This is a genomic window from Pseudomonas sp. GL-B-26 (assembly GCF_019947405.1).
Lineage (GTDB): Bacteria > Pseudomonadota > Gammaproteobacteria > Pseudomonadales > Pseudomonadaceae > Aquipseudomonas.
Genome location: NZ_JAGYGJ010000009.1, coordinates 54476 through 110935, shown reverse-complemented (window position 1 = coordinate 110935; position 56460 = coordinate 54476). Strand labels below are relative to the sequence as shown.

Here is a 56460-nt window from a genome sequence, read left to right as displayed (position 1 = left end):
TCCATGGCTGAAAACAAGAAACCCCACCAGCGGCGGGGTTTCTTGTATGTTCGGCGTAGCCGGTGGAATCAGCTGTGCAGTGTTTCGGCTGCGTACAGCGTATTTTCCAGCAGGCAGGCACGGGTCATCGGGCCAACACCACCCGGGACTGGAGTGATCCAGCCGGCGCGGGGCAGGGCGGTGTCGTAGATCACGTCACCGACCAGTTTGCCGTCTTCCTGGCGGTTGATGCCGACGTCGATCACGATCGCACCTTCCTTGATCCACTCACCCTTTACCAGCCCCGGCTTGCCGGCGGCGACCACCACCAGATCGGCGCGACCGACGTGGCCTGCCAGATCCTTGGTGAAGCGGTGGGTGACGGTCACGGTGCAGCCGGCCAGCAGCAATTCCATTGCCATCGGGCGGCCAACAATGTTGGAGGCCCCGACAACCACTGCGTCCATCCCGTAGAGATCGACACCGGTGCTTTCCAGCAGCGTCATGATGCCTTTAGGGGTGCACGGACGCAGCAGCGGAATACGCTGGGCGAGGCGGCCTACGTTATAAGGGTGGAAACCGTCGACGTCCTTGTCTGGACGAATGCGTTCCAGCAATTTGGAGGCGTCCAGGTGTTCAGGTAGAGGAAGCTGAAGCAGAACGCCATCAATCGCCGGGTCGTCGTTCAGGCGATCGATCAGATCGGTCAGCGCTTCTTGAGTGGTTTCGGAAGGCAGGTCGTAGGCTTGGGAAATGAAGCCGACCTCTTCACAGTCTTTACGCTTGTGCGAGACATAAACCTGAGAGGCAGGATCGCTGCCGACCAGGATCACCGCGAGGCCGGGCGTGCGCAGACCTTGCTGGCGACGCTCGTTGACGCGTTTGGCGATCTGCTGGCGCAGGCTGGCGGCGATCGATTTGCCGTCGATTAGTTGTGCAGTCATTGCGCGTGATTAACCATCGAGAGGGGAAAAAAAGAGAACGCATTCTCGCATGTCATGAGGTGAGGGCAAAGGCGCTTGGTCTGCAAATTCCCCTAACCCCTTTAATTAAATGAATTTTTTTTAAAAAAGAGTTGACGACCTTCTGGGTCACCTATAACATTCGTCGCACTTGTCGGGCACAGCCTAGCACTGGTTAAGAAGGTCGAGCAGAGTTGATGTTTAATTCGGTGAGGCTGAAAGCACTTAGTTTGTAATCGTCCAAGAATACAGATTAACAAGGCGCCCGTAGCTCAGCTGGATAGAGCATCCGCCTTCTAAGCGGATGGTCGCAGGTTCGAGTCCTGCCGGGTGCGCCATTAGGCAGCTTTGGCACAAGTAACGCAACATGGCAATATGGTGGGCGTAGCTCAGTTGGTAGAGCACGGGATTGTGACTCCCGTTGTCGAGGGTTCGATCCCCTTCGTCCACCCCATATTTAGAAAGGCGCCAGATTAACAGTCTGGCGCCTTTGCTTTAAAAGCTTGATGCGGATGTGGTGGAATTGGTAGACACACTGGATTTAGGTTCCAGCGCCGCAAGGTGTGAGAGTTCGAGTCTCTCCGTCCGCACCATTACAAGTAGCTATTTAATAGCAGAAAACGGCGCAGCACCTGAAAAGGGCTGCGCTTTTTTTGTTTTAGAAGTCTGAATTTTCAAAGCGGCCGCAGGTTCTGGGTCGAGAGGGTGGCTCGGATCGTCGGATTTATGTTTCTCGATGATGCTGATTCGCCCGTTGGTCCCCTTGTGGGGTCGACTGTCAGGGATGGATTGCCGATGCCTTCTATATATAGAAGGATTGGTGCAGAGCCCTGGCATGATTGGCTGTATTTGCTAACAGGGCGAGGCACAACCGTTTGTCCCCGCCTATAAATTGCCTGCTGCTTTTTTACCCGTTTTCAGTAGGGTGACTTCTTGAGTTTGACCCACTAGAATGCATGCCCTTGATTCTGGGGTCGGAAACGGCCGGCTAACGTCTGTGCAACGAGGAATATCCATGCAAGTTTCTGTTGAAAATACTTCTGCTCTTGAGCGCCGCATGAGCATCACCGTGCCGGCTGAGCGCATCGAGACTCAGGTCAACAAGCGTCTGCAGCAGACTGCCCAAAAGGCCAAGATTGCTGGCTTCCGTCCAGGCAAAGTGCCAATGAGTGAAATCAAGCGCCGTTTCGGTGCTGATGCACGTCAGGAAGCTGTTGGCGACGTGATCCAGTCTTCTTTCTACGAAGCTGTTGTAGAGCAGAAGCTGAACCCGGCTGGCGCTCCTTCGATCGAGCCGAAATCGCTGGAAGCTGGCAAAGACCTGGAATACGTCGCGATTTTCGAAGTGTTCCCTGAGTTCACCGTTGCCGGTTTCGAAGGTATCGCGGTTGAGCGCCTGAGCGCTGACGTGGCTGATGCCGATCTGGACAAAATGCTGGAAGTGCTGCGCAAGCAGAACACCCGTTTCGAAGTGGCCGATCGCGCTGCTCAAAACGAAGACCAGCTGAACATCGATTTCGTTGGCAAGGTCGACGGCGAAGTGTTCGCTGGCGGTTCCGCCAAAGGTACTCAGCTGGTTCTGGGTTCCGGCCGCATGATCCCTGGTTTTGAAGACGGTCTGGTTGGCGCTAAAGCCGGCGAAGAGCGCGTTCTGAACCTGACCTTCCCAGAGGACTATCAGAACCTCGACCTGGCAGGCAAAACCGCTGAGTTCACCGTGACCGTGAACACTGTTTCCGAGCCAAAACTGCCAGAACTGACCGAAGAATTCTTCGCTCAATTCGGCATCAAGGAAACTGGCCTGGAAGGCTTTCGCACCGAAGTTCGCAAGAACATGGAGCGTGAACTGCGTCAGGCGATCAAATCCAAGGTCAAGAATCAGGTAATGGACGGTCTGCTGGCCACCAACCCGATCGAAGTGCCTAAGGCTCTGCTGTCCAACGAAGTTGACCGTCTGCGCGTGCAGGCTGTTCAGCAGTTCGGTGGCAACATCAAGCCTGAGCAACTGCCGGCCGAGCTGTTCGAAGAGCAAGCCAAGCGCCGCGTTGTGCTGGGTCTGATCGTGGCTGAAGTGGTCAAGCAATTCGACCTCAAGCCTGACGAAGCCCGCGTTCGTGAAATGATTCAGGAAATGGCTTCGGCTTACCAAGAGCCTGAGCAGGTTGTGTCCTGGTACTACAAGAACGACCAGCAACTGAACGAAGTCCGTTCGGTTGTGCTGGAAGAACAAGTTGTGGATACTGTTCTGCAGAAAGCTAGCGTGACCGACAAATCGGTCTCTTACGAAGAAGCAGTCAAGCCGGTAGAAGCTCCACAAGCCGACTGATCGTTTTTGCGGTAAGAAGTACACACCATAAGCCAGCCTTCGTGCTGGCTTATGCGTATTCAAGACATAACTATTTGGGAGTGACTGCAGAGCATGTTCCGTAATTCGTATATTCAGCAGAACTCTGATATCCAGGCCGCAGGCGGTCTGGTCCCGATGGTTGTCGAGCAGTCTGCTCGTGGCGAGCGCGCCTATGACATCTACTCGCGCCTTCTCAAGGAGCGAGTGATCTTTCTGGTTGGTCCGGTAGAGGACTACATGGCCAACCTGATCTGTGCGCAACTGCTGTTCCTTGAAGCGGAAAACCCGGACAAGGACATCCATCTCTATATCAACTCTCCGGGCGGTTCGGTGACGGCGGGCATGTCGATCTATGACACCATGCAGTTCATCAAGCCAAACGTGTCGACCACCTGTATCGGTCAAGCGTGCAGCATGGGTGCGTTTCTATTGACGGCCGGTGCTCCTGGCAAGCGTTACTGCTTGCCGAACTCGCGTGTGATGATTCACCAGCCACTGGGCGGTTTCCAGGGCCAGGCTTCGGATATCGAAATCCATGCCAAGGAAATCCTCTTCATTCGCGAGCGTCTCAACACGCTGATGGCCAAGCATAGCGGGCACACTCTTGAAGAAATCGAGCGCGATACCAACCGCGATAATTTCATGAGTGCAGAAGCAGCGCGTGAATACGGGTTGATCGATGAAGTGATCAGCCAGCGCCCCGCTTAAATTAAGCAGCTCAAAATAAGGTTGGTCGGCGCGTCCGATCACTAGCGGGCTTGAAAAAGCCCGCAATAGCCTTCATCTTGTGTTGCAAGCCTATCGGATTTGGATCGAACGAATGACTGACACCCGCAACGGCGAGGACAACGGCAAGCTGCTCTATTGCTCCTTCTGTGGCAAAAGCCAGCATGAAGTGCGCAAATTGATTGCCGGCCCCTCGGTCTTTATCTGCGACGAGTGCGTCGACCTGTGCAACGACATCATCCGTGAGGAGGTGCAGGAAGCCCAGGCCGAAAGCAGCGCGCATAAATTGCCTTCGCCTAAAGAAATCAGCGGCATCCTTGATCAGTACGTGATTGGTCAGGAGCGTGCGAAAAAGGTTCTGGCCGTAGCGGTGTACAACCACTACAAGCGCCTGAACCAGCGTGACAAAAAGAATGACGATGTCGAACTCGGCAAGAGCAACATCTTGCTGATCGGCCCGACAGGCTCGGGTAAAACCCTGCTTGCCGAAACACTGGCCCGCTTGCTGAACGTTCCGTTCACCATCGCCGACGCAACCACCCTCACCGAGGCAGGTTACGTGGGTGAAGATGTCGAAAACATCATTCAGAAGCTGCTGCAGAAGTGCGATTACGACGTAGAAAAGGCCCAAATGGGCATTGTCTACATCGATGAGATCGACAAGATCTCGCGCAAATCTGATAACCCGTCGATCACCCGGGACGTTTCCGGTGAAGGCGTGCAGCAGGCCCTGCTCAAGTTGATCGAAGGCACGGTCGCTTCCGTTCCGCCTCAAGGTGGTCGCAAGCATCCGCAGCAGGAATTCCTTCAGGTCGACACCCGTAACATCCTGTTCATCTGCGGTGGTGCGTTCTCCGGTCTGGAAAAGGTTATTCAAAACCGTTCCACCAAGGGCGGTATCGGTTTCAACGCGGAAGTGCGCAGCAAGGAAGAAGGCAAGAAAGTCGGTGAGTCCCTGCGTGAAGTCGAGCCTGACGATCTGGTCAAGTTCGGTCTGATCCCGGAATTCGTCGGTCGTCTGCCGGTACTTGCCACGCTGGACGAGCTTGATGAGGCTGCGCTGATGCAGATTCTCACCGAGCCGAAAAATGCTCTGACCAAACAGTATGCCAAGCTGTTCGAGATGGAAGGTGTGGACCTGGAATTCCGGGCCGACGCTCTGAAATCGGTCGCCAAACGTGCCCTGGAACGCAAAACCGGTGCCCGTGGACTGCGTTCGATTCTCGAAGGTGTATTGCTCGACACTATGTATGAAATCCCCTCGCAGTCCGAGGTGAGTAAAGTAGTGATCGACGAAAGCGTTATAGAAGGCAAGTCCAAGCCACTGTATATCTACGAAAACAGTGAGCCGGCTGCCAAGGCAGCGCCAGACGCCTAAGCGTCACGCTGCTGGAATAAAGAAGGGGCCTTCGGGCCCCTTTGCTTTTTGCGCGTTTTAACACCTTCTTTAAGCTTGTTTTTTTTGAAGGTAGCCCCCATCTTGGTTTCAAGCTCACTTCCATCTGTTTACGGCCTTATGGCCGCCGTAGAGGCGAAATCATGAAGACAACCATCGAATTGCCTCTCCTGCCATTGCGTGATGTTGTGGTTTATCCGCACATGGTTATCCCGCTGTTCGTGGGGCGCGAGAAATCCATCGAAGCCCTCGAGGCAGCGATGACGGGCGACAAGCAGATCCTTCTGCTGGCTCAGAGAAACCCTGCTGACGACGATCCCGGTGAAGATGCACTTTATCGCGTAGGTACCATTGCGACCGTTCTGCAGCTGCTCAAGCTGCCTGACGGCACGGTCAAGGTTTTGGTCGAAGGTGAGCAGCGGGGCGCCGTTGAGCGTTTCAGCGAAGTGGACGGCCACTGCCGCGCCGAAGTCTCATTGATCGACGAAGTCGACGCGCCAGAGCGCGAGTCGGAAGTGTTTGTACGCAGCCTGCTGGCTCAGTTCGAACAATACGTACAGCTGGGCAAGAAAGTCCCCGCTGAGGTCCTGTCGTCGCTCAACAGCATCGACGAGCCAGGCCGCCTGGTCGACACCATGGCCGCACACATGGCCCTGAAGATCGAGCAGAAGCAGGAAATCCTCGAAATCATTGATTTGTCGGCCCGGGTCGAGCACGTTCTGGCGTTGCTGGATGCCGAGATCGACCTGCTGCAAGTCGAAAAACGCATTCGTGGTCGCGTCAAAAAACAAATGGAGCGCAGCCAGCGCGAGTACTACCTGAATGAGCAGATGAAGGCCATTCAGAAAGAGCTCGGCGACAGCGACGAAGGCCACAACGAAATCGAAGAGCTGAAAAAGCGTATCGATGCCGCCGGTCTGCCGAAAGACGCCTTGGCCAAAGCCCAGGGTGAACTGAACAAGTTAAAACAAATGTCGCCAATGTCTGCGGAAGCGACCGTGGTGCGCTCGTATATTGACTGGCTGGTTCAGGTGCCGTGGAAGGCACAGAGCAAAGTGCGTCTGGATCTGGCGCGCGCAGAAGACATTCTCGATGCAGATCACTATGGTCTGGAAGAAGTCAAAGAGCGGATCCTCGAATACCTCGCCGTGCAGAAGCGAGTGAAGAAAATTCGTGGTCCGGTGTTGTGCCTGGTCGGTCCTCCAGGGGTAGGTAAAACCTCTCTGGCGGAGTCGATTGCTCACGCCACCAACCGCAAATTCGTGCGCATGGCCCTCGGTGGCGTGCGTGATGAAGCGGAAATTCGTGGTCATCGCCGTACTTACATCGGTTCGATGCCAGGAAGATTGATTCAAAAGATGACAAAGGTGGGCGTTCGCAACCCGCTGTTCCTGCTCGATGAAATCGACAAAATGGGCAGCGACATGCGTGGCGATCCGGCGTCGGCGTTGCTGGAAGTGCTCGACCCTGAGCAGAACCACAATTTCAACGATCACTATCTGGAAGTCGACTACGACCTGTCCGATGTGATGTTCCTTTGCACCTCGAACTCCATGAACATTCCACCAGCCTTGCTGGACCGGATGGAAGTGATTCGTCTGCCGGGTTACACCGAAGACGAAAAGATCAACATCGCCGTCAAATACCTTTCGCCAAAGCAGATTACTGCCAATGGTTTGAAAAAAGGCGAGCTGGAATTCGACGCCGAAGCGATCCGCGACATCATCCGCTACTACACCCGCGAAGCCGGTGTACGTGGGCTGGAGCGCCAGATTGCCAAGGTTTGCCGCAAGGCGGTCAAAGAGCATGCAATGGAAAAACGCTTCTCGGTGAAGGTCACTGCCGAGATGCTGGAACACTTCCTGGGCGTGCGCAAATTCCGCTACGGTCTGGCCGAATCGCAGGATCAGATCGGTCAGGTCACCGGGCTGGCGTGGACTCAGGTAGGTGGCGAGTTGCTGACTATCGAAGCCGCAGTCGTACCGGGTAAAGGCCAGTTGATCAAGACCGGTTCTTTGGGTGACGTCATGGTCGAATCGATCACTGCGGCCCTGACCGTTGTTCGCAGTCGCGCGAAGAGCCTGGGGATTCCCCTGGACTTCCACGAGAAGCGCGACACGCATATCCACATGCCGGAAGGGGCGACCCCGAAGGACGGCCCTAGCGCCGGTGTGGGCATGTGCACGGCTCTGGTATCGGCATTGACCGGGATCCCTGTGCGCGCGGACGTCGCCATGACTGGCGAAATTACCCTGCGTGGTCAGGTGCTGGCGATTGGCGGTTTGAAAGAAAAACTGCTCGCTGCTCACCGTGGCGGAATCAAGACCGTGATCATTCCTGAAGAGAACGTACGCGATCTGAAGGAAATTCCTGACAATATCAAGCAAGATCTGCAGATTAAACCGGTTAAATGGATTGACGAGGTCCTGCAAATTGCGCTGCAATACGCGCCGGAGCCCTTGCCAGATGTAGCTCCAGAGATAGTTGCAAAGGATGAAAAACGCGAGTCTGACTCTAAGGAAAGAATTAGCACGCATTAGTACGCATTTGCCTGGGTGGCTTGTTGACAGCTTTTTAGAGCCCTTGTTATAAAGCGGCTCTTAAGTGTCTGTAGGCCATTCAGCACTCGTTTTTGCTTTCACCAAAAAACTTAGAATCATACTCAAATAGATATAAGGGGACTTAGAGTGAACAAGTCGGAACTGATTGATGCTATCGCTGCATCCGCTGATATCCCGAAAGCTGCTGCTGGCCGTGCGCTGGACGCTGTAATCGAATCCGTCACTGGCGCTCTCAAGGCTGGCGACTCTGTTGTTCTGGTTGGTTTCGGTACTTTCTCCGTAACTGATCGTCCAGCTCGCATTGGTCGTAACCCACAGACCGGTAAGACGCTGGAAATCGCAGCTGCTAAAAAACCAGGTTTCAAAGCCGGTAAAGCACTGAAAGAAGCTGTCAACTAAGTTCGATTCAGGTTTTTGCCTATCCGGGTCGGGGTCATGCCTGACCTGGCAGCGGAGCGGTAGTCCAGTTGGCGAGTCGCCGATCCGAGACGCCGAGGCTCGCAAGTTCGAGTCATCGGTCCGCTCCGCCAGTTACGAGAAGGCGCATCCTCGGATGCGCCTTTCTTCTATCCGGATTCTACCCACGCTCCACGGTTGCCTAATTTTGAAGTTCAACCGTTTCTGGGGGACGCATGCTGCAGAATATCAGGGACAATTCACAAGGCTGGATTGCCAAGACCATTATCGGGGTCATCGTTGCACTGATGGCTTTGACCGGTTTCGACGCCATCTTCAAGGCCACGACGCACAGCAATGATGCGGCCAAGGTCAATGGCGAAGAAATCAGCCAGAACGAGCTGAGCCAGGCGGTCGATATGCAACGCCGTCAGCTCATGCAACAGCTGGGCAAGGATTTCGATGCTTCCTTGCTCGACGAAAAAATGCTGCGCGAATCGGCCCTCAAAGGCCTGATCGACCGCAAGCTGCTGCTGCAAGGCGCAGAAAACTCGAAGTTCGCTTTTTCCGAAGCTGCTTTGGACCAGGTGATCCTGCAAACGCCTGAATTCCAGGTTGATGGCAAGTTCAGCCCTGAGCGTTTCGACCAGGTTATTCGCCAACTCGGCTACAGCCGCATGCAATTCCGCCAGATGCTGGCTCAGGAAATGCTGATCGGTCAGCTGCGCGCTGGTCTGGCAGGTAGTGGTTTCGTCACCGACGCACAGGTTCTGGCATTCGCCCGTCTGGAAAAACAGACCCGCGATTTTGCTTCGCTGAACGTCAAGGCTGACCCGGCGGCTGTGAAGCTGAGCGACGATGAAGTCAAAGCCTACTACGATGAACACGCCAAGGAATTCATGACGCCGGATCAGGTGGTCATTGATTACCTGGAGTTGAAGAAGGCTTCCTTCTTTGATCAGGTCAGCGTCAAGGACGAAGACCTGCAAGCGGCGTATCAGAAAGAAACCGCGAACCTGTCCGAGCAACGCCGGGCCGCGCACATTCTGATCGAAGTGAACGACAAGGTGACCGAAGCGCAAGCCAAGGCCAAGATCGAAGAGATCCAGGCACGTCTGGCAAAAGGCGAGAAGTTCGAAGCTCTGGCCAAGGAGTTCTCCCAGGATCCTGGTTCGGCGAACAACGGCGGCGACCTCGGCTATGCCGGTCCTGGTGTCTACGATCCAGCCTTCGAAACAGCGCTGTATGCGTTGGCCAAGGATCAGGTCTCGGCGCCGGTTCGCACCGACTTCGGTTTCCACCTGATCAAGCTGTTGGGTGTCGAAGCGCCTGAAGTGCCGACGCTCGCCAGCCTGAAAGACAAGCTGACCCGTGAGCTGAAAACCCAGCAGGTCGAGCAGCGTTTCGTCGAGGCGACCAAGCAACTGGAAGACTCGTCGTTCGAAGCCTCCGATCTGGCTCAGCCGGCGCAGGACCTGAAGCTCACTGTTCATACGTCCAAACCGTTCGGCCGTGAAGGTGGCGAAGGTGTTGCGGCCAACCGTGCCGTGATCACTGCTGCGTTCAGTCCTGAAGTGCTGAATGAGGGTGCCAACAGCACCGCCATCGAGCTCGATCCGGAAACCGTGATCGTGCTGCGCGCCAAGGAGCACCTGAAGCCTGCGCAACTGCCGCTGGAAAGCGTTGCTGCCAGCATTCGCGTGCAATTGGCCAAGGAGCACGCCAGTGCTGCCGCCAAGACCAAGGCTGAAGAGCTGATTGTCAGCCTGCGCGATGGCAAGACTCCGTTGGACAAGGCGATCGACGGTCAGAGCTGGAAAGTGACCCAGGCAGCCACTCGTGGCCAGGAAGGGGTTGACCCAACCGTGCTGCAGGCGCTGTTCCGCATGCCCAAGCCTGTCGCCAAGGACAAGCCGACCTTCAGCAGCGTGACCCTGGCCGATGGTAGCTTGGTGATTGTGCGTCTGAACGGCGTGAACGAAGCTGCTGCGCCGACCGAAGAAGAGAAGGCTCAATACCGTCGCTTCCTCGCTTCGCGCATTGGACAGCAAGACTTTGCGGCCTACCGCAAACTGCTGGAAAGCCAGGCTGAGATCAAACGCTTCTGATGCCTGACTGAGTTTTGCGCTACACAAAGACCCCGGCCGAAAGGCTGGGGTTTTTTATGGGTGAAACAAAAGCAGCGCGGGTTACCCGTCGCCTGAGTATTTACCGTGCGACTTTTTCCTGTAAATGACAGTCAGTAGACTTGTAACTGTTTTAAGACACTAATCGATACTCCGCTAAGCATCGATCTGTTGCACAATACGCCCCGGACCGTTTTCCTCAGGATGTTCAATGTTTAAATCAATTCCCATGCGTGTTGCAGGGCTGGCGTTGGTGCTGGCCACCGCGGCCGGCTGCTCGTCGAAGAAAGCCCCTATCTACGAGCATGAGAACTTCGATGACTCCGGAACGTTTTCGCGCAGCTACCCGGTGACGGACGCGCAGACGTGCGAAGCCGCCCGTCGGGCGTTGCTCAGCCAGGGCTACATCATCACCAGCTCCGACCCGAAACTGGTCAGCGGACACAAAAGCTTCCAGCAGACCGGCGAGACTCACATGGAGATCAGCTTCAGTGTGGTCTGTGCCGATGACGGCAGTGAGGGGCTCCACGCGACCATGTTCGCCAACGCCCTGCAGGACCGTTATGCGCTGAAGAAGACCAACAACTCCGCCAGCGTTGGTGTAGGCGTGCTGGGTTCTGTGTCGATGCCGATCGGCTCGTCCGACGACTCGATGGTCAAGGTTGCCAGCGAAACTGTATCGTCGCCCAAGTTCTACGAGCGTTTCTTCACCCTGGTCGAGTTGTTCCTGCCGCCGGAAGCGAAAAAGGCCGCGCACATCAAGGATAAGCCGAAACCCGAGCTCGGCGTGCCTGAAGCCAAGGCCGCACCGGCTCCATTGGCACCGACCCCGGCACCTGCGGCAGAACCTGCGCCGGCACCTGCCGAAGCTGCTCCAGCAGCCTCTGAGCCGGTTGCGCCGCCGCCTGAAGCCGCTCCGATTGCTCCGGCCGAGAATACCGAGCCGGCATCGACCACGGAAACGGTCACTCCGCCGCCCCAATCAAGCCTTCCTCCACCCACCGAGCCTATTTCGGCCATTCCTGTATCAGGCCAGTAATCGTGCTCTGACGCTGCGGGATCGGGTCAGACGACACCGATCCCGCAGCGGCTTTAAATTGATCCGCGTCAACCCAGGCCATTGTCCTACGGCCTGTATCGAAAAAATCCTGTGATAAATTCCTGACGGCCTGCTACGTTTTATCAAGTAGCCGCTGAGCGGCGTGCCTGCGTCATTTTTCTTTCACGTGGGCACTTTATGCTCGGGGCGCTGGTCATTTATTCAGGCGTTTTTTTCAACGAGCTGTGGGGGATTCAGAATGGACGATTATCAAGAAGAGCTGCTCGAGTATCAGGCGTTTGAACTGGACCCGCTGGAACCGGCCGAAGACGCTACCGAGCTGTAAGCGTCAAGCGGATTGGCGATGACTGCGGCGAAACTCGCCGGGAGTCTGGCCGCTCCAGCGTTTGAAGGCCCGTTGAAAGGCTTCGGCTGAGGCAAAGCCCAGCAGGTAGGCGATTTCTCCGAACGCCAGTTCGGTATCGCGGATGTAGGTCATGGCCAGGTCGCGACGCGTGTCATTGAGGATCGCGCGAAATTGCGTGCCTTCCTCGGCGAGTTTGCGGCGCAAGGTCCAGGTCGGCAGCTTAAGGCGTGCCGCCACTTCTTCCAGGTCGGGTTCCCGGCCGCCATTGAGCAATGGCCCCAGTAACTGAGTGATGCGTTCACGCAGGCTGCGGGTGCGTGTCAGTTGCTCCAGTTCCCGCTCACACAGTTGCAGCAAGTGTCGCCAAGTGCTCGGGCAGTGTTCCGGGTTGCGCTGGGCGAGGCTGGCAAGGCTCAAGCGCAGTTGATTGTGCTCGCAACCGAACTGGATCGGGCAGTCGCCCAGCACTTCATAAGCCGTTCGGTAATCCGGCTCATCAAACTCGATCTCGATACGTTCGGCCCGCAACGGGGCAGGGCTTATGCTGGACAATTGCTGCAACCAGCCCGCGATGATCGAATCCACCACGAAGCGGTTGTAGGCGTTGTAAGGGCTGATGGAATAAAACCGCAGCCAGGCACCTTGGGCGTCTTCGTGAAAGCTCGATTGACCGCGATAGTTGGAGCCATACAAGGCTTCGAAGCGAATCAGGCACCGCGCGGCTTCTCGCACCGTTGGCGCCTGAGCGGCCGTGACCCCGGCCAGGCCGACCTGGCTCAGGCGACTGAGCTGACCCATGCGCAAACCAAGTGCCGGGTTGTCGGTCAGTTGAATGGCGCTGTGACCCAGGCGCATGTAGCGCGGGATCGAGAGCCGGGCGCCCGCTTCGCTGAGGCGAGCCGCGTCGAGGCCATATTGTTCGAGCAGCGGCTGAGGATCTACACCGTGGCTGCGCACGGCGTCGGCCAGGCTATGAACAAAGCCGACCGACAGATCGCCGAGGCGCATCGGCAACGGTTTCATCGGTTACAACCAGAGGTTCAGCAAACGCGCGCCAGGGGCATCACCATCGGCGAACTGCTGTCCGTTGCTGCTGAGAAAGCTTTGGCCGGCGCTGCCCTGATCCCAAAACTGACCGCGCAGGAACACGCTCATGCCAGCGATTGCCTGGCTGCCAGGTGGTTGAGCGGTGAGTGTCAGGCGATGCCAGGCCTGGCCTTCGCTGAGTTCGCCGGCCTTGAGGCTGACGGAACCAGGTGTCGACAGCCCCTTGTAACCGCGCCACGGTTTGTCCCAAGTGCCGTGCCCGATCACAAACGCAGGGACCGCGACGAACTGCGCACCCTGGTCGTCGAGCTTGCGGTAATTGTCCGGGTACCAGCTGTCGCTGCCGATCAGCACACCCAGGCGTCCGGCCGGGGTGTCGACGACGTTGAGCGTATGCTCGCCATTGGCGGCGATGACTTCATGTTCATCGAAAATCGGGTGCATCTGGCGCTGGGGTTGGCCGATCGGCAGGCCATCGCGACCAAACACCACGGTGCTGTTGTACAACGCGCCGCGGCCGATTTTCAGGGTGCCGTCGACGATGCTGGGCTCGGGTAGCACGATGGAGCCAGCCACCAACGTCACGTGGAATTCTTTCGCCAGACCACCAAACAGCGCCTGGTAGTCCTTGGCCATGCCTTTGGCCTTCATGCGCAGGTGCGCGTCGTCCAGACGGCTGTCGCCCTTGGCGCTGATCAGTGCGCGGACGAACTTCAGTGGGTTACTGACCGCCAACCAGTTCATGGCTTCCTTGAGCGTGGTCGCTTGGTACAGCTCATCTTTCTCGCCGCTGACCATCAACCAGGTGCCGACATGTTCGGGCAGGACGACGATGGTTTTTTCATTCAGCAGGCCCTGGTCCTGGGCCTTCTGCAAATAGGCCGCCAGCTTGCGGTGCAAGCGCTCGGGGCTTTGATAGTCGGTGGGAAACAGTTCGGGCTGGATGCCCAGCAGATTGCCGCGATCGGCGGGTGTGCCTTGGTCGACCGCGAGGTTGATGCGCAGGTCCGACAGGTAATGACCCACCGGACGGTCCGCGGCCCACATGGCGTAGGTCGTAAGGGCGGCAATCAATGCCATGGAGAAGGTCAGGTACAGAAGTTTGCGCATGGGGAAACAGTCAACGGCCGTGTGCAGGATTCGCGACTAGGGTAGGGCCCATGCCGGCACTTGCCAAGGGGCGCTGCACATTTGGATCAATAAGTTGTCAGTTACGGTCATTGAGTGGCAGCGGCGCGACTCTTAGTCTGTCCAACATGACTGACGGGGGCCGAAGAGCTCCTGCACTTTTTTCGTGATCGCTCGATGTGGAGTTACCGATGACCGCCGCTCATTACCCGCACCTGTTGGCCCCGCTGGACCTGGGTTTTACCACGCTGCGCAACCGTACCCTGATGGGGTCGATGCACACTGGTCTTGAGGAAAAGCCCGGCGGTTTCGAGCGCATGGCGGCGTACTTCGCCGAACGTGCCCGTGGCGGCGTTGGCCTGATGGTCACCGGCGGTATTGGCCCGAACGACGAGGGTGGGGTGTACTCCGGCGCGGCCAAACTGACCACCGAGGAAGAAGCGCTCAAGCACCGCATCGTCACCCGCGCGGTGCACGAGGCGGGCGGCAAGATCTGCATGCAGATCCTTCACGCCGGGCGTTATGCCTACAGCCCGAAACAGGTCGCACCGAGCGCCATTCAGGCGCCGATCAACCCGTTCAAGCCTAAAGAGCTGGACGAGGAAGGCATCGAGAAACAGATCAGCGATTTCGTCACCTGTTCGACCCTGGCGCAACAGGCCGAGTACGACGGCGTCGAGATCATGGGCTCCGAAGGTTATTTCATTAACCAGTTTCTCGCGGCCCACACCAACCACCGCACCGACCGTTGGGGCGGCAGCTACGAAAACCGCATTCGCCTGCCGGTGGAAATCGTTCGCCGTGTGCGTGAAGCGGTAGGCCCGAATTTCATTATTATCTTCCGCCTGTCGATGCTCGATCTGGTGGAAGGCGGCAGCAGCTGGGAAGAAATCGTGACGCTGGCCAAGGCCATCGAGCAGGCCGGTGCGACCATCATCAACACCGGCATCGGCTGGCACGAAGCGCGGATCCCGACCATTGCCACCAAAGTGCCGCGCGGTGCGTTCAGCAAAGTCACGGCCAAGCTGCGCGGTTCGGTGAGCATTCCGCTGATCACCACCAACCGTATCAACACCCCGGAAGTGGCCGAGCAGATTCTGGCCGAAGGCGATGCCGACATGGTCTCCATGGCGCGGCCGTTCCTCGCCGACCCGGACTTCGTCAACAAGGCCGCTGAAGGTCGTGCCGATGAAATCAACACCTGCATCGGTTGCAACCAGGCCTGCCTGGACCACACCTTCGGCGGCAAGTTGACCAGTTGCCTGGTAAACCCGCGTGCTTGTCACGAAACCGAACTCAATTACCTGCCGGTGCAGCAGATCAAGAAAATCGCGGTGGTCGGTGCCGGTCCTGCGGGTCTGTCCGCGGCGACGGTGGCGGCTGAGCGTGGTCATCAGGTGACGCTGTTTGATTCGGCGAGCGAAATTGGCGGCCAGTTCAACATCGCCAAGCGTGTGCCAGGCAAGGAAGAGTTCTTTGAAACCCTGCGTTATTTCAACCGCAAACTGCAGACCACCCACGTTGAGGTGTGCCTGAACACCCGCGTCGACGTGGCGAAACTGGTTGAGGGCGGTTACGACGAGATCATTCTCGCCACCGGTATTGCCCCAAGAACCCCGGCGATTCCGGGCGTCGAGAACGCCAAGGTGCTGAGCTACCTGGACGTGATCCTTGAGCGCAAACCGGTGGGCAAACGCGTTGCGGTGATTGGTGCCGGTGGTATCGGATTCGATGTCTCGGAGTTCCTGGTTCACCAGGGCGTGGCCACCAGCCAGAATCGCGAGGCGTTCTGGAAGGAATGGGGTATCGATACGCATCTGCAAGCGCGCGGCGGTGTTGCCGGCATCAAGGCTGAACCCCATGCACCGGCGCGTGAAGTGTTCCTGCTGCAGCGCAAGAAATCCAAGGTCGGCGATGGCCTGGGTAAAACCACGGGCTGGATTCACCGCACCGGTCTGAAAAACAAGCAGGTGCAGATGCTCAACAGCGTCGAGTACCTGAAGATCGACAACGAAGGTTTGCACATCCGCATCGGCGAAACCGGCGAGCCGCAGCTGCTGCCGGTGGACAACATCGTGATTTGCGCCGGTCAGGATCCGCTGCGTGAATTGCACGAGGGGCTGGTGGCGGCCGGGCAGAACGTGCATTTGATTGGCGGCGCGGATGTGGCGGCAGAGCTGGATGCCAAGCGGGCGATCAACCAGGGTTCGCGTCTGGCTGCTGAGTTGTAATCAACACAGGCCCTGTGGCGAGGGGGCTTGCCCCCGTTGGGGTGCGCAGCGCCCCCTGAAGTCTTACTGACATACCGTAGCGTCTGATTCACGACGGCTACGCCGCCGAACGGGGTGATGCGGCATTCCGACAAGCCCCCTCGCCACAACGGCTGTTAAGATGCCGGCTCTTCACCCAGAGCCAGCATCGATGCTTCTCCCTCCTAACGAATGGCTACCCCAGGCCCCCCTAGAACCCCTTCATCTTGATTGGCTCGCCCGATCAAGCATCGAAGTCGCAATTCTGCGCCTCGACCAGATCGACCCGCTGATCAGCGGCAACAAGTGGTTCAAACTCATCGAGCACCTGAAAGCCGCTGACCAGATCGGTGCCAAAGGCATCATCAGTCTGGGCGGTGCCCACTCCAATCATCTGCATGCACTGGCCGCGGCGGGCAAACGTTTCGGTTTTCGCACCGTTGGCCTGCTGCGCGGTCATCCGCAAGAAACGCCGACGGTGAAAGACTTGCAGGCGTTTGGCATGCAATTGCATTGGCTGGGTTATGGCGGTTATCGAGCGCGGCACGAGCCGGGTTTCTGGCTGCCATGGCAGGCGCAGTATCCCGATCTGTATCCGGTGCCGGAAGGTGGCGGCGGGTTACAGGGAGCCAAGGGCTGCCTGCAGTTGAGGACAATGGTCAGCGCGCAACTGAACGGTCTGGGCTGGAGCGACTACGACGGCTGGTGGCTGGCCTGCGGAACGGGCACGACCCTGGCCGGTCTGGTGCTGGCCGAAGCAGGTGAACACCCGGTGTATGGCGCGCTGGCGGTGCCCGACGATCATGGGGTAGCGCAGCAGGTCGAATCAATTGTGCAAGAGGCGGGTTTACACAATCGCGCTTATGAATTGTTCGACGCCAGCCGTGGCGGCTTTGCCAAAGTCGATCCGCTGTTGCTCGAATTCATCGATCAGACCGAACAGGCCAGCGGCATTCCCCTTGAACCGCTGTACACCGGCAAAGCCTTGTTGGCGCTCAAGCAGCAAGTAGAAGCCGGAAGATTCGAAAAGGGCACGCGCCTGATCTTCATCCATTCCGGCGGTTTGCAGGGCCGCCGGGGTTTCCAGTGAGCGGCCGGATTCACCCGCGCTTGGGCATCATCCGCAGCAAGGTGTTATCACCCACTACATAGTGGTGATAAATCCCCGCCACGGCGTGCAGGCCAATCAGCCAGTATCCAATGGTGCCGCCGAGTTCATGCCAACCCTCGATCTGCTTGGCCAACGCCTTGTCCTCCGCGATCAGCAACGGCAGGTCGAAGCCGTAGAACATCACTTGGTGACCTTTTGCGCTAGTGACCAGCCAGCCCAGAATCGGCATGGCAATCATGAAAATGTACAGCGCCCAGTGCATCAGTTTGGCCAACACGGTCTGCCAGTGAGGCGAGGCCGGGAAGATTTGCGGTGCCGGGCCCAGGCTGCGCGCGAACAAGCGCAGCCACACCAGTACGAACACGGTCAGACCGAGCATGAAGTGCGATTCAACGATCAGCGTCCGCCCGCCACTGCCTTTTGGAAAGATCCCGCGAAATTCGATACAGGCATAAACCAGCGCCAGCAGGACCAGCATCAACCAATGCAGGGTGATCGATACGGTGCTGTAGCGTGAGTCGGAGTTCTTCCAGGGCATACGGTGTTCCTCACAGGTCAGGTCGAGCCACCGTTCTTGTTAGACGGTGTGCGTTAACTGTAATCCGCTTTGGTGGATTTGCCTGTGGCTATTTGGGCGTTCAATGCTCTGGATCAAGTGGTTGGCCACAAAAAAGCGCCAGTTCCGTTCAGGAACTGGCGCTTTTTTATGCGGTGACAGGCGCAATCAGCTGGTTTGCGGCATCTCGCCGTTGGCCAGACGTTTGTTGATATCGGCGATCACTTCCGGCAAATCGGTGATGGTGTCGATCATGTAGTGCGGCCGCGAGCCTTCGAACATCCCGTGGATGCGCTTGCGTTCGCTGTCCAGTTGGTCGCTGCCGAGGGCGCGGTAACCTTCGTAGTCCAGGCCCAGTGCATTACCGGAACAAATCAGCGCCACGGTCCACATACCGGCACGGCGACCCTCGAGAATACCCGGCACGGTGTCGTCGATCTTCACGCAGGCCGCGACATCATCGATGCCGAGGGCGATCACGTTGGCCAGCGCCTGGGCCGGCCATGGACGGCCGTTGGGCACTTCGTCGGTGGCGACCACGTGGTCGGCGACGTAACCGTTGGTGGCGGCCAGCTCGACCACCTTGTCCATGACCTGTTTCGGGTAGCCGGAGCAGGAACCGATCTTGATCCCTTGCTGGCGCAGATTGGCGATGGTGTCCAGCGCGCCCGGAATCAGCGCCGAGTGTTCGGCGATTTTCTCGATTTGCAGTGGCATGAAGCGCTTGTAGATGGCGGTAACGTCATCGTCGGTCGGCGTACGGCCGAACACCTGGCGATAACGTTCGGCCACTTCCGGCTGATCGCACAGGGTTCGGATGTGGTCCCACTTGCCCATGCCCATCGGCCCGCGGGCTTCTTCGATGGACACCTGGACGTCGAACTCGGCGAAGGCTTCGACAAAAATTTGAGTTGGCGCGAAAGAGCCGAAGTCGACCACGGTGCCGGCCCAGTCGAGGATGGCGGCTTGCAGCTTGGTTGGGTTTGCGTAGTTCATGTCTCAAATCCTGTATTGGGGAATGAAGAGCCCTGTAGCAGCTGTCGAGCCCCAGCGAGGCTGCGTTCGGCTGCGCAGCAGTCGTTAACTCTGGCGACTCGGTTCATCTAAAAACACCGAGGTGGATGGTTTTACGACTGCTTCGCAGCCGAACGCAGCCTCGCAGGCTCGACAGCTGCTACAGATCGGTGTGAATCAGATTTCGAGGACTTCCATCTCGCGCAGTACTTCGGCGATAGCCGACACGGCCGCGTGCATCTCGGCCTGGTTGACGTGGCCGATGCAGCCGACGCGGAAGGTTTCGACCTGGGTCAATTTGCCGGGGTAGAGGATGAAACCCTTGGCCTTGACGCGTTCGTAGAATTCCTTGAACTGGTAGCGCGGATCTTTCGGCGCATGAAAGGTGACGATGATCGGCGCCTGGATTGCGGCGGGCAGGAAGCTGCGAATTCCAAGCTTGGCCATGTCATCGAGCAGCACCTGGCAGTTGTTGGCATAGCGCTGATGCCGGGCGGGCAAACCACCTTCTTCGTTGTATTGCAGCAGGGCTTCGTGCAGCGCCGCGACCACGTGGGTCGGCGGGGTGAAGCGCCACTGGCCAGTCTTGGCCATGTAGGTGTGCTGATCGAAAAGGTCCATCGCCAGCGAGTGTGAGTTACCGGCTGCATTGGCCAGCGCTTCTTTGCGAGCGAAGACGAAACCCATCCCCGGCACACCTTCCAGGCATTTGCCCGAAGCGGCGATCAGCGCGTCGAACGGCACCTGTTGCGCGTCAATCGGCAGCGCGCCGAAGGAGCTCATGGCGTCGATGATCAGGCGTTTGCCGTGTTGCGCGATGACGTGAGCAATTTCCGGCAGCGGATTGAGGATCCCGGTGCTGGTTTCGCAGTGAATCAGCGCGACGTGGGTGATGCTGGCGTCGGCGCGCAGCAGGCGGTCGACGTCGGCGGCGGTGGTCGGTTCGTCTTCGGCGGTTTCAAAGGTACTGAAGGAGCGGCCGAGGACTTCGCAGATTTTCGCCAGGCGTTTGCCGTAGGCGCCGTTGATCAGCACCAGGACTTTGCCGTCGCGAGGCACCAGCGTGCCGATCGCCGCTTCGACCGCGAAGGTGCCGCTGCCTTGCAGGGGCACACAGTGGTGGCTGTCGCCGCCGTTGATGATCGCCAGCAGTTGTTCGCACAGGCTGGCGGTCAGTTGATTGAAGCGGTCATCCCATGAACCCCAGTCGACCATCATCGCCTGACGGGTGCGGGCCGATGTGGTCAGTGGGCCGGGGGTGAGCAGGATGGGTTCGGCAGTACTCATTCTCGTGTCCTCGCAATCGATGGGATGAAGCTACGGGGCTTAAATTGCAATTTGCCGAGTTATCAATCAAATTGTTTGTTGTTATGCCAGCCATCAGTGAGGGTTATTCATGAACCTGTTCCAGCTCCGCGCATTCGATGCGGTGGCCCGCGAGGGCAGCTTCACCCGGGCCGCCGCGCGACTGTTCATCAGCCAACCGGCGGTCACCGGGCACATCAAGGCGTTGGAGGAGCATTACCAGATCACCCTGTTGCGGCGCACCGCACGACGGGTGGAGCTGACGGAGGAGGGCACCAAACTGGCCGCGATCACCCGGGCAATGTTCGGTCTGGCCGAAGAAGCGCAGGTGATGCTGGAAGCGAACCGGCAGTTACTGACCGGGCGTTTGGAGGTCGCGGCGGACGGGCCGCACATGGTCATGCCGATGCTCGCCAGCCTGCGCGCGCGGTATCCCGGCATTACCGTGAACCTGCGGCTGGGCAATGCTCAGGAAACCCTGGCGGCGTTGTTGTCGGAGCATGCCGACGTGGCGGTGCTGACCGAGGTCGAACCGCGCAAGGGGCTGCATTTGCAAGACTTAAGCGAATCACGAATTTGTGCGCTGGTGCCCGACGGTCATCCTTGGGCGCAGATGTCCAAGGGGGTGCCGCTCAAGGCGCTGGATCAGGTGATCATGGTGTTGCGCGAGCCAAGTTCGATCACCCGACGCACCTTCGACGAGGCGTGCGCGGCGGCGTTGGTCAGTCCACGGGTGTTACTGGAGCTGGACAGTCGCGAGGCCGTGACCGAAGCCGTCGCCGCCGAGTTGGGGGTTGGCGTGGTGTCGTCGGTGGAAGTCAGTCATGACCCGCGGGTGGTGGCGGTGCCGATTCTTGGCGATGGGTTGGTCAATCGGCACATGATTGGCTGCATGGAGCGGCGGCGGGATTTGCGCTTGATACAGGCGTTTTTCGATTTGGCGCCATCCAGTTGAACCGCGGCGCGGCCTTCGCGAGCAAGTCCGCTCCCACATTGGATCTCCAGCGTTCACAAAATCCCTGTGGGAGCGGGCTTGCTCGCGAAGGGGCCGGGCCTGCCTACACAAGACTTTCGCGAACCATCTCGAGAAACGTCGCCACCACCCGCCGCGAACTCTGCTCGCGCAAGCACACCAGTGTCTCGGTCAATCGTCGTTTGCAGTCGGTAATCGGCAATGCGCAAACCCTCGAGTCCGCACCGAACTCGGCGGCTGATACAACACCAACGCCAATCCCCACGACCACCGCCTCCCGCGCCGCCTCCCGACCTTCAACCTGAATCGCCGGGCGAATGCGAAAACCTGCCTGAGCCATTTCTTCTTCCAGCGTCTGGCGCGTCACCGAGCCGATTTCCCGCAGCACCAATGGCGTGTCATCCAGATCCGCGAGGCAAATCGACTCGCGGTCGGCCCACGGATGATTTCGCGAAACGAACGCCACCATCGGGTCATTGCGCAGCGGTAAGGAAATCAGTCGTTCGTCGCTGACATCGCGACCCAACAACGCCAGGTCGGCCTGGTAGTTGAACAACCGAAACAGCGATTCATCGGTGTTGCCGGTTTCGATCTTCACGCTGATGCCGGGGTAGCGTTCACAAAAGCGAGCAATCTGCGGCAACACGTGCACTGGCGCATCCACCGCGAGAATCAGGCTGCCAGTCTGCAAGGCCCTGGAGTCATGCAAGAGCTCCTGCGCCTCGGCCTCGATGACGAACAGCCGCTGAGTAATGCTCAGCAACCGCTCGCCCAAATCCGTCAGCCGGACCGAACGTTTGTTGCGGTGGAACAGCAGCACACCGAAACGCTCTTCGAGTTTGCGCACTTGGTCGGAAATCGCCGGTTGCGTGAGGAATAGCCGCTCGGCGGCTTTGGTAAAGCTTCCGTGCACGGCCACGGCATGGAAGGCTTTGAGCTGGGCGTGGGAAACCGACATCGAAACCTCCAGTAACAAGCTGAGCTTATATTGGAAATACGATAAATCGATTTCACTTATTAATCAGTAATTGTTTTTATCCACCTCAGCCCCGGTGACTGGTCAGTCGAACAGCGTCGGCGGCCATGAGCCTGTGCGTGCAACAGCAGGACTCATCTGACCGATATCGCCTCAGGGAAGCTGCGATATCGAAGTGCTCAACAATAAAAAAACAGGCGTTATTTCTCAATTTCTGCCGGCACACTCACACCCTGAGGTCAGAACCACCATGAACAAGCACATCGGCACTATCAAGCGTTGGCGCGTGCAGATTTTCGCGATCACCTGGCTCGCTTACGCCGCTTTCTACTTCACCCGCAAAGCTTTTTCCGTGGCAAAACTGGGGATCGCAGAAGACCCCACCTTCATGCTCGACAAAATGGCCATGGCCAACCTCGACGCCATCTACCTCACGGCTTACGCCATCGGGCAATTCACCTGGGGCATCCTGGCCGACCGCTTTGGCCCAAGGGTCGTAGTGTTTGGCGGGTTGCTGATTTCAGCAGCGGCAGCCTTGGTGATGGGCAGTTTCGCGACGTTGCCAATCTTCGCCACCTGCATGTTGATTCAAGGGTTTGCCCAGTCCACCGGCTGGTCCGGGCTGTGCAAGAACCTCGGCAGTTTCTTTCCCTCTGAACAGCGCGGGCGGGTGCTGGGGTTGTGGAGTTCCTGCTACGCCTTTGGTGGGTTGGTGGCTTCGCCGTTTGCTGGCTGGTGGGCGTATACGCTGATTGGCACCTGGCATGCGGCGTTCTTTTCCAGTGCGGCGGTGGTTGGGCTGGTCGCCGTGCTGTTTTTTATTTTTCAGCGCAACAAACCGGAAGATGTTGGCTTGCCGGCGGTGGAACCGGAGCCGCAACTGACGGCGCAAGAGGCCGACGCGCAAAGCAAGATCAGCATGCTGGAACCGTTAAAAGAAATTCTGCGCAACCGCACCGTGCTGGTGCTGGGCCTGGCGTACTTTCTGCTGAAACCGGCACGCTACGCGATTCTGCTCTGGGGCCCGGTGATCGTCTTCGAGCAGATGCCCTCGGTGGGCAAGGTCGGCGCGGCGATCATTCCGACCGCGTTTGAACTGGCCGGGTTGCTCGGGCCGATTCTGCTGGGCCTGGCTTCGGACAAAGTGTTCGGCGCCCGACGCATGCCGGCGTGCGTGCTCAGCCTGTTGGCGTTGACCGTCACCCTGGCCTTGTTCATGGGCGCCCTGCATACCGGCAGCGTGATGCTGGTGGTGGCGCTGCTGTTCGTCATGGGCCTGACCCTGTACGGACCGGACTCGATGATCAGCGGCGCGGCCGCGATCGATTTCGGCACCGCCAAGGCGGGCGCCACAGCGGCTGGTTTCGTCAACGGTTGCGGTTCGGTCGGGGCGATTCTCGGTGGATTGCTGCCGGGCTACTTCGACTCGGTCACCGTGTTCATCGTCTTCGCCGGCTGCGCGTTGTTTTCGGCCCTGGTGCTGATCCCGCACTGGAACAGCCGCCCGGCTGGCCTGCGTGTCGAAAGCGTTTTCGTGCCTAACCAACCGATCACCGTAAAACCTCTGAGTACTTAAGGATTGACCCATGAGACCTTTCTGGCTGGAACAGGCGCTGGCGGCCGAGTCCTGCGCGCCATGCGAGCCCTTGGTGGGAGACACCCGCGCCGATGTCTGCATCGTCGGCGGCGGCTACACCGGGTTGTGGACCGCGATCATGCTCAAGGAACAGAACCCCGAGCTGGATGTGCTGCTGATCGAGGCTGATATCTGCGGCGCCGGCGCCAGTGGCCGCAACGGTGGTTGTGCACTGTCGTGGTCGGCCAAGTACTTCACCCTTGAACGGCTGTTCGGCGTCGAAGAAGCCGTGCGACTGGTCAAGGAATCGGAGCGCAGCATCCATGCCATCGGCGCCTTTTGCGAGCAGTACGCGGTGGACGCCGATTACCGTCTCGACGGTACGCTCTACACCGCCACCAACCGTGCCCAATGCGGCTCGACCGATGCCGTGATCGCGGCGCTGGAGCGCAGTGGCATCAACTCCTTCACCCAGCGACCGGTAGCGGATGTGCAACGCATGGCCGGTTCCAGCAAACATCTGGAAGGCTGGTTTTCCCCGGCGGCGGCCAGTGTGCAGCCAGGCAAACTGGTGCGCGGCTTGCGCCGGGTCGCCTTGCAGCTCGGCGTGAGGATTCACGAGCGCACCGCCATGACCGGCTTGCAGGAGGGCAAGCCTGCGGGGATACAAACCCCGAACGGCACCATTCGCGCGGATCGCGTGGTACTGGCGATGAACGCCTGGATGGCCCGGGCGTTTCCACAGTTCGAGCGCAGTGTGGCGATTGTTTCCAGCGACATGCTGATCACCGAACCACGCCCCGATCTGCTCAACGAAATCGGTTTGACCAGCGGCGTCACCGTGCTCGATTCGCGGATTTTCGTGCACTACTACCACAACACCCCGGACGGCCGAATCATGCTCGGCAAGGGCGGTAATACCTTTGCTTACGGCGGGCGAATGTTGCCGGTATTCGATCAGCCATCGCCCTATGCCGGTTTGTTGCAGCACAGCCTGAACGAGTTCTTTCCGGCGTTTGCCCAGGTCAAGGTCGAGGCGACCTGGAACGGTCCGTCTGATCGCTCCGTCACCGGTTTGCCGTTCTTCGGCCAGATGAGCGCCAGCGGCAACGTGTTTTATGGTTTCGGATATTCCGGCAGCGGGGTTGGCCCGTGTCATATGGGCGGGCAGATTCTCGCCTCGATGGTCCAGGGACTGGACAACGCCTGGACCCGTTCGCCTTTGGTCAACGGCCCGTTGGGCTTGTTTCCGCCGGAACCGATTCGTTACCTCGGCTCCCTGATGGTGCGCAACGCCATTCGCCGCAAGGAGCGCGCCGAGGATCATGGGCATCGGCCACGGCATCTGGATGTGCGTCTGGCAAAGTTCGCGGCGGCGGCAGGCAAGGCCGACAAGGGCTGAGTGTCAGGGCGTGAGGTCCGAGCGATTGACCAGCCAATCGAGCAGCAAGTGGCTATCGCGGCGTGGCGCGGGAACAGACCGAGTGCGCGGGTGATGGCCCATGCCGACGCACAGCACCGGGCGGTCCGGGTCACTGTCGAGAAAACTGATGAGGACATCGCTGCCGGCCTTTGGCAGGCTGGACGGGTCAATCCGACCGTCCGGCGTCGCAAGGGCCACCGGTAACCAGAGACCGGCAGATTCAAGCGGATCCGCTTCCGCTGTTGGCCACAGCCTGACCTGTATTCGACCTCGATCATCCAGCGCCGCCGGCTGCCCGGCCGGACCCAGCACCCGCGCGGGCTGATAGCCCGGGATGCTCGGCCGGGTCTGTTTGAGCGCGGGCCTGAAGACCGTTGACCAGGGAATGGCGGTGAACTGATTGCGGTAATGGCGGACAGTAACGGGTTTGTCGGTGGCAAGAATCGAAGGCTGCTGCCCCTGATGTCGGGTTTCGGTGATCAGCCATTGATCGTTGAAATTCGGCAGTGGATGCTCCGATACCTGCACTATCCGTGCGCTGCGCAGTGCGCTCTGGTTGCTTTGACCGTGGATCTGCAGGTGCTGGCAACGCAGACGTTCCAGTTGTCGTCGGCTTAGTTGATCGTGATGGATGTGCTCGGCCGCGGGCCGGACCATCACCGGCAATGGTTTGCTGAACGCGTGGTTGGCCGCTCCCTCGTCGGGGTTTTGCGAGCCACGGTTCCTGGTCTCCAGTCGTGAGGGAAAGGGCGGTGAGTCATGGCGCTGGAACAACTCACTGATCACCGGCACGTCACTGTCTTCGGGCGCGTCGCCCTGGAAAGGCGTAAGGACGGGTTCCTGGGGGAAACTCAGACTGTCATCCGCCAGGACCAGCACATGCCCGTCGCGCTGATGTTCGAAGTGATAGTGAATGCCCTCTTCTTCACATAGCCGTTGCAGCAATGCCAGATCGCTCTCCTCGTACTGAATGCAAAAAGGCCGGACGGGATAGTGTCCGTTGGATAATTCGAAGCGATAGCTCCCCTCGGGTACATCATGTTCCTCCAGCAGTTGGCGCAGGATCATCGGTACGCTGAGGTGATGAAAGACGCGGCGTGAACGCTGTCGGTCGAGCCATTGAAGGTAGGGCACCAGCACCAGTTTGTAGTCGATTCGGTGTGGGCCGCGATGCTCGCGACTGGCACTGTGAAGTACGCCATGAATACCCTGGCCCTCCATCAGGCTGAGGAACACCGGCTGTTGCAGCAATCGGTCGAGGTTCATGGCCGGTGCGAGGCCGATCACTTCGATGTCGAATCGATAGGGCTGGTTGAGGGCTTCTCGGCCACTGAACTGCAACACCTGCAAACTCAAATCGCCGTCGAGAAGTGTCAGGGTGAAGGGACTTTCCTTGTCGTTGTGCATCGAACGCGCTTCTGCCATGGAATTCGGGCGCTGAGGGTACGAAACCACAGCCCTTTATGGTCACCGCAAATCGAAGTTTCAGAATCGCCCTACAACTGCCGGTGAAGATGTCGATTCGTCACGCGGGTAAACAGGATGGAATTTTTGGTCGATTGCCAACTTTAGGCCGTATAAACTTGGCGCCATGCGTCGGCCAATAGATGTCTCGGCGCCACAGATCAAGAGAGTGAGTAATGGGCGCACAGTGGAAGGTTAAACACAAAGAAGCGGCATCCAACGCCAAGGGCAAGATCTTCGGCAAACTGGTGAAAGAAATCACCATTGCTGCCCGCAACGGTGCCGATACTGCCACCAACGCACACCTGCGTCTGGTGGTCGAGCAGGCCAAGAAAGCCTCGATGCCCAAGGAAACCCTGGATCGCGCGATCAAGAAAGGCGCGGGCCTGTTGGGCGAAACCGTGCAATACCATCGCGTGACCTATGAAGGCTTCGCACCGCATCAGGTGCCGCTGATCGTTGAATGCGTGACCGACAACATCAACCGCACCGTTGCTGAAATCCGTGTTGCGTTCCGCAAGGGCCAGTTGGGCGCTTCCGGTTCGGTAGCGTGGGACTTCAACCATGTCGGCATGATCGAGGCGTCCCCGGACAGCCCTGACGCCGATCCGGAAATGGCCGCCATCGAAGCCGGCGCCCAGGATTTCGAGCCGGGCGAAGAAGAGGGTACGACCCTGTTCCTGACCGAGCCTGCGGACCTGGACGCCGTGCAGAAAGCCCTGCCCGAGCAAGGGTTCACCGTGTTGTCGGCCAAGTTGGGTTATCAGCCGAAAAACCCGGTCAGCGGCCTGAGCGATGAGCAGATGGCTGAAGTCGAAGCCTTCCTCGAAGGCCTCGATAACCACGATGACGTGCAGGACATGTTTGTCGGGTTGGCGGGTTAATTTGATTTTTCAGTGATACCGCCATCGCGAGCAGGCTCGCTCCCACAGTAGGTTGTGTTGAATAAAAATTATATGTTCGACACAAAACCTGTAGGAGCGAGCCTGCTCGCGATTGACCGCGTAGCGGTCACCAGCGATTCAATTCCTGCACAATCTCGCTGAACCCCGGTCGCTCCAGCACCTGCGGCTGACAGCAGCGCCGCTGCAATTGCTCCAGCTGCATACGACCTTCATCGCTCAACCCCGAGTCGATCCGCTCCAACAATTCCCCCAGCAAAACACCAAACGCCCGTACCTCGATCCGTTGCAACGCACGGCTTTCAAGGTTGTCCGAGGTGGCATGGAATGACGCCGCGCCGAAATCCCCCAGCAGGCAATTACCGTGCTCGTTCCACAGAATATTGTGGCCGTAGAGGTCGCCGTGGGTGATGCCATGCTGGTGCAAATGCTCGGCTGCCGAGGCAATGCCACAGGCGATGCGCAATGCCACACCCGCGCTGAACCGGGTGTCATTGGCGTAAACGTCGCGGGTACATGACGCCAGGCTCGGCAGCCCCGCCAGATTGCGATAACTCGGATCGATCAGTTGCATCACCAGCCCGGCCTGGGCTTCCGGATGCCCGACGACGCGCCCTTCAACCCGGATCAGGTTGGGGTGACTACCGGCGGTGATGCAGGCGTTCATTTCGTGCAACGGCGAGCCATCGCTGGTCATTTCGCCTTTGTAGAGTTTGACCGCGACCTGTGTGGCCGGTTGGTCCTGTCGATCCCAAATAGCCCGATGAATCACCCCCGACGCGCCTTCGCCCAATTGCTGCTCCAGACGCAGTTCGGACCACGGAATGTGGGGCGTGGCTTCGAGCGCGGCCGCATCGGCTTCGGTCTCCAGCGGGTTACCGGCGTACGCCAGCCAGGTCAGGCTCGGCAGGGACAGCAGCCACTCGGGCAACTCGGTCAACCGGTTGGCGGCGATGCGGATCAGTTCGAGTCGATGGCAATGACGCAAGCTTTCCGGCAAACGTTGCAAGCGGTTGCCGGCGAGCATGAGTTTTTGCAGGTGCGGGCGTTGACCCAGCTCGGCGGGCAGTTCAGTGATACGGTTATCGGTCAGGATCAGCCAGCGCAGCAACGGTGGCAGGGCGGCGCCTGGCACGCGTTCGATGCGGTTGGCCTTGAAGCCGACCATCGTCAGTGCGGCGCAGTGGCCGAGGCAGTCGGGCAGTTCGGTGAACAGATTGTCCGAGCAGAACAACACGCGCAAACGGGTCAGGCGGTGCAAGTCGTCCGGCAGGCTGCTCAAGGCATTGCCACTGAGGTTGAGGACTTCCAGCGAGTCCGCCAGGTCGAAGATTTCTCGCGGAAACTCCGTCAGGCCGCCGGTGAGGTCCAGGCGGGTGATGCCCGACAGTTGGCCGGCGCGCAGTTGGGCAAGGGTATCCATGAACAGATTCACTTTGATCGGGAGGAGGGCGCGGGGGCCAGAAAATGGGCGCCATGATAGCCGGAAAAGTGTGGTGTCTGTCAGGCCGCCTTCGCGAGCTTGCTCGCGATAGCGTCCTGAGCTGCACCACAAAACCTACGGTTCCCTGACTTCGACCAACTGCCCCAACCGGCTGCGCGTGCGCGCCAGATCGATGGCATCGCCGCCCAGGCTTTCGCGCAAAGACTGCTGCCCGAGCAGAATCAGGTGCTTGTCCCGGTCGTACAGGACGTCGACCAGGTTGATGAAGCGCTGTTGGGCGGCGATGGAACAATCGGCGAGGTTGGGCAGTTCATCGATGAACCAGTGATCGAAACGTCGGCACAGCTCCAGGTAATCCATAACCGCGATGGGTTGGTCGCACAGATCGCCGAAGGTGAAACCGATGGTTCGCCCTTCGCAGTGTCGGGCCTGAAGGTTGCGTGTCCCGACGGGCAGTGAAATGGCCGGCGCGTCGCGTTCGGGCAGGTTCAACGATTGACGCTGCGCCAGCGTGGCTGGCCAGACGTACTGTCCCTGGGTAAACAGCTGCTGGGCGTGGGTTCTGACCTGACTGCGGTAGTCGTGGGGGCCGCCGACCTCCATGACCTGCATGCGTGCGTTGATCAGGTCGATCACCGGTTTGAAGCGCGCGTGGTACAGCGGGTTGGGCAGCAGTCCCTCCGGTGGGTAATTGGAAGTGACCAGCAGCAGGATGCCTCGGCGGAACAATGCCTTGAACAGCCGGGTGATGAGCATCGCATCGCCGATGTCATGGACATGAAACTCGTCGAAACACAGCACCCGGCAATCGCGCAGCTGTTCGTCGAGGGTGGTTTCCAGCGCATCGGGCTGATCGCGATGACTGAACATCCCTTGATGAAGGTGCGCTAAAAACTCATGAAAATGCAGACGTTGTTTTTCCGCGATGGGAAGGGCCTGGAAAAAACCGTCGAGCAGCCAGCTCTTGCCGCGCCCCACGGCGCCGTGCAGGTAAAGGCCGGGAAACGTTTTTGCCGAGGTGCCCGACAGCGCTGCGGCGTGTTGCGCCATGCAGTCGATGACGCGCAGTTGGCTATGGCTGAGGGTGTAGCCCTGGGAATGAGCCTTGCGGTGGAAGTAGTCGTGGATGACTCGACCGGTCGCGGTGTTACCGGCGGATGCCGCCGATGACTTGCCGAACAAGCGGCGTAGCGCAGGCCAGCGTGGTGTGAGTCGCGAACGGTTTGGCGGTCGAACGGCCACTGTGATTTCACCCCGTAATCTTCATGCCGGCTTCCCGAGCTGCCGCGCCGTAGTGTAACCAAATGGGGAATTTTCATTCCAGTTGTGTCGACCTGTAGCAGCTGCCGAGCCTGCGAGGCTGCGTTCGGCTGCGGAGCAGTCGTAAAACCAAACACCGCGGTCATTCAGGTAAACCGTAGGGAATGGATTGGCGACTGCTTCGCAGCCGAACGCAGCCTCGCAGGCTCGGCAGCTGCTACATAGATAGCGCTATGCCGGAAGTTACCGCTCGATACTGCGACTCCACCGCGCATTCCATGCCGGGCGCTGTTCGTTGACCTGATCCCAATCAATCGCAATGGCCGTGGTCAGGTACTGCTTCATCGCTTCCACCTGGCCGCGAGTCTTGTCGGTGGTCGGGGTATTCGGGTTGGACGGGATCTGGTCGCCGTCTTCAAGCGCGGCAGCCTGCGCTTCCGGTGTCAGCAAGAAGGCGGCGAGTTTCTGTGCCAGTTCCGGCTGAGTGTTGTTGGCGATGGCACATTCGGCCACGTTGAGCACTACGGCGCCTTCCTTCGGTTGCGCATACTCCACCGGCATGCCCTTGAGTTTCAGAGCGGTGACCTGGGTCGGCGTGAGCGGGAACAGCGCGGCTTCGTCGGTCTGAAGCATTTCGGAAATCTTCGCCGAGCTCGGAATGTACTCCAGCACATTGCGCCCGACGGTGTTCGGCCACGCCTTGAAGCCCGGCTCGACGTCGGTTTCGCTGCCGCCCTGAATCCGGTTGAACATCAGGAAGCCGTGCAGGCCGAATGTCGAAGAGGCCATCGACTGGAACACCAGTTTGTCCTTGAAGCGCGGGTCGGCCATGTCCATCCACGAGGTCGGCGCGGTCCAGCCTTTCTCCTTGAACAACCGCGTGTTGTACGCCAGCCCGGTCACGCCGAGGCTGACCGCCACGGCTTGATCCTTGATGCGGCCCTTGGGCGGAATCTGCGCCAGCGGTGCGCTGTCTTCGAGTTTGTCGCACAGCCCCATGGCGATGGCGCGGTACATGATGCCGTCGTCGAGGAACATCACGTGCATCTGCGGGTTGCCTTTGCTGGCCTGGACCTTGGCCAGAATATCGGCGGAGGTGCCGGGCACAATCACCACTTTGACGTTGTTGGCCTTCTCGAAAACCGGCAGCACCTTGTCGGCGTAGAGCCGCTCCATGGTCCCGCCGTTCATGCCCAGGTAAAGCGTCGGTTCGGCCTGGGCCTGGCTGACCGTGAGCAGGGCGCTCATGCAGGAAATACCGAGCAGTGCAGTGCGTTTGACGTTATTCATTGGCGCGACCTTCCTCTATCAAGCAACGGAGATGGAGTGAAACCGGGTGATGGAAAACGCATCCAGCGACGTCTTTGAGGCGCCGCTGCAGATGATTTCAGTGAGCGCCTGGCCCACCGCGGGGCCGATCTGAAAACCTGCGCCGGCGAAGCCGAACGCGTGCAACAGACCGGGTTGAGTGCCACTGTGGCCGATCACCGGTTGGCGATCGGGCAGGTAACCTTCGGTGCCGCTCCAGGTGCGAATCGCCTGGGCGCCTTCAAGAAACGGGTAAAGCTCGACGGCCTGACGCAGGATCTCGATCACGGCGTGTTGACCGGGCCGGGCGCGAGCGTCGTCGAGGGCAAAACCCTGACCGCCACCCAACACGCAATTGCCGCGAGCGACCTGACGCGCATAGATACCGCCGCCCTCGACCCCGGTGCTGGCATTCATCACCAGCGGCAAGGGCTCGGTAACCAGCATCGCCGGGTGCCCGGCGTGCATCGGCACGCCCTCACCGAATTGTTCTGCCAGGCTGCCGGCCCAGGCTCCGGCGCAATTCAGCAGCCAGGGCGCTTGCAGCTCCAGACCGGTTTGCGTGCTGATGCGAAAGCGTTGGCCGTCGTGTTCCACCGCCGTCACCGGGCATTGTTCATGGACCTGCGCGCCATGTCGCCGCGCCGCCCGGGCGAACGCCGGGGAGACCAGTCGCGGGTTGGCATGACCGTCATCGGGGCAAAACGAGGCCCCGACCGCCACCTCGCCGACCCACGGAAAACGTGCGCGTAATTCAGTGCGTTCGAGTACCTGCAAATCGAGGCCAAAGCCCCGACTGCTGACGGCATAGTCTTGCAAGGCGTGCAGGTCGTTGAGGCTGCGGGCCAGTTTCAAGTGGCCGCTGCGCTGATACTCACCGTCGATGCCAATCAGCTGCGGCAGTTGCCCCCAGATGTCATGGGCCCGTTGCGACAGCGGCAGTTGCGACAGCGGTCGTCCCTGGCGCCGCACGCCGCCGTAGTTCACGCCGCTGGAATGCGAGCCACAGAAGTCCCGCTCCAGCAGCGCCACGCGACGCCCGGCCTTGCTCAGAAACAGCGCGGCGGAGGAACCGACAATACCGCCGCCAATGATGACGGCATCGACTTCAATCATGACTCGACCTCCAGACCAAACGGCAGGGGTTTTATCGGCGCCTGAGCCCGAAGCCTGCCGATGTCGGACACGCAGCGCTGGCTTTCGCAGGCAATGATTTCCGCGGCGGCGGCGCCACACATCCGTCCCTGACAGCGGCCCATGCCAACCCGGCAATGCGCCTTGACCCGGTTGATCTCCCAATGGCCCTCGCGCACGACCTGACGGATGTCGCCGGCCCGCACTTCTTCGCAGCGGCAGATCATCACGTCATTCGGGGCATCGGCGGCCCAGTGCTCGGGAAAGACGAAGGCCCGTTCCAGGCCTTGGCGGAAGGTGTCGATCCGCCCCAGCGCCTGCTCCAATTGCGCCCCGCGTTGCGGCGGGATCAGGTAACCAATATCTTCGAGCAACGCCAGGGCCGCGCGTTCGCCAGCCATTTCCGCTGCGTCGGCGCCCATGATGCCGGCGCCGTCACCGGCCAGGTAAACCTCGGCGACACTGCTGCGACCGGTGCTGTCACGCTGCGGCAGCCAGGCGCGGTTGAGCGGGTTCCAGGCGAAATCACAGCCGAGCAGGTCGGCGAGTTGGGTTTCACTGCGCAGGCCGTGGGCGAAGGCGACGGCGTCGCAATCGAGTGGCTGTTCACCCTTTGAGTTGGACCAGTTCAGCGATTGCACACGTTGTTCGCCATTGATGCGTTTCAGGCTGGCGCCCTGATGCACCGGGATGCCGTGGGCGGTCAGCCAGCTGCGGTAATAGATGCCTTTGGCCAGGGTGGCCGGTTGCGAGAGCAGGCCGGGCAGAGCGCGGGCCTGAGCGCTGAACGGCGAGCTGTCGAGTACTGCGACCACCTTGGCGCCGGCCTTGGCGTATTGATACGCCACCAGGTACAGCAACGGTCCACTGCCGGCGAACACCACGCGTTCACCGATGGCACAGCCTTGAAACTTGAGGGCAATCTGCGCGGCGCCGAGGCTGTAAACCCCCGGAAGGGTCCAGCCCGGTACCGGCAGAATCCGGTCGGTGGCGCCCGTGGCAACGATCACGCGGGAGAACGCCAGCCGCGAGGCGCGGCCCTCATGCAAGGTGTCGAGCGCACCGTCTTCGGCGTTCCATACCAGGGTTTCAGGGCGGTAATCGAGTTGCTCGCGCAGCTCATCAATCGTCTGATGCAGCGCGTTGGCCTTGCCGGCTTCGAAGCCATACAGCTTGACCGGCGAACGCTTGAAGTTGGCCGGTTGGCGACGATAAATCTGCCCGCCACCGCGTGCTGCTTCGTCCAGCAGCACCGGGTGAACGCCGTGGGTGACCAGGGTTTGTGCGGCACGTATACCGGCCGGACCGGCACCGATGATGATCACGGAATTCATACCCAACCCCCTGTGGGAGCGGGCTTGCTCGCGAAGAGGGCGGCACATTCAATAGGTGTGGTGGCTGACACGACGCTTTCGCGAGCAAGTCGAATCGTCGCACCGCCGCTCCCACAGGGAATCCGGTTTGTGCAGGTAGATTGGGTGTTCATACCGTGCGCCCCGGTTCGCGGCTGATCTGCTGCCCGGCTTCGAGCAACGTCGAGCAGGCGCGCACGCGTCGACCATCGCCCAGTCGAACCCAGCAGTCCTGACAGGCACCCATCATGCAAAAACCGGCGCGGGGTTCGGCGCTGAAGTCGCTGCCACGCAAGTGTTCGCTGCAGGTCAGCACCGCTGTCAGCAAGGTGTCGCCGAGCAGGCCGGTAGCCGGCGTGCCGTCGAGGGTAAAGTCCAGGGCCGGGCGGTCGCCTTCGGCCAGTCGTTTCAGCAGAGCCATGGCGCCCTCATTGTTTGCCCACCAGAACCCGATCCAGGCCGTAGACCCGGTCGAGCAAAATCATCGTCAGCGCGGTCAGCCCGATCACCAGTGCCGACACCGCCGCCATCATCGGATCGATGGATTCGGTGGCATACACGTACATCCGCACCGGCAGGGTTTGCGTGGCCGGTGAGGTGACGAAGATCGACAGCGTGACCTCATCGAAACTATTGATAAACGCCAGCAACCAACCACCGGCGACCCCCGGCAGAATCATCGGCAAGGTGATTTCCCGAAACAGCGTGAAGCGCCCGGCACCGAGCGATTGCGCGGCGTGTTCGGCGCTGCGATCCAGGCCGATGGCCGACGCCAGCACCAGTCGCAGCACGTACGGTGTGATCACTAGCACATGGGCGAAGATCAGCCAGGCGAAGCTGCCGTTGACCCCCATCAGCGCAAACAAGCGCAGTAATGCGACACCCAGCACCAAGTGCGGAATGATGATCGGCGACAGGAACAGACCATTGAAAAAATCCCGGCCGGGGAACTCGAAGCGCGTGATCGCCAGCGCCGCCGGCACCGCAATCAACGTCGCCAGACTGGCCGCGCAGAACGCCAGGATCAGGCTGTTGTAGAACGCATCGACAAAGTCTGCACGCTCGAACACCGCGCGGAACCAGCGCAGGGAAAACTCCGTGGTCGGCAGGCTCAGGGTGTTTTCCGGGGTGAAGGCCACGAGGCAGACCACCACCAGCGGCGCCAGCATGAACAGCACCACAAGGGTATGGAACAGCAGGGCGAAAGGACCGTTCTTGGACATGACGAGTTATCCCAATGACTTCTTGTAGCGGCCTTCGATCATCCGGTTCCACGACAGCATGATCAGCAGGTTGAGCAACAGCAGGGCCACGGCGATGGCCGCGCCCATCGGCCAGTTGAGCTCCGACAGGTACTGGTCATAGATCAGCGTGGCGACCATTTTTATCCGGCGTCCGCCGAGCAGGCCGGGGATGGCAAACGAACTGGCGGCCAGACCGAACACAATCAAGGTGCCCGAGAGCACGCCGGGCATGATCTGCGGCAGCACCACTTGGCGCATCACGGTGAAGTGGCTGGCACCGAGGGACATCGCGGCCTGCTCGGCGGCCGGGTCGAGTTTTTGCAACGAGGTCCAGACCGGAATGATCATGAACGGTAGCATCACGTGGACCAGCGCAATCACCACCGCGAACGGCGTGTACAGCAGCTTCATCGGCGAGCCACCGAAGGCTTGCAGGATCTGATTGACCAGGCCGTCGGCACCCAGCAACAGGCTCCAGCCGAAGGCGCGCACCACCACCGAAATCAGCAGCGGGGTGAGGATCAGAATCAGGAAAATCGAGCGCCAAGGCGTGCCCATGCGGCTGAGGATGTAGGCTTCGGGCACGCCGATCACCACGCAGAGCAGGGTGGTCAGGGCGCTGATCCACATCGTGCGCAGAAAGATTTCGTAGAAATACGGGTCGCCCAGCAGGCTGCTGTAGTGATCGAGGGTGTAGGCGTCGCCGTTGATCCCCGAGCTGTAGTCGAAGACGTTGAACGACAGCACCAAGGTCAGCAGCAGCGGGATAACCAACAGGCTGAGGTACAAGGCCAGGGCCGGTGCCGACAGCCAATAACCCTGGCGTCCCTGGCGAATGGCGACAAGCGTACTCATGCCGGCACCTCGTCGACACTCAGCACCCGCAGCAACGTTGCGTCCCAGTCCAGCCCGACCGCCGTGCCTTCGGTCAGCGGTGCCGAACCGTCGTTGCGGCGCACCACACTGAGTTCGCCCAGGGTCGTCGAAACGCCATAAAGCCATTGGCTGCCGAGAAAGAAGCGACTGACGATGTTGCCTTGCAGACGGCCCTGGCCTTTGTCCCGCAGATCGATTTTTTCCGGGCGCAGGCTCAAGGTCAGTGCGCCGTCGCCACGGTTGCAGACTTGAACGACTCCGGCGCTGTCACGCTCGCCCGGCAGCAGATTGGCCTTGCCGACGAAACCGGAAATGAACTCGGTGCGCGGGTGTTCGTAAAGGGTGTAGGGCGCGTCGATCTGGGTGATGCGCCCGGCCTGCATCACCACCACCCGGTCGCTGATGGACAGCGCTTCGGACTGGTCATGGGTGACCATCAGCGTGGTGATTCCGACTTCGCGCTGGATGCGGCGGATCTCGAATTGCATCTCTTCGCGCAGGTTGGCGTCGAGGTTGGACAGCGGTTCATCGAGCAGCAGCACCGGCGGCTCGATCACCAAGGCCCGAGCCAATGCAACGCGTTGACGCTGGCCGCCGGAGAGTTCTCGCGGGTAACGCTCGGCATGCTGGTTGAGGCGCACCAGTTTCAGCACCCGGTCCACTCGCTGCTGCAACTCGCCGTTGGCCACTTTGCGCATGCGCAGGCCGAAGGCGACGTTGTCTTTCACGGTCATGTGCGGGAACAGCGCGTAACTCTGGAACACCACGCCCAGACCACGGCTGGCGGGTTTGGCGTGGGTGATGTCGCGACCGTCCAGCACAATGCGTCCGCTGCTGACTTCGACGAAGCCGGCGATCATTTGCAGGGTGGTGGTTTTGCCACATCCAGAGGGGCCGAGCAGCGAGACGAACTCGCCTTTCTCGACCGAGAGGTTGGTAGCAACGACGGCGTCGATCTCACCGTAACGTTTGCCGAGTCCTTCAAGTTGCACAAAAGCCATAACTGCGCTCCACCTGAGATTGTTATGCGTCGCCCGAAGGCGCGCTTTTTTGTATGGGCAGATACGAAAAGGTCTTGCTGGGTGCGTTGGCGCTCGACTTCAGTCGGCTGCCGCTGTTGTTCGAATCGCCCCTGTCTGGACGCAGAGTAGGACGAAGAATAGGATGGGCTCAATGGCCTATTTCACTGAAGCGATGACTATTTTCAGTTTCATTCGGTGAGTAAATTAATACTCGAGAAAACCCATGACAGATTCCATTGAGCGGAATGAAAACAAAAGTGATGTCGGTGTTGGCGCAGTCTCCAGACTGTTTGCCGTGCTGCGCAGTCTGGGTGACACCGTCGAGGGCGGGGAGCGGGTGACGCAACTGGCCCAGCGCATCGGTTTGTCACAACCGACCACGCACCGATTGCTGCGCAGCCTGATGGATGAGGGCATGGTCGAGCAGGATGCACGCAGCAAACGCTATCGCCTGAGCCTGGAGTTTTTTGCGCTGGCGGCCCGCGCCGGGAACACCGGAAACCTGCGCGAACTGGTGCGTCCGGCGTTGCTGCGGCTGTCGGCGTCGTTGGGGGATTCGTTGTTCTTGCTGGCGCGCAGTGGTTTTGATGCGATCTGCCTGGACCGCAGCGAAGGGCCGTTTCCGATCCGCACCTTTACCGGTGACATTGGTGGGCGGGTGGCGCTGGGTGTGGGGCAGGGTAGTCTGGCGATTCTGGCGTTCCTGCCGGAAGAAGAGCGCGACACGGTGATTCACTACAACTTGCCGCGGCTCAAGGATTTCCACCTGTACGACGAGGTGTTCCTGCGCTCGGAAGTCGAGAATGTGCGCAAGCTGGGTTATGCCGGGCGCAACACCGGCGTGTTGCAGGGCATGGCCGGGGTGGCGGTGCCGATTCTGGATCGCGAAGGGCGGGCCGTGGCGGCACTGAGTGTGGCGACCGTGAGTGATCGGCTGGGGCCGGATCGCTTGCCGACGGTGGTGGAAATGCTCAAGCGCGAAGCGGCGCTGATCGGGCCGCGGATCAATCCGTTCGACCCGTTGCTGCGTTGGCCTTCGCAGGTGTTCGGGCAGGGTTGAACACAATCTTCAAACCGTCACAGATCCAATGTGGGAGCGGGCTTGCTCGCGAATGCGGTTAATCAGTCAATATTAATGTGGACTGTCACACCGCATTCGCGAACAAGCCCGCTCCCACATTTGATTGGTGGTGTGTTCAGAACTGCACGGTTTGCTTGAGCATCTGCGCCGCCGGCGTATCGCTCGGGCTGACCATCGCGTAGTTGTACCCGCCCCCTGACCAGTACTCGGCCTGCAACTCGCCATCGCTGCGACTGCCCCTCGGTAACAGGTAGTTTTTCGGTCCTGGTGGGCGGACGTAGAAGCTGACTTTATGGCCGCTTTGATCCTCGTAAACCACCATCGCCGCCGGCCCTTGCTCGGTGCTCAGCAAGCGTCCGCTGATCGGTTTGAAACCTGCGCCCGAAAGGTCAGGCAAGCGATTGGCCTGAGTGAAATAGCGGTCGAGCCAACCCTGCATATCACCGTCGTCACTGACTTTGTAGTCGGCCGGCAGGATGCCTCGCTGGGCAATCAGGCGATAGGCCTGCAGGGCGTCGGTCATCGGCAGTTGGGCACTGACGAGCGTCATCTCCCGGGCTTGCCAACCGCTGAACCCGCCGACGCTGACCGCAATCAGCAACACGGCAGCGCTGGCCAGGTGACGGCGAGATTGTCGTTTGAGGTGTTGGCGAATCAGCGCCGGGTCGAGGTCCGGGTTGGCCGGTTGCTGCAGGGCGCCGCTCAATGCCGCGCGCAATTGCTGGGCGTCCTGCTGCCAGGCGCGCACTTGTGCAGCCACCTCAGCGTTGCTGGCCAGAAAAGTCTCCACCAGACGTCGGTCGGCATCGCTGAGTTGCTGGTCGACGTAGGCGTGCAGGTCACGCTCGCTTGGGGGCAGGCTGATCATTTGAGTCTCCGCAGAGAAGGGCGGGTGATTTCGCCGTCGCTCAACTGGCGCAAGGCCTGACGGGCACGGGACAGGCGGGACATCACGGTGCCGGTGGGGACGTCGAGAATCTCGGCGACTTCTTTATAACTCAAGCCTTCGACCGAGACCCAGAGCAGCAGGGCACGTTGTTCAGTGCTGAGTTGATCGAAGGCTTTCAGGGTCGATTGGGCGATCACGGTGCGTTCCACCGACGGCTGTGAATCGTCACGCCCGGTAAAGAATTCGAGCATCCGTGCATAACGCCGGGAGCGCCGGTGAGCATCGAGAAACTGTCGATACAGAATCGAAAACAACCAGGCGCGCAAGTCGCCCTCGGGGCGTTTGTCGCTCCAACTCGACAGCGCGCGCTCAAGGCAAGACTGCACCAGGTCGTCGGCGCTGCTGGGGTTGCGCGTCAACGACACGGCAAACCGGCGCAATCTGGGAATGATTTCTCGCAGTTGTTCGTCGATATCGTTCATGAAGTTCTGGCTAGTCACTACGCTAGGGGGTGTCCGGTCTCACAAATACGTTTCCTTTTTGGCGGCGTCTGTTGTCGCCATACTGCGTTGCCGCTCCTTGCCATAGCGAGCTATGACGCGTCGCGGCGCCTTGTCTGGCAACAACAGCCACTCGCCAAAAAGGAACGTATTTGTGAGACCGGACACCTGAGAGACGCCCGGCATTGGAGGTTATTCCACGCCTGAAAAAATAAATACGGCGCGATGGAATAAACCGCAGTGGGGTTCGTCTGCTTGATCCTTCTCACTTGTGGCCGATGGCCCTGGAGTCTTTCATGGTAGATCGCTCATCACCGCCAACCCGGCCACCCTTGAGTGCCGCGAGCCTGACATTACGTCTGGCGGGTATTGCTGTGGTGGTTGCCGCCCTGGCCGGGGCTTTTGCCTACGTCAATGGCACCTTCGACCCACAACGCCTGACGCCGAAAAAGCTGATCAATGTGCTGGAGACCAACAACGGCGTGCACCCGGGTTTCCGGCGTAACCACTCCAAAGGCGTGTGTGTGATCGGGCATTTCGAGAGCAGTGGCGAGGCGCGCAGCTATTCCAGTGCTCAGGTGTTCAATGAAGCGCGAACCCCTGTGGTCGGGCGTTTCGCATTGCCGGCCGGTAATCCTTATGCGCCAGACAACAGCGTGCCGATCCGCAGTCTGGCCCTGCGGTTCACCCAGGCCAACGGCCAACAATGGCGCACCGGGATGAACAGCATGCCGGTGTTCCCGGTGGGTACGCCCGAAGCGTTCTACCAATTGCAACAAGCCCAGTCGCCGGACCCGGCCACCGGCAAGCCGAACCCGGCTGCCGTGCCAGCGTTCTTCGGTTCGCATCCGGAAGCCGCACCGTTCCTGGCCTGGATCAAAACCGCCAAGCCGTCGGCCAGTTACGTGACGGAAACCTACAACAGCGTCAATGCGTTTTACCTGGTGAACGCTGCGGGACAGCGACAGGCGGTGCGCTGGAGCATGGTGCCCGTCGCTCAGGATGCCGCGGGTGCTACGGCGCCTGAAGGGGGTGAATTCCTGGAGAAAGACCTGGTGCAGCGTATTTCCGCAGGGCCGCTGCGTTGGCAGCTGAACATCACGCTGGCCAACCCCGGTGATCCGGTGAACGACGCCAGCAAAGCCTGGCCCGAGGGTCGCAAAGTGTTGAACGCCGGCACTCTGGTGCTTGAAAGCACCCAGCCACAACTCAATGGCGAATGCCGGGACATCAACTACGACCCGCTGGTCCTGCCCGCTGGTATCGAAGGTTCCGACGACCCTTTGCTCGCCGCTCGTTCAGCGGGGTACGCCACTTCCTACTTGCGTCGTACCAGCGAAGTCAGCCAGTTGCCCGCCGCTAATAAACAGGAGTCTCGTCAATGAGCGCTCAACCGAACCACTTCGCGCCTTTAGCGCGATTGCTGCACTGGCTGATGGCGCTGATGATCATTGCCATGCTGTTTATCGGCGCGGGCATGGCCGCTTCGGTGTCCGAGCGTCATGAGTGGCTGATTCATCTGCACAAACCCTTGGGCGTCGCGATTCTGCTGTTGGTGATCGTGCGCCTGGCCGTGCGCTTTTCCACGCAACAGCCACCGCTGCCGGCGGATCTGCCGGGTTGGCAAGCGCTGGCGGCCAGGGCTTCACATGTTTTGCTGTACGCGTTGATGCTGATCCTGCCGCTGCTGGGCTGGGCGATGATTTCGGCGGCGGGGGATCCGGTGATGCTCAGCAGCTCATTGCAGTTGCCATCGATCCTGCCGGCGAATGCGCAGGTGTTTGCGTTCCTGCGCAAGGCTCACGGGTATCTGGCGTATTTGTTGTTCTTGACGGTGCTGCTGCATTTGGCGGCGGCGTTGTTTCACGGCTGGGTGCGCCGCGATGACGTGCTGGACAGCATGTTGCGGGGCAAGGATCGCGGCTAAAAGATCGCAGCCTGCGGCAGCTCCTACAACGATTCGTGCGGTTCACACGGTCGGCGTAGGAGCTGGCGAAGCCTGCGATCTTTTGATTCTGCGTGTTCAGCGCAAAGTGTTGACCATATCCGCCACGGTGGTCAGCACATCCTTACCCAATTGCTTCGAGCGTTTGCCAGACCAGCCGGTCAGCGCATTCGTCGCATCGTTGTTGTCCTTGAAGGGCATTTCGAGGGTCAGCGACAGGCAGTCGAATTTCTCGCCGACGCTGTTGCACGCCAGGGTCATGTTGGCTTTGCCCGGTTCGTCACGGGTGTAGCCGTGCTTGGTCTGGAAGTCCTTGGTCAGGTGCTTCAGATGACTGCGGAAATGCTCTTCGAGTTTTTCGATCCGTGGCGTGTACCCCGGATTGCCTTCGCAACCGGCGGTGAACACGTAGGGGATTTCTTCATCGCCATGGATGTCGAGGAATAGGTCCACGCCGTACTTTTCCATCTGCTGCTGAACGAACAGCACTTCCGGGCTGATTTCCTGGCTGGCGCTCTGCCAGGCGCGGTTCAGGTCCTGGCCCATGGCATTGGTGCGCAGGTGACCGTGGAAGGCGCCGTCCGGGTTCATGTTCGGCACCAAATACAGGTCGGCGCTGGCGAGCAATTTGTTCAGCACAGGATCGTCATGCTTTTCCAGGCGCTCGATCACGCCTTCCATGAACCACTCGGCCATGTGCTCGCCCGGATGTTGCTGGGCGATGATCCAGACCTTGCGCTGACCTTCGGCGCCCGTGCCTTTACGCAGCAGCTGGATGTCTCGACCTTCGACGCTCTTGCCGGTGGCCAGCAGTTCGGTGCCGGCCTTGGTCAGCGCTTGCTCGATCAACCAGTCATGGCGACCGCGGCTGTAGGGTTCGAAGTAAGCAAACCAGGCGTGGGTGGCGGTGGCTTCAAGGCTGAAGCGCAGGCAGTCACCTTCGAAAATGGTCGGCACCCGGAACCAGTTGACGTGGTCGTAGGACGCCACCGCCTGATAACCATCCCAGGCTTTGTTATAGGAGGACTTGCTGGCATTGTTCAGACGAAACCAGTGTTCCTGGCCGACGTGCAGACCGCTGGCCTTGAAGTGGAACCACTGAAAGTGTTGGCTGCGGGTGTCTGGCTTGATGGCCAGCAGGGCTTGCAACGGATTGCTGATGTCCAGCACTTCAATGTTGCCACTGTCGAAGTTGGCACTGATGTCGAAAGAGGATTTAGCCACGGCCATAGTCGATTCCTGAATATGATTTTATGGCTGTTACTTTACACGCTGGGAAGGGAAAAACCGGGGGAAATTCTGGGTTGAAGCGGGGGGCGTCCTCCTTGACGCCGACGCAGCTTAGAGACTGCGCGATTGATTCTCAAGCGCTATTTTTGATTTAGTTTGGGCCAATGATGCCGGGCTTCTCTTGCCAACGGATATTCTTTTGATATCATCCGCGCCATTCGAATTTGCAGCACCTAAAGACTTCATTAGCCTGAAGGTAAAGCCAGAATAACTGGCAAAAAAAAGACCCGGCAAAAAGCCGGGTCAAAAACCGTGATTAGCCTGATGAGGAGATAGTCCAGGAGACCGACCTAAGGTCACTTGGACAATCGACTGATCTCGCGACCAGCTGCATGCAATAATAATCATTCTCGTTTGCAAGTCAAATGCTTTTATCTGCGCGATTGGAAAATTCTTTCCCGTCCTCCTCGCAAGCACCCAAGTGTCACCCGTTCTGATCGCCCTCCAGGGATCGATTTACCATCGCCCTGGCCATGTCGATCATGTGCACCGCCGAAAACGCCAGGTCCCGACTTGCGCCCTGCAAATTGCTGGCTGACTCGTACGCGATGGCGGCGGCACAACGTAGCAAATCCGTGGCATGGACCAGCGCCTCTTCGCAGCTGATGTTGCGGTTTACGTCAAAGAAACGTTCTTCGACCACTTCCTCTGAAACAGCTGGTTTCAAGTAATAGTCCAGCGCTCGTTGCGCGGCGGCAGAGCCTTTTGGCGAGGTGAGGGAAGTGTCGATTTGCATGTCAGGCAGGTCGTTGCAGGGGATGGACATGGCGATGGCAAGCTCCGTGATAGATTCAGATCCGTGAACCAATCCTAGTACGTACTGTATTTATGACGAGAGATTAAATACTACAATTTGTGTTTTGACGGCCGGAGGCGCCCACGTATCGTGCCGCACATGGATAAATGGATTGAATTGGTCAAGGCCAAGATGAGTGAACTCAAAGTCACTCAAGAAGAACTCGCAGATCGCCTCGGGATGTCCCAGGGCGGCGTCGGCCACTGGCTGAACAAACGCCGCGACCCCGGCGTCGTCAACATGAACCGTGTGTTGAAGGCGCTGGGCATGGACTTTCTCGAAGTGGTGCTGGTGATCCGCGAACCACTCATCCTGGAAGAGGAGGAGATGCCTCTGGCGCTGAAGTACAACCCGTACTTCCGCTACCCGGTCAGTGACTGGAAGGAGCCGGCGCAGCTGCGCGATGGTGAGCTGACGGTGTATCGCAAGGAGGAACGCTTCGAGCTGACCGACTACCACGCCCAGGGCCCGGCCTTCTGGTTGAGTGTGGTGGGCGATGCGATGACCGCGCCCACGGGTATCAGCATTGCCGAGGGCATGATGATCCTGGTGGACCCGGCCATCGTGCCGGAACCCGGAAAACTGGTGATCGCCCAGTGGTCGGACAGCGCCGAGGCGACCTTTCGCAAGCTGATCGAAGAGGGCGGGCAGCGTTACCTGGTCCCGCTCAATCCGACGTATCCGAAAGCCCTTTACACCGAAGAGTGCCGAATTATCGGCGTAGTGGTTCAGGCGACAGCCAGGTTCTAATCAGATCGGTCCTCGCAAGACGTAGGACCGATCTTCATTTCATGCTTCTTCAAACTCGACCAACGCACTGCCTTCGCTGACCATCTCGCCTTCCTGGCAATACAGCGCCTTGATCACCCCGGCGTGTGGCGCACGAATGCTGTGCTCCATTTTCATTGCCTCCAGCACCACCAGTTGCGCCCCGGCTTCTACCGTTTGCCCGGCTTCCACCATTACCCGCACGATGCTGCCATTCATGGGGGCGGTCAGCCCGCCATGATGGCTGTGGCTGGCTTCGACGGCACTGATCGGGTCGTAGGACTCGATGCGGCGTAATTCACCTTCCCATTGCAGATACACAACGTCGCCCCGGCGGATTGCCCGATGCTGGCGGCGCAGGCCGTTGTGCTCGGTCAGCAGTTGCTCGCCCTTGAGTTGAGCGGTGTGGGCATCAGCGTCGCCCAATGTCAGCGCGCGATCCTGGCCTTCACAACTCAAATGCAGGGTGATTTCTGTCGGCAGTCCGACACGCAAACCATTGCTGTTGGCCCAAGGCGAAACCAGGTCATCGGCTCGTGGAGAACTCGGCTGGCTTTGGGCAAATGCCTGGGCGGCGGCTTGCCAGAATTCGTCACTGAGGTCCGAGGCGACGGGCAGCAGTTCTTCCTGATAGCGCGGAATGAACCCGGTATCCAGTTCGGCCGCAGCAAACGCCGGATGGCCGACGATCCGGCGCAGGAAGTTGATGTTGGTCTTGAGCCCGCCAATGGCAAACTCATCGAGCATGCTCAGCAGCCGCAGTCGCGCCTGTTCACGATCCTCGCCCCAGGCAATCAGTTTGCCGAGCATCGGGTCGTAGAACGGTGAAATTTCATCGCCTTCTTCGACGCCACTGTCCACCCGCCGTCCCGGACCTTGCGCGGATTCACGATACAGCTCCAGTCGGCCGGTAGCCGGCAGGAAATCATTGCTCGGGTCTTCAGCATACAACCGCACTTCGATGGCATGGCCGATCAGTGGAACTTCTGCTTGAGTCATCGGCAGCGCTTCGCCGCGGGCCACACGAATCTGCCAGGCGACCAGGTCGAGGCCGGTGATGGCTTCAGTGACCGGGTGTTCGACTTGAAGGCGTGTGTTCATCTCCATAAAGAAGAACTCACCGCGAGAGTCCAGCAGAAACTCCACGGTGCCGGCGCCGACATAACCGATGGCCTGTGCCGATCGCACGGCGGCTTCGCCCATGGCGCGACGCAGTTCCGGGCTCAAGCCTGGAGCGGGTGCCTCTTCAACGACTTTTTGGTGCCGACGCTGAATCGAACAGTCACGTTCGTTGAGGTACAGGCAGTTGCCATGCTGATCGGCAAAGACCTGGATTTCCACGTGACGCGGTTTGAGCAGGTACTTCTCCACCAGCATCCGCGAATCGCCGAACGAGGATTTCGCTTCACGCTGGGCCGAGGCCAGGGCTTCGGCCAGTTGACTGACGTCCTCGACCACTTTCATGCCTTTGCCGCCACCGCCCGCGGTGGCCTTGAGCAGCACTGGATAACCGATGCGCTCGCAAGCGTCGCGGAAGGTGTCGAGGTCCTGAGCCTCACCGTGATAGCCAGGCACCAGCGGCACGCCGGCGGTTTCCATCAAGGCTTTGGCGGCAGATTTGCTGCCCATCGCGTCGATGGCCGAGGCGGGCGGGCCGAGGAAAATCAGGCCAGCTACTTCAATCGCGCGGGCGAACCCGGCGTTCTCGGAAAGAAAGCCATAACCCGGATGAATCGCCTGAGCGCCGCTGGCCTTGGCCGCGGCGATCAGTTTGTCGATTTGCAGGTAACTGTCAGCGGCTTTGCTGCCACCGAGGTCGACGCGGATATCCGCTTCGCGGCTGTGTCGGGCTTCACGGTCAGTGGCGCTGTGCACGGCCACGGTGGTCAGGCCCAGGGCTTTGGCGGTGCGCATCACCCGGCAAGCGATTTCGCCGCGGTTGGCCACCAGCAGGGTGGTGAGAACAGGTGCGCTCATCAACGCGGCTCCTTGGTGGTGGTTTCGGCTTGCCAGCTCGGCGGACGCTTTTGCAGAAAAGCCCGCAGGCCTTCCTGACCTTCGGGGCTGACGCGAATTCGGGCGATGGCATTTTCGGTGTAGCGGCGTAGTGCCGGGGTCAGCGCGCCGTGGCCGACTTCGCGCAGCAAGTCCTTGCTGGAGCGCATGGCGGCCGGGCTGTTGAGCAACAGGTTGTCGATCCACTGCTCGACTTTCTGTTCCAGTTCTGCGATCGGATAACTCTCCGACAACAAGCCGATTTCCCGCGCTCGTTGTCCGCCGAAACGCTCGGCAGTCAGCGCATAGCGACGTGCCGCGCGTTCGCCGATGGCTTGCACCACGAACGGACTGATCACCGCCGGGGCCAGGCCGATGCGCACTTCCGACAGGCAGAACTGCGCGTCATCGGCGCCGATGGCCATGTCGCAGCAACTGATCAGGCCCAACGCACCACCGAATGCAGCGCCTTGCACCACCGCCAGCGTCGGGACTTTCAGCTTGGCGAGGTTGTACATCAACTCCGCCAGTTCCCGGGCGTCGTCGAGGTTGGTGTGGTAATCGAGTTCGGCCGATTGCTGCATCCAGGCCAGATCCGCGCCGGCACTGAAATGCTTGCCGCGTCCACGCACTAACAGGAAACGCAGACTGGCATCGCTCGACACTTTGTCCAGCGCGAGGATCAGTTCGCGGATCATTTCGGCATTGAACGCGTTGTTCTTTTCTTCACGGCTGAGCCACAGGGTCGCAAAACCACGCGGGTCGGTCAGCAGTTCGAGGGTGTTGAAGTCGCTCATGATTTTCTCCCGATCACATCCGGAACACGCCGAAGCGGCTCTGTTCGACAGGCGCATTCAGCGACGCCGACAAGGCCAGGGCCAATACATCGCGGGTTTGCGCCGGGTCGATGACACCGTCGTCCCACAACCGGGCGCTGGAGTAGTAGGGATGACCCTGTTCTTCATACTGGTCGAGGATCGGTTGCTTGATCTCGGCTTCCTGCTCGGCACTGAAACTGTGACCACTGCGTTCGGCCTGCTCGCGTTTCACCTGCACCAAAACACCCGCCGCCTGCTCGGCGCCCATCACGCCGATGCGTGCATTCGGCCACATCCACAGGAAACGTGGATCGTAAGCTCGCCCACACATGCCGTAGTTACCAGCACCGAAACTGCCGCCGATGATCACGGTGAATTTCGGCACTTTGGCGCACGCCACGGCGGTCACCAGTTTCGCGCCGTGCTTGGCGATGCCGCCGGCCTCGTATTTCTGGCCGACCATGAAACCGGTGATGTTTTGCAGGAACAGCAGCGGAATACCGCGCTGACAAGCCAGTTCGATGAAGTGCGCGCCTTTCTGCGCGGCTTCGGCGAACAGAATGCCGTTGTTGGCGAGGATCGCGATCGGGTAACCGTGCAAGTGGGCAAAGCCGCACACCAGGGTCGTCCCGAACAGCGCTTTGAATTCGTCGAACACCGAACCGTCCACCAGCCGCGCGATCACTTCGCGCACGTCGAACGGCTGCTTGGCATCCGCCGACACCACGCCGTACAACTCATTGCTGTTGTAGAGCGGGGCGATGGGCGTGCGCTGTTGCACTTCGCCGAGTTTGCGCCAGTTAAGGTTGGCGATGCTGCGCCGTGCAATGGCCAAGGCGTGTTCGTCGCTCTCGGCGTAGTGGTCGGCCACCCCGGAAATCTTGCAATGCACATCGGCCCCGCCGAGGTCTTCGGCGCTGACCACTTCACCCGTGGCGGCTTTCACCAGTGGCGGGCCGGCGAGAAAAATCGTCGCTTGCTCGCGCACCATGATCGCTTCGTCGGCCATGGCCGGCACGTACGCGCCACCGGCGGTGCAGGAGCCCATGACCACCGCGATTTGCGGGATGCCCATGGCGCTCATGTTGGCCTGGTTGAAGAAGATCCGTCCGAAGTGCTCACGGTCCGGGAACACTTCATCCTGACGTGGCAGGTTGGCGCCGCCAGAGTCCACCAGGTAGATGCACGGCAAACGGTTCTGCTGGGCGATGGTTTGGGCGCGCAGGTGTTTTTTCACGGTCAGCGGGTAATACGAGCCACCTTTTACGGTGGCGTCGTTGGCGACGATCATGCATTCGACGCCTTCCACACGGCCGATCCCGGCAATCACGCCAGCGGCCGGAACGTCTTCGCCATACACCTCGTAGGCTGCCAATTGGCTGATTTCAAGAAACGGCGAACCCGGATCGAGCAAGCGATTAATCCGTTCACGGGGCAGCAGTTTGCCCCGCGAGGTGTGGCGCTCTTGCGCCTTCGGGCCGCCACCTTGCTGCACTTTAGCGAGCAGGGTGTGCAGGGCGTCGACCTGTTTGAGCATTGCCGCGCTGTTGGCCGCGAACTCCGCCGAACGGGGGTTGAGCTGGGTATGCAGGATAGCCATGGACAGCTCCGTTTAGCGGGTTTCGTTGAACAGTTCGCGACCGATCAGCATGCGACGGATCTCACTGGTGCCGGCGCCGATTTCGTACAGCTTGGCGTCACGCAGCAGACGACCGGCCGGGAATTCGTTGATGTAGCCGTTGCCGCCGAGAATCTGTATCGCGTCGAGGGCCATTCGGGTCGCGCATTCGGCGCTGTAGAGGATTACTCCAGCGGCGTCCTTGCGGGCGGTTTCGCCACGCTCGCACGCCTGGGCCACCGCATAGAGGTAGGCACGGCTGGCGTTGAGTTGGGTGTACATGTCGGCGACCTTGCCCTGGATCAGCTGGAATTCGCCGATGCTTTGGCCGAACTGCTTGCGGTCGTGGATGTACGGCACGATCAGGTCCATGCAGGCCTGCATGATCCCGGTCGGGCCGCCGGACAGGACAACGCGTTCGTAATCGAGGCCGCTCATCAGCACCTTCACGCCGCCGTTGAGCACGCCGAGGATGTTTTCTTCCGGCACTTCGACGTCATCGAAGAACAGCTCGCAGGTGTTGGAACCGCGCATGCCGAGTTTGTCGAATTTGTTACTGCGGCTGAAGCCTTTGGAATCACGTTCTACGATGAACGCGGTGATGCCGTGGGGGCCTTTTTCCAGGTCGGTCTTGGCGTAGATCACGTAGGTGTTGGCGTCTGGGCCGTTGGTGATCCAGGTTTTGCTGCCGTTGAGGACGTAGTGATCGCCGCGTTTGTCGGCACGCAGTTTCATCGACACCACGTCAGAACCGGCATTCGGTTCGCTCATGGCCAGGGCGCCGATGTGTTCGCCGCTGATCAGCTTCGGCAGGTATTTGGTTTTCTGTTCGTGATTGCCGTTGCGGTTGATCTGGTTGACGCAGAGGTTGGAGTGCGCGCCGTAGGACAGGGCAACCGAGGCCGAACCGCGGCTGATCTCTTCCATGATTACCACGTGGGCCAGGTAACCCAGGCCAGCGCCACCGTATTCTTCCGGGACGGTCACGCCCAGCAGGCCCATGTCGCCGAATTTACGCCACAGGTCGGCGGGGAACAGGTTATCGATGTCGATCTGAGCAGCGCGAGGCGCGATCTCTTTGGCGACGAAGGACTGAACCTGATCGCGCAGCATGTCGATGGTTTCACCGAGGGCGAAGTTCAGGGATGGGTAGCTCATGGGTCACCTTTTGGCTTTTTTGTAGGGTAGGGAGGGCCGTGATGTGGTTCTCACCTTTACGTTAACGTAAGCCTGTGACGAATGGCTGTCAATCACCCTTTACGTTAACGTCAACTTGAGCGAGAGTAGAGCCAGTTCTGAATGATCGGGGCTAGCCATGCCTCGTTCCAACAACCCACTAAAAAAGACAATAGGGGTCGTCATGGATCAACCCAGTGCAAGCCCGCAGCGCAGTTACACCCGTGGTTCCCAGGACAAAGCCTTGCTGGCGATGACCATCGGCCAGGCGTTCGATAACACTGTCGCGCAGTACCCGACCGGGGAGGCGCTGGTCGTGCGTCATCAACAGTTGCGCTACACCTGGCAGCAACTGGCCGAAGCCGTGGATCTGCACGCCAGAGCATTTGTGGCGCTGGGCTTGCAGGCCGGTGACCGTCTCGGCATCTGGGCACCGAACTGCGCCCAATGGTGTATCAGTCAGTTCGCCAGCGCGAAAATCGGCGTGATTCTGGTCAACATCAACCCGGCTTATCGCAGCTCCGAACTTGAATACGTGTTGAAGCAGTCGGGCTGCCAATGGCTGGTCTGCGCCGGCGCCTTCAAGACCTCCGACTATCATGGAATGCTGCAAGGCCTCGTTCCGGAGTTGGCGGAGCAATCCATCGGGAAGTTGCAGAGCCAGCGCCTGCCGGAGCTGAGCGGTGTCATCAGCCTTGATGCTCAGCCGCCATCGGGTTTCCTGCCTTGGTCGCAATTGACCGATCTGGCGGGCAGCGTGTCAGCCGAGCAGTTGCGCGAACGCCAGGACAGCCTGCATTTCGACCAGGCGGTAAACATCCAGTACACCTCTGGCACCACCGGTTTTCCGAAGGGCGCGACCCTCAGTCACTACAACATTCTCAACAACGGTTACATGGTCGGCGAAAGCCTGGGCCTGACCAATGAAGATCGTCTGGTCATCCCGGTGCCGCTGTATCACTGCTTCGGCATGGTCATGGGCAACCTCGGTTGCATGACCCACGGCAGCACCATGATTTACCCCAACGATGCGTTCGATCCGCTGCTGACCCTGACCACTGTCGCCGAAGAAAAGGCCACCGCGCTTTATGGCGTGCCAACTATGTTCATCGCCATGCTCGATCAGCCCAAACGCGCTGAATTCGATCTGTCGAGCCTGCGCACCGGGATCATGGCCGGGGCTACCTGTCCGATCGAAGTGATGCGTCGGGTTATCAGTGACATGCACATGAGCGAAGTGCAGATTGCCTACGGCATGACGGAAACAAGTCCGGTGTCGTTGCAGACCGGTCCGTCAGACGAACTGGAATTGCGCGTCACCACCGTCGGCCGCACCCAGCCACAACTGGAAAGCAAGATCATCGACGAAGCGGGCAACCTGGTGCCGCGCGGCGCTATCGGTGAACTGTGCACCCGCGGCTACAGCGTGATGCTCGGTTACTGGAACAATCCGCAAGGCACCGCCGAAGCCATCGATCAGGCCGGCTGGATGCACACCGGTGATCTGGCGAGCATGAACGACGAAGGCTACGTGTGCATTGCCGGACGTAACAAGGACATGATCATTCGCGGTGGTGAGAATATTTACCCGCGGGAGTTGGAAGAGTTCTTCTTCACCCATCCGGCCGTCGCCGATGTGCAAGTGATCGGGATTCCGTGTTCGCGTTATGGCGAAGAGATTGTCGCCTGGATCAAATTCCATCCGGGCCACAGCGCCACCGAGCAGGAGCTGCAAGCGTGGTGCAAGGAGCGCATCGCGCACTTCAAGACACCGCGTTACTTTAAGTTCGTCGATGAGTTTCCGATGACCGTGACCGGGAAGATCCAGAAGTTTCGGATGCGCGAGATCAGTATCGAGGAATTGCGAGATATCAAAGGCTGACCACAATCCCTGTGGGAGCGGGCTTGCTCGCGAAAGCGGTGTATCAGCCGACGAAAATGTTGACTGACATACCGCTTTCGCGAGCAAGCCCGCTCCCACATTTGGATTGGGGGAAAGGCAAACACCAGAAAGCACAAAGGGGAGCCGAAGCTCCCCTTTAATTTTGTCGTTGCGCGTGCTCTTTTTTATTATTGAGGGGCGGTCTTTTGTTGTTTTTGGAAACCGTGACCCTTTACCGCTGTTTTTGTCGATCCCCATCCGGGATCAAGAGCAAACGTATTTTTTTGAGCGCTGATCTACTTTTTCGCTAAGCGATCCAACCAGTTCGGGAGCTACCTGAAGGTAGTTTTATTGTTCTCTGCCCGGTTGCGGGTTACTCCGAAAAGCACCCTGAAAAGCACATCCTCTCCAAAAAAATCTGTTAGCTGCGTCTCTGCCGTGTTGTTTTTGTTATGTCAGAGTCGTTACGTCTTATTTTTATTAGGTTTGCCGCTTTTTTTGTTCTTGTTATGCAGTAGAGATAGCAGAAGCCGTGCCAACTTTTAAAAATCCTTTAAAATCAATAATTTGCATTTTTATCGGATTTTTCCGTCAGTCAAAACCCGACAATTTGTTTCCGTGTTACTCGCTTGCGCCCCCACGTTTCAGACGCAGCGGTAACACCCGGACGCCTCACTGTGCGCTACGAGCCTTGGCCACGCGCGAACCGGTCGGGCGCCCCAGCACCGTGCAAATCTGCTGACCGGCCAGAATCAAGGCGTCCAGGTCGATACCGGTTTCGATACCCAGGCCGTTTAGCAGGTAAACCACGTCTTCGGTGGCGACGTTACCGCTGGCGCCCTTGGCATACGGGCAGCCGCCGAGACCGGCGATGGAGCTGTCGAACACCGAGATGCCTTCCAGCAGACTGGCGTAGATGTTGGCCATGGCCTGGCCATAGGTGTCGTGGAAGTGCCCGGCCAGTTTTTCACGGGGCACATCGGCCGAGACCACTTCGAACATCTTGCGGGTCGCGCCAGCGGTGCCGGTGCCGATAGTGTCGCCCAGGGAAACTTCATAGCAGCCCATCGCGTAGAGCTCGCGAGCGACCCGAGCGACTTGTTCCGGCGCGACGTTACCTTCGTAAGGGCAGCCCAGCACACAGGACACGTAACCGCGCACGCTGACCCCGTGTTGCCTGGCGGCGTCCATGATCGGCACGAAGCGCTCAAGGCTTTCGCTGATCGAGCAATTGATGTTGCGTTGGGAAAACGATTCCGACGCGGCGGCGAAGACCGCGACTTCCTTGACCCCGGCTGCAATGGCGTCTTCAAACCCGCGCAGGTTCGGTGCAAGTGCACCATAGGTCACGCCCGGCTTGCGCTGGATCTGCGCGAAGACGTCGGCGGAACCAGCCATTTGCGGTACCCATTTGGGCGACACGAAACTGCCGACTTCTATATAGCCGAGGCCTGCGGCGGTCAGCGCGTCGACCAGTTGCACCTTGTCCGCAATGCTGATGGGTTGGGCTTCGTTTTGCAGACCGTCGCGTGGGCCGACTTCGACCAGGCGTACGTGGGCGGGAAGGGACATAAGCAATTCACCTGTGGGTTAAGGACTACTGAACGGTCTGCTGGCTCTTGATGGTCTGTTCCAGCGCCTGGGTGCAACGCTCCTGCGCGGTATCCAGTTCCAGCTTCATCTGTTCGATGTCGAGCATCTGCTGTTCCAGCTGTTCACGACGTTCGGCGATTTTGGTCAGCATGGTTTGCAGCTGTTTCTGATTGCCGCCGGTGGGGTCGTAGAGTTCGATCAGCTCGCGGCATTCGGCCAAGGAGAAACCAATGCGCTTGCCCCGCAGGATCAGCTTCAGGCTGACCTTGTCACGGGGCGAGTAGATGCGTTCCTGACCGCGTCGCTCGGGACTGAGCAGGCCTTGTTCTTCATAAAAGCGAATGGCCCGGGTGGTGATGTCGAGCTCGCGGGCGAGGTCGGAAATGCTATAGGTCTGGCTGCTCATGGAAGCGCTCGAAAAAGGTCATGGCGCTAAGCTAATGGCAGGTTGACGTTTACGTCAAGGGGCGCTGATCTTCGGTGTTCTTACGGGCCTCTTCGCGAGCAAGCCCGCTCCCACATTGGTCGTGCGAACACTGGAGATCAAATGTGGGAGCGGGCTTGCTCCGGGCGGCGTTCCGACGAAGAACGATAACTCGGTAAAAAGCCCTACACCTTATCGAGCTTCTTCTCATGCGCCGTCACCTGCTGGCACAACTCGATCATCTGCTCGCGCATCCAGCGGTTGGCCGGGTCCTGATCAGTGCTTTCGTGCCAATAGAGGTGGGTTTCCACCGGCGGTACATCGTTGACCGGCAGGTTCACCGAGTACAAATCATGGCGACGGGCAAAGCGTTCCGGCACGGTCATGACCATGTCGGTCTGTTGCAACACTTGGGATGCCATCAAGTAATGCTGGGATCGCAGGGCGATCTTGCGCTGAATGCCCATTTTGCCCAGGGCCAGGTCGACATGGCCCAGACCACTGCGGCGGCTGGAGATATGGATGTGGGTCAGCGACAGATAATCATCAAGGGTGAATTTCTCTTTGCCCGCCAGCGGATGGCCCTTACGCATGGCGCACACGTAACGGTCTTCCATCAACTTGACGTGGCGCACTTGCGGGTCAGTGTTAAGCGGCGCATCGACAGCGAAATCAAGCCGCCCGGCCGCCAGCTCCTTGGTGGTTTCGCGGCGCTTGGACAGAAAGCTTTCGATGATCACTGTCGGCGCCAGGCGCCGCAGGCGCTGAAACAGTGGTGGCAGGATCACCGCTTCGGTGAGGTCGGTCATGCTGATGCGGTAGGTCTTGACCGCCTGCAACGGGTTGAAAATACGGCTTTCCTGCACCGACACCCGCAGCAAGGAGAGGGCGTTGCGCACCGGCCCGATAATGTTCTGCGCCATGGGCGTCGGGACCATGCCCTGAGCGGTACGCACGAACAACGGGTCATTGAAGGTCTCGCGCAGACGGGCCAGAGCGTTCGAGACCGCCGGTTGAGTAATGCCGACAATCTGCCCGGCACGGGTCAGGTTGGCTTCGGTGTAGATCGCGTCGAAGACGATGAAAAGGTTGAGGTCGACCTTGCTCAGATTCATTGCGCTGCACTCTTATTGTTGGGCTCTCGATCAGCCGATCATATATCGGTGATGAATGTTAATACACGCCGAGAATAGGCTAGGTAAATTTTCGTAGCTGTTCTAGCATCGATTGCATGACCTGAACAACTCATCAAAACCCTCCGTTAAAAGGTAGAGCTGCCCATGGATTTCGCTTATTCGCCCAAGGTGCAAGAACTGCGTGAGCGCGTGACCGCGTTCATGGACACCTACGTTTATCCCGCCGAAGCGGTGTTCGAGCGCCAAGTCGCCGAGGGCGATCGCTGGCAGCCGACCGCAATCATGGAAGAGCTCAAACTCAAGGCCAAGGCTGAAGGTTTGTGGAATTTGTTTCTGCCGGAGTCCGAACTCGGCGCCGGCCTGACCAACCTTGAATACGCGCCGTTGGCCGAAATCATGGGCCGCTCGCTGCTGGGCCCCGAGCCGTTCAACTGCTCCGCGCCAGACACCGGCAACATGGAAGTGCTGGTGCGCTACGCCAATGAAGAACAGAAACAGCGCTGGCTCGAACCGTTGCTGCGCGGCGAAATTCGCTCGGCGTTCGCCATGACCGAGCCGGACGTGGCCTCGTCCGACGCCACCAACATGGCCGCCCGCGCCGTGCGTGATGGCGACGAGTGGGTGATCAACGGCAAAAAATGGTGGACCTCAGGCGCCTGCGATCCACGCTGCAAGATTCTGATCTTCATGGGCCTGAGCGATCCTGACGCGCCGCGCCATGCGCAGCACTCGATGATTCTGGTGCCGGTGGATGCCCCGGGCGTGAAGATCGTTCGTCCGCTGCCAGTGTTCGGTTACGACGACGCACCTCACGGCCACGCCGAAGTGCTGTTCGAAAACGTCCGCGTGCCGTACGAAAACGTCCTGTTGGGCGAAGGACGCGGCTTCGAAATCGCTCAGGGTCGCCTTGGCCCGGGTCGGATTCACCACTGCATGCGTTCAATCGGCATGGCCGAACGTGCATTGGAACTGATGTGCAAACGGGCGGTAACCCGTACTGCGTTCGGTAAACCTTTGGCACGTCTGGGCGGCAACATCGACAAGATTGCCGACTCGCGGATGGAAATCGACATGGCGCGCCTGCTGACGTTGAAAGCGGCGTACATGATGGACACCGTGGGCAACAAGATTGCGAAGAGCGAAATCGCTCAGATCAAGGTTGTCGCACCGAACGTGGCCTTGCGGGTGATCGACCGGGCGATCCAGATCCATGGCGGGGCAGGGGTGTCCAACGATTTCCCACTGGCGTACATGTATGCGATGCAGCGCACCCTGCGCCTGGCCGA

At 59.5% G+C, this 56460-nt stretch carries 47 protein-coding genes and 3 tRNA genes (1 of these 50 running past the window's edge); 22 read left to right on the top strand and 28 right to left on the bottom strand.

The window, feature by feature from the left end:
• Positions 1-68: 68 nt before the first annotated feature.
• On the bottom strand, positions 69-923 hold the full coding sequence (folD, locus tag KGB23_RS08360) for a bifunctional methylenetetrahydrofolate dehydrogenase/methenyltetrahydrofolate cyclohydrolase FolD (RefSeq protein ID WP_008148421.1): 855 nt from the start codon (positions 921-923) through the stop codon (positions 69-71).
• Positions 924-1202: 279 nt separating this feature from the next.
• Here folD and KGB23_RS08355 point away from each other — a divergent pair.
• The 10 genes from KGB23_RS08355 (at position 1203) to KGB23_RS08310 (ending at position 11532) form a co-directional block, all read left to right on the top strand.
• A tRNA-Arg gene (locus tag KGB23_RS08355) sits at positions 1203-1279 on the top strand.
• A 40-nt stretch (positions 1280-1319) separates the two neighbouring features.
• Positions 1320-1395, top strand: a tRNA-His gene (locus KGB23_RS08350).
• A 54-nt stretch (positions 1396-1449) separates the two neighbouring features.
• Positions 1450-1534: transfer RNA gene (locus KGB23_RS08345), tRNA-Leu, on the top strand.
• A 422-nt stretch (positions 1535-1956) separates the two neighbouring features.
• A complete protein-coding gene (gene tig, locus KGB23_RS08340) occupies positions 1957-3267 on the top strand; it encodes a trigger factor (protein WP_046047576.1) in 1311 nt (436 codons plus the stop codon).
• A 93-nt stretch (positions 3268-3360) separates the two neighbouring features.
• The gene (gene clpP, locus KGB23_RS08335; protein WP_046047575.1) at positions 3361-3996 is read left to right on the top strand and encodes an ATP-dependent Clp endopeptidase proteolytic subunit ClpP; all 636 of its coding nucleotides are present in this window, start codon (positions 3361-3363) and stop codon (positions 3994-3996) included.
• A 112-nt stretch (positions 3997-4108) separates the two neighbouring features.
• Positions 4109-5392 carry an ATP-dependent Clp protease ATP-binding subunit ClpX gene (clpX, locus tag KGB23_RS08330; protein WP_007946893.1) on the top strand — a complete coding sequence of 428 codons (1284 nt, stop codon included), beginning with the start codon at positions 4109-4111 and terminating at the stop codon, positions 5390-5392.
• A 161-nt stretch (positions 5393-5553) separates the two neighbouring features.
• Entirely contained in the window at positions 5554-7950 is a 2397-nt protein-coding gene (gene lon / locus KGB23_RS08325; protein ID WP_027926069.1) for an endopeptidase La, read from the top strand.
• A gap of 147 nt (positions 7951-8097) precedes the next feature.
• Complete coding sequence (locus KGB23_RS08320; protein WP_002552737.1) at positions 8098-8370, top strand: HU family DNA-binding protein; 273 nt, start codon at positions 8098-8100, stop codon at positions 8368-8370.
• Positions 8371-8603: 233 nt separating this feature from the next.
• Positions 8604-10475 carry a SurA N-terminal domain-containing protein gene (locus KGB23_RS08315; RefSeq protein ID WP_223430638.1) on the top strand — a complete coding sequence of 624 codons (1872 nt, stop codon included), beginning with the start codon at positions 8604-8606 and terminating at the stop codon, positions 10473-10475.
• A gap of 229 nt (positions 10476-10704) precedes the next feature.
• Positions 10705-11532, top strand: a complete 828-nt coding sequence (locus KGB23_RS08310; protein WP_223430637.1) for a DUF2242 domain-containing protein — start codon at positions 10705-10707, stop codon at positions 11530-11532.
• A gap of 349 nt (positions 11533-11881) precedes the next feature.
• Here the strand turns inward: KGB23_RS08310 and KGB23_RS08305 are convergent, their stop codons facing one another.
• Positions 11882-12922 carry an AraC family transcriptional regulator gene (locus KGB23_RS08305; protein WP_150656381.1) on the bottom strand — a complete coding sequence of 347 codons (1041 nt, stop codon included), beginning with the start codon at positions 12920-12922 and terminating at the stop codon, positions 11882-11884.
• Positions 12923-12925: 3 nt separating this feature from the next.
• Positions 12926-14056, bottom strand: a complete 1131-nt coding sequence (locus KGB23_RS08300) for a carbon-nitrogen hydrolase family protein (RefSeq protein WP_223430636.1) — start codon at positions 14054-14056, stop codon at positions 12926-12928.
• A gap of 209 nt (positions 14057-14265) precedes the next feature.
• Between KGB23_RS08300 and KGB23_RS08295 the strand changes: the two genes are divergently transcribed.
• On the top strand, positions 14266-16305 hold the full coding sequence (locus tag KGB23_RS08295; protein ID WP_223430635.1) for an FAD-dependent oxidoreductase: 2040 nt from the start codon (positions 14266-14268) through the stop codon (positions 16303-16305).
• Positions 16306-16495: 190 nt separating this feature from the next.
• Positions 16496-17413 carry a 1-aminocyclopropane-1-carboxylate deaminase/D-cysteine desulfhydrase gene (locus KGB23_RS08290; RefSeq protein ID WP_223430634.1) on the top strand — a complete coding sequence of 306 codons (918 nt, stop codon included), beginning with the start codon at positions 16496-16498 and terminating at the stop codon, positions 17411-17413.
• A 10-nt stretch (positions 17414-17423) separates the two neighbouring features.
• On the opposite strand, the gene KGB23_RS08285 is transcribed toward KGB23_RS08290, so the two are convergent.
• The 3 genes from KGB23_RS08285 to KGB23_RS08275 all read right to left on the bottom strand — a co-directional run bounded on the left by KGB23_RS08285 (position 17424) and on the right by KGB23_RS08275 (position 20291).
• Positions 17424-17972, bottom strand: a complete 549-nt coding sequence (locus KGB23_RS08285; RefSeq protein WP_095128893.1) for a cytochrome b — start codon at positions 17970-17972, stop codon at positions 17424-17426.
• A gap of 186 nt (positions 17973-18158) precedes the next feature.
• Positions 18159-18986, bottom strand: coding sequence for a phosphonoacetaldehyde hydrolase (gene phnX, locus KGB23_RS08280; RefSeq protein ID WP_223430632.1), 828 nt, complete (start codon positions 18984-18986; stop codon positions 18159-18161).
• 195 nt (positions 18987-19181) lie between these two features.
• On the bottom strand, positions 19182-20291 hold the full coding sequence (locus tag KGB23_RS08275) for a 2-aminoethylphosphonate--pyruvate transaminase (RefSeq protein WP_223430630.1): 1110 nt from the start codon (positions 20289-20291) through the stop codon (positions 19182-19184).
• Between the two features lie 109 nt (positions 20292-20400).
• Here KGB23_RS08275 and KGB23_RS08270 point away from each other — a divergent pair, with 109 nt between their 5' ends.
• Positions 20401-21264, top strand: a complete 864-nt coding sequence (locus KGB23_RS08270) for a LysR substrate-binding domain-containing protein (RefSeq protein WP_223430628.1) — start codon at positions 20401-20403, stop codon at positions 21262-21264.
• A 103-nt stretch (positions 21265-21367) separates the two neighbouring features.
• Here the strand turns inward: KGB23_RS08270 and KGB23_RS08265 are convergent, their stop codons facing one another.
• Positions 21368-22240 (bottom strand): LysR family transcriptional regulator, encoded by an 873-nt coding sequence (locus tag KGB23_RS08265; RefSeq protein WP_046047564.1) that lies wholly within the window; start codon positions 22238-22240, stop codon positions 21368-21370.
• 268 nt (positions 22241-22508) lie between these two features.
• Here KGB23_RS08265 and KGB23_RS08260 point away from each other — a divergent pair, with 268 nt between their 5' ends.
• Positions 22509-23834, top strand: coding sequence for an MFS transporter (locus KGB23_RS08260; RefSeq protein WP_223430627.1), 1326 nt, complete (start codon positions 22509-22511; stop codon positions 23832-23834).
• Positions 23835-23844: 10 nt separating this feature from the next.
• Positions 23845-25236, top strand: a complete 1392-nt coding sequence (locus tag KGB23_RS08255; protein WP_223430626.1) for an FAD-dependent oxidoreductase — start codon at positions 23845-23847, stop codon at positions 25234-25236.
• 3 nt (positions 25237-25239) lie between these two features.
• Here the strand turns inward: KGB23_RS08255 and KGB23_RS08250 are convergent, their stop codons facing one another.
• On the bottom strand, positions 25240-26664 hold the full coding sequence (locus KGB23_RS08250; RefSeq protein WP_223430624.1) for a type VI secretion system Vgr family protein: 1425 nt from the start codon (positions 26662-26664) through the stop codon (positions 25240-25242).
• Between the two features lie 233 nt (positions 26665-26897).
• Here KGB23_RS08250 and KGB23_RS08245 point away from each other — a divergent pair, with 233 nt between their 5' ends.
• The gene (locus KGB23_RS08245; RefSeq protein ID WP_046032546.1) at positions 26898-27605 is read left to right on the top strand and encodes a YebC/PmpR family DNA-binding transcriptional regulator; all 708 of its coding nucleotides are present in this window, start codon (positions 26898-26900) and stop codon (positions 27603-27605) included.
• 127 nt (positions 27606-27732) lie between these two features.
• Here the strand turns inward: KGB23_RS08245 and KGB23_RS08240 are convergent, their stop codons facing one another.
• The 9 genes from KGB23_RS08240 to KGB23_RS08200 form a co-directional block, all read right to left on the bottom strand.
• Positions 27733-29046 (bottom strand): leucine-rich repeat-containing protein kinase family protein, encoded by a 1314-nt coding sequence (locus tag KGB23_RS08240; protein WP_223430622.1) that lies wholly within the window; start codon positions 29044-29046, stop codon positions 27733-27735.
• A 135-nt stretch (positions 29047-29181) separates the two neighbouring features.
• Complete coding sequence (gene zapE, locus KGB23_RS08235) at positions 29182-30309, bottom strand: cell division protein ZapE (RefSeq protein WP_223430621.1); 1128 nt, start codon at positions 30307-30309, stop codon at positions 29182-29184.
• Positions 30310-30570: 261 nt separating this feature from the next.
• Positions 30571-31617 carry an ABC transporter substrate-binding protein gene (locus KGB23_RS08230; protein ID WP_223430620.1) on the bottom strand — a complete coding sequence of 349 codons (1047 nt, stop codon included), beginning with the start codon at positions 31615-31617 and terminating at the stop codon, positions 30571-30573.
• Positions 31618-31635: 18 nt separating this feature from the next.
• Positions 31636-32751: an NAD(P)/FAD-dependent oxidoreductase gene (locus KGB23_RS08225; RefSeq protein ID WP_223430619.1), complete on the bottom strand. Its 1116-nt coding sequence runs from the start codon at positions 32749-32751 to the stop codon at positions 31636-31638.
• The gene (locus KGB23_RS08220) at positions 32748-34103 is read right to left on the bottom strand and encodes an NAD(P)/FAD-dependent oxidoreductase (protein WP_223430618.1); all 1356 of its coding nucleotides are present in this window, start codon (positions 34101-34103) and stop codon (positions 32748-32750) included. The genes KGB23_RS08225 and KGB23_RS08220 overlap by 4 nt, the downstream gene beginning before the upstream one ends.
• A 148-nt stretch (positions 34104-34251) precedes the next feature.
• Positions 34252-34542, bottom strand: a complete 291-nt coding sequence (locus KGB23_RS08215) for a (2Fe-2S)-binding protein (RefSeq protein ID WP_223430617.1) — start codon at positions 34540-34542, stop codon at positions 34252-34254.
• 7 nt (positions 34543-34549) lie between these two features.
• Positions 34550-35344 carry an ABC transporter permease gene (locus KGB23_RS08210; RefSeq protein WP_033057243.1) on the bottom strand — a complete coding sequence of 265 codons (795 nt, stop codon included), beginning with the start codon at positions 35342-35344 and terminating at the stop codon, positions 34550-34552.
• A 6-nt stretch (positions 35345-35350) separates the two neighbouring features.
• Positions 35351-36220 (bottom strand): ABC transporter permease, encoded by an 870-nt coding sequence (locus KGB23_RS08205; protein ID WP_223430616.1) that lies wholly within the window; start codon positions 36218-36220, stop codon positions 35351-35353.
• Complete coding sequence (locus KGB23_RS08200; protein WP_223430615.1) at positions 36217-37242, bottom strand: ABC transporter ATP-binding protein; 1026 nt, start codon at positions 37240-37242, stop codon at positions 36217-36219. The genes KGB23_RS08205 and KGB23_RS08200 overlap by 4 nt, the downstream gene beginning before the upstream one ends.
• Before the next feature lie 244 nt (positions 37243-37486).
• On the opposite strand from KGB23_RS08200, the gene KGB23_RS08195 reads away from it, so the two are divergent.
• Entirely contained in the window at positions 37487-38323 is an 837-nt protein-coding gene (locus tag KGB23_RS08195; protein ID WP_223430613.1) for an IclR family transcriptional regulator, read from the top strand.
• A gap of 136 nt (positions 38324-38459) precedes the next feature.
• On the opposite strand, the gene KGB23_RS08190 is transcribed toward KGB23_RS08195, so the two are convergent.
• Both KGB23_RS08190 and KGB23_RS08185 read right to left on the bottom strand, forming a co-directional pair.
• A complete protein-coding gene (locus tag KGB23_RS08190) occupies positions 38460-39212 on the bottom strand; it encodes an anti-sigma factor family protein (RefSeq protein ID WP_223430612.1) in 753 nt (250 codons plus the stop codon).
• Positions 39209-39715, bottom strand: coding sequence for an RNA polymerase sigma factor (locus KGB23_RS08185; RefSeq protein ID WP_223430611.1), 507 nt, complete (start codon positions 39713-39715; stop codon positions 39209-39211). Before KGB23_RS08185 ends, KGB23_RS08190 begins: the two co-directional genes overlap by 4 nt.
• Before the next feature lie 314 nt (positions 39716-40029).
• Here KGB23_RS08185 and KGB23_RS08180 point away from each other — a divergent pair, with 314 nt between their 5' ends.
• Together KGB23_RS08180 and KGB23_RS08175 are read left to right on the top strand one after the other, a co-directional pair.
• A complete protein-coding gene (locus tag KGB23_RS08180) occupies positions 40030-41118 on the top strand; it encodes a catalase family peroxidase (protein ID WP_223430610.1) in 1089 nt (362 codons plus the stop codon).
• The gene (locus tag KGB23_RS08175) at positions 41115-41660 is read left to right on the top strand and encodes a cytochrome b (RefSeq protein ID WP_223430609.1); all 546 of its coding nucleotides are present in this window, start codon (positions 41115-41117) and stop codon (positions 41658-41660) included. The genes KGB23_RS08180 and KGB23_RS08175 overlap by 4 nt, the downstream gene beginning before the upstream one ends.
• 96 nt (positions 41661-41756) lie before the next feature.
• Here the strand turns inward: KGB23_RS08175 and KGB23_RS08170 are convergent, their stop codons facing one another.
• Positions 41757-42908, bottom strand: a complete 1152-nt coding sequence (locus KGB23_RS08170; RefSeq protein WP_223430608.1) for a M14-type cytosolic carboxypeptidase — start codon at positions 42906-42908, stop codon at positions 41757-41759.
• A gap of 484 nt (positions 42909-43392) precedes the next feature.
• Entirely contained in the window at positions 43393-43734 is a 342-nt protein-coding gene (locus KGB23_RS08165) for a DUF6124 family protein (protein WP_223430607.1), read from the bottom strand.
• A gap of 129 nt (positions 43735-43863) precedes the next feature.
• On the opposite strand from KGB23_RS08165, the gene KGB23_RS08160 reads away from it, so the two are divergent.
• On the top strand, positions 43864-44514 hold the full coding sequence (locus KGB23_RS08160) for a LexA family protein (protein ID WP_223430606.1): 651 nt from the start codon (positions 43864-43866) through the stop codon (positions 44512-44514).
• A gap of 39 nt (positions 44515-44553) precedes the next feature.
• Here KGB23_RS08160 and KGB23_RS08155 read toward each other — a convergent pair whose 3' ends face one another.
• From KGB23_RS08155 to KGB23_RS08140, 4 genes are read right to left on the bottom strand one after another with little or no spacing between them, the layout of a single operon-like run.
• The gene (locus tag KGB23_RS08155) at positions 44554-46509 is read right to left on the bottom strand and encodes an acetyl/propionyl/methylcrotonyl-CoA carboxylase subunit alpha (protein ID WP_223430605.1); all 1956 of its coding nucleotides are present in this window, start codon (positions 46507-46509) and stop codon (positions 44554-44556) included.
• Positions 46509-47324, bottom strand: a complete 816-nt coding sequence (locus KGB23_RS08150; RefSeq protein WP_056740299.1) for a gamma-carboxygeranoyl-CoA hydratase — start codon at positions 47322-47324, stop codon at positions 46509-46511. Before KGB23_RS08150 ends, KGB23_RS08155 begins: the two co-directional genes overlap by 1 nt.
• 13 nt (positions 47325-47337) lie before the next feature.
• The gene (locus KGB23_RS08145; protein WP_223430604.1) at positions 47338-48945 is read right to left on the bottom strand and encodes a carboxyl transferase domain-containing protein; all 1608 of its coding nucleotides are present in this window, start codon (positions 48943-48945) and stop codon (positions 47338-47340) included.
• A 12-nt stretch (positions 48946-48957) separates the two neighbouring features.
• Positions 48958-50121: an isovaleryl-CoA dehydrogenase gene (locus KGB23_RS08140; protein ID WP_046047545.1), complete on the bottom strand. Its 1164-nt coding sequence runs from the start codon at positions 50119-50121 to the stop codon at positions 48958-48960.
• A gap of 202 nt (positions 50122-50323) precedes the next feature.
• Here KGB23_RS08140 and KGB23_RS08135 point away from each other — a divergent pair, with 202 nt between their 5' ends.
• On the top strand, positions 50324-52021 hold the full coding sequence (locus tag KGB23_RS08135; RefSeq protein ID WP_223430603.1) for an AMP-binding protein: 1698 nt from the start codon (positions 50324-50326) through the stop codon (positions 52019-52021).
• 672 nt (positions 52022-52693) lie between these two features.
• Here KGB23_RS08135 and KGB23_RS08130 read toward each other — a convergent pair.
• The 3 genes from KGB23_RS08130 to KGB23_RS08120 all read right to left on the bottom strand — a co-directional run bounded on the left by KGB23_RS08130 (position 52694) and on the right by KGB23_RS08120 (position 55153).
• Positions 52694-53593: a hydroxymethylglutaryl-CoA lyase gene (locus tag KGB23_RS08130; protein ID WP_223430602.1), complete on the bottom strand. Its 900-nt coding sequence runs from the start codon at positions 53591-53593 to the stop codon at positions 52694-52696.
• 25 nt (positions 53594-53618) lie between these two features.
• On the bottom strand, positions 53619-54020 hold the full coding sequence (locus tag KGB23_RS08125; protein ID WP_046047542.1) for a MerR family transcriptional regulator: 402 nt from the start codon (positions 54018-54020) through the stop codon (positions 53619-53621).
• A 203-nt stretch (positions 54021-54223) separates the two neighbouring features.
• The gene (locus KGB23_RS08120) at positions 54224-55153 is read right to left on the bottom strand and encodes a LysR family transcriptional regulator (RefSeq protein WP_008148497.1); all 930 of its coding nucleotides are present in this window, start codon (positions 55151-55153) and stop codon (positions 54224-54226) included.
• A gap of 165 nt (positions 55154-55318) precedes the next feature.
• On the opposite strand from KGB23_RS08120, the gene KGB23_RS08115 reads away from it, so the two are divergent.
• Positions 55319-56460 carry the 5' portion of an acyl-CoA dehydrogenase gene (locus KGB23_RS08115; RefSeq protein WP_033057213.1) on the top strand. The gene runs 88 nt beyond the window's last position, so the window shows 1142 of its 1230 coding nt (coding positions 1-1142); it begins with the start codon at positions 55319-55321; its stop codon lies off the right edge, out of view.

What these genes read in the sequence shown, in the direction of transcription:
- KGB23_RS08195 (WP_223430613.1), top strand. Translation starts at nt 37,487, where the DNA reads ATGACAGATTCCATTGAGCGGAATGAAAACAAAAGTGATGTCGGTGTT.
- clpX (WP_007946893.1), top strand. Translation starts at nt 4,109, where the DNA reads ATGACTGACACCCGCAACGGCGAGGACAACGGCAAGCTGCTCTATTGC.
- KGB23_RS08310 (WP_223430637.1), top strand. Translation starts at nt 10,705, where the DNA reads ATGTTTAAATCAATTCCCATGCGTGTTGCAGGGCTGGCGTTGGTGCTG.
- KGB23_RS08130 (WP_223430602.1), bottom strand. Translation starts at nt 53,593, where the DNA reads ATGTCCCTTCCCGCCCACGTACGCCTGGTCGAAGTCGGCCCACGCGAC.
- KGB23_RS08170 (WP_223430608.1), bottom strand. Translation starts at nt 42,908, where the DNA reads ATGGCCGTGGCTAAATCCTCTTTCGACATCAGTGCCAACTTCGACAGT.
- KGB23_RS08295 (WP_223430635.1), top strand. Translation starts at nt 14,266, where the DNA reads ATGACCGCCGCTCATTACCCGCACCTGTTGGCCCCGCTGGACCTGGGT.
- KGB23_RS08230 (WP_223430620.1), bottom strand. Translation starts at nt 31,617, where the DNA reads ATGAATAACGTCAAACGCACTGCACTGCTCGGTATTTCCTGCATGAGC.
- phnX (WP_223430632.1), bottom strand. Translation starts at nt 18,986, where the DNA reads ATGAACTACGCAAACCCAACCAAGCTGCAAGCCGCCATCCTCGACTGG.
- KGB23_RS08220 (WP_223430618.1), bottom strand. Translation starts at nt 34,103, where the DNA reads ATGAATTCCGTGATCATCATCGGTGCCGGTCCGGCCGGTATACGTGCC.
- KGB23_RS08250 (WP_223430624.1), bottom strand. Translation starts at nt 26,664, where the DNA reads ATGCACAACGACAAGGAAAGTCCCTTCACCCTGACACTTCTCGACGGC.
- KGB23_RS08240 (WP_223430622.1), bottom strand. Translation starts at nt 29,046, where the DNA reads ATGGATACCCTTGCCCAACTGCGCGCCGGCCAACTGTCGGGCATCACC.
- KGB23_RS08205 (WP_223430616.1), bottom strand. Translation starts at nt 36,220, where the DNA reads ATGAGTACGCTTGTCGCCATTCGCCAGGGACGCCAGGGTTATTGGCTG.
- KGB23_RS08190 (WP_223430612.1), bottom strand. Translation starts at nt 39,212, where the DNA reads ATGATCAGCCTGCCCCCAAGCGAGCGTGACCTGCACGCCTACGTCGAC.
- KGB23_RS08140 (WP_046047545.1), bottom strand. Translation starts at nt 50,121, where the DNA reads ATGAGCTACCCATCCCTGAACTTCGCCCTCGGTGAAACCATCGACATG.
- KGB23_RS08150 (WP_056740299.1), bottom strand. Translation starts at nt 47,324, where the DNA reads ATGAGCGACTTCAACACCCTCGAACTGCTGACCGACCCGCGTGGTTTT.
- KGB23_RS08200 (WP_223430615.1), bottom strand. Translation starts at nt 37,242, where the DNA reads ATGGCTTTTGTGCAACTTGAAGGACTCGGCAAACGTTACGGTGAGATC.
- KGB23_RS08225 (WP_223430619.1), bottom strand. Translation starts at nt 32,751, where the DNA reads ATGATTGAAGTCGATGCCGTCATCATTGGCGGCGGTATTGTCGGTTCC.
- folD (WP_008148421.1), bottom strand. Translation starts at nt 923, where the DNA reads ATGACTGCACAACTAATCGACGGCAAATCGATCGCCGCCAGCCTGCGC.
- lon (WP_027926069.1), top strand. Translation starts at nt 5,554, where the DNA reads ATGAAGACAACCATCGAATTGCCTCTCCTGCCATTGCGTGATGTTGTG.
- KGB23_RS08185 (WP_223430611.1), bottom strand. Translation starts at nt 39,715, where the DNA reads ATGAACGATATCGACGAACAACTGCGAGAAATCATTCCCAGATTGCGC.
- KGB23_RS08145 (WP_223430604.1), bottom strand. Translation starts at nt 48,945, where the DNA reads ATGGCTATCCTGCATACCCAGCTCAACCCCCGTTCGGCGGAGTTCGCG.
- KGB23_RS08265 (WP_046047564.1), bottom strand. Translation starts at nt 22,240, where the DNA reads ATGTCGGTTTCCCACGCCCAGCTCAAAGCCTTCCATGCCGTGGCCGTG.
- KGB23_RS08165 (WP_223430607.1), bottom strand. Translation starts at nt 43,734, where the DNA reads ATGTCCATCCCCTGCAACGACCTGCCTGACATGCAAATCGACACTTCC.
- KGB23_RS08275 (WP_223430630.1), bottom strand. Translation starts at nt 20,291, where the DNA reads ATGAGTACTGCCGAACCCATCCTGCTCACCCCCGGCCCACTGACCACA.
- KGB23_RS08305 (WP_150656381.1), bottom strand. Translation starts at nt 12,922, where the DNA reads ATGAAACCGTTGCCGATGCGCCTCGGCGATCTGTCGGTCGGCTTTGTT.
- KGB23_RS08125 (WP_046047542.1), bottom strand. Translation starts at nt 54,020, where the DNA reads ATGAGCAGCCAGACCTATAGCATTTCCGACCTCGCCCGCGAGCTCGAC.
- KGB23_RS08315 (WP_223430638.1), top strand. Translation starts at nt 8,604, where the DNA reads ATGCTGCAGAATATCAGGGACAATTCACAAGGCTGGATTGCCAAGACC.
- KGB23_RS08210 (WP_033057243.1), bottom strand. Translation starts at nt 35,344, where the DNA reads ATGTCCAAGAACGGTCCTTTCGCCCTGCTGTTCCATACCCTTGTGGTG.
- KGB23_RS08300 (WP_223430636.1), bottom strand. Translation starts at nt 14,056, where the DNA reads ATGCGCAAACTTCTGTACCTGACCTTCTCCATGGCATTGATTGCCGCC.
- KGB23_RS08290 (WP_223430634.1), top strand. Translation starts at nt 16,496, where the DNA reads ATGCTTCTCCCTCCTAACGAATGGCTACCCCAGGCCCCCCTAGAACCC.
- KGB23_RS08270 (WP_223430628.1), top strand. Translation starts at nt 20,401, where the DNA reads ATGAACCTGTTCCAGCTCCGCGCATTCGATGCGGTGGCCCGCGAGGGC.
- KGB23_RS08180 (WP_223430610.1), top strand. Translation starts at nt 40,030, where the DNA reads ATGGTAGATCGCTCATCACCGCCAACCCGGCCACCCTTGAGTGCCGCG.
- tig (WP_046047576.1), top strand. Translation starts at nt 1,957, where the DNA reads ATGCAAGTTTCTGTTGAAAATACTTCTGCTCTTGAGCGCCGCATGAGC.
- KGB23_RS08255 (WP_223430626.1), top strand. Translation starts at nt 23,845, where the DNA reads ATGAGACCTTTCTGGCTGGAACAGGCGCTGGCGGCCGAGTCCTGCGCG.
- KGB23_RS08260 (WP_223430627.1), top strand. Translation starts at nt 22,509, where the DNA reads ATGAACAAGCACATCGGCACTATCAAGCGTTGGCGCGTGCAGATTTTC.
- KGB23_RS08285 (WP_095128893.1), bottom strand. Translation starts at nt 17,972, where the DNA reads ATGCCCTGGAAGAACTCCGACTCACGCTACAGCACCGTATCGATCACC.
- KGB23_RS08120 (WP_008148497.1), bottom strand. Translation starts at nt 55,153, where the DNA reads ATGAATCTGAGCAAGGTCGACCTCAACCTTTTCATCGTCTTCGACGCG.
- KGB23_RS08155 (WP_223430605.1), bottom strand. Translation starts at nt 46,509, where the DNA reads ATGAGCGCACCTGTTCTCACCACCCTGCTGGTGGCCAACCGCGGCGAA.
- clpP (WP_046047575.1), top strand. Translation starts at nt 3,361, where the DNA reads ATGTTCCGTAATTCGTATATTCAGCAGAACTCTGATATCCAGGCCGCA.
- KGB23_RS08245 (WP_046032546.1), top strand. Translation starts at nt 26,898, where the DNA reads ATGGGCGCACAGTGGAAGGTTAAACACAAAGAAGCGGCATCCAACGCC.
- KGB23_RS08175 (WP_223430609.1), top strand. Translation starts at nt 41,115, where the DNA reads ATGAGCGCTCAACCGAACCACTTCGCGCCTTTAGCGCGATTGCTGCAC.
- KGB23_RS08160 (WP_223430606.1), top strand. Translation starts at nt 43,864, where the DNA reads ATGGATAAATGGATTGAATTGGTCAAGGCCAAGATGAGTGAACTCAAA.
- KGB23_RS08215 (WP_223430617.1), bottom strand. Translation starts at nt 34,542, where the DNA reads ATGGCTCTGCTGAAACGACTGGCCGAAGGCGACCGCCCGGCCCTGGAC.
- KGB23_RS08135 (WP_223430603.1), top strand. Translation starts at nt 50,324, where the DNA reads ATGGATCAACCCAGTGCAAGCCCGCAGCGCAGTTACACCCGTGGTTCC.